Genomic DNA, 57671 nt, shown 5'->3' with positions numbered 1-57671 from the left:
GTGAGAGTTTTTACTCTGGAGAGAACCTTTCGTTCGTTTGCGACGAGCAAACGTTTCCCCGTGCGAGGTGCGGATTGGTTTTCCTGCATGGAAGCGTCTTCCGTATAAAATTCTTCGATCGCTAAATCGTGTTTATTCTCTTCCACGAGGGCGATAAATCGTTCCAATGTTTCCAAAGTAGGCATAACGTTCTTTCTCCGGTTGACCGATATTAAATCAGGTATGATCCCCTTATCTTTGTTAGACGATCTCGCGATTGATTCGTAATTTTCCCGTCTGTAAAATCCGGATCCGGAATCGAAAACTCATCCTCAGATGCCGGACTTCCAAGATTGTGATTTTTAGTTTTATGTCAAATTATATATCTTTTTCGGAAGATCGCGCCGGATCCAGGGATCTGACTTCGAAAATTTGAAAGATTGATTCGAAAACGTGAAAAGTGTGGGAACTCCCCATTTTCATTCGACGATTTCCATCTCTCAAAAAACGAAAGTCGGTTCCAGGAAAGGTCTTCGTAGGAGCTTCTACAAATTTCTTTTTTTTTCGGCTTTGAATGAAGACTCCACAGGCGGAAGGGAATCGAATTTATTCCTTCATCCTGGATTCAGGAGCGGAGAACCAATCGACGGTCGCCTTGGTCACTAAATTCCATTTTTGAGGATCTTCGAAATGACTCGGGGAACCGGCGATCAGGCTCATTTTTTTTTGGGGAGAATCGATTCTCATAAACCCGCCTTGATTGGAATCGGCTCCTTTCGAATTCAAAGCTCCGATGATATTGAGAAGCGGAACTTCACAAAAGACGATATTAAGAGGCGGGATTTCTCCGATAAAAACGAAACTTTCGATCTGACTTTTCAGCTTAAGACTCGCTTTGAAAAATCTTTCGGCATACGCCGACAAACCGACATATCCTAATTTCATATCCTTTGTGAGATCTTGAGTTTTTAACCAATGAGTAACGGAGATTAGGCGATCCGATAGGAGTTCTTCGTCCAATCTGTTGATTGAAATTTGTCTTTCTTTTTCGGTCAAAAGTCCGTAGAGAAAGAACGTCGCGATTTTTTTCCCGTTTAACGCGTTGGAAAGTTTTTTCAATCGATCCGCAAACCTAGAATGTTCCTCCTCCAATACATTGACCACTAGCAAATCCGCGCCTTCGGGGACTACGATGTCTCCTTTGAGTTCGACTTGATTTACGGGGAAACTTACAGTTTTGCTAAAATGTCTTTTGCCCATTTACTTTTAACGATCGAATTTCCGCGTTTTAATCGAGAAGACTTTCCAAGGCCGCTTCGTTTTTGATTAGAATTTTTCTTTTTTCGATCTCGATCCAATCTCTGCATTTAAAATCGGAAAGGGCCCTTACCAAAGTTTCGGTGGTCGCGCCTATGATGGACGCGAGTACGTCTCTTGTAAAAGGAAGTTCGATCTCCGCTCCGACTTCTTTCATTCTTTCCAAAAGGAATTCGGATAACTTCGCGTGTGTATGACGGATTCCCATCGAATAAATTTTGTTTTCGGCTTCCACACATTCCTGCGTCATTTTGTCGAACGCCATATCGCTGAACTCGCGGTTGGTATGTAATAATTCCTGAATTTCAAACTGAGACACGAATTGTACTTCCGTATCTTCAAGCGCGACCGCGTCGTGGCGATAAGTTCCGCCCATCACCGCGTCCCTAAAACCTACCCAACTTCCCGGGTAGTGAATCTTAAACGTTTGTTGTTTGTCGTTTGTTTTAGAATGTCTGAAAGAACGAACGTATCCTTTGCGAACGATATAGAATCCGTTGGAGGAATCTCCCTCCGAAAAAAGAAGAGCGTTCTTCTCAAAATGTTTAGTATTTTGGGAATCGGTTAATTCATACTTTGGAACCAACTCGAGACGTTTTTTCTTCGGGGAAACTTCGTTTTCTTCGGAAACACGTTTGGATATTGTGAGTGAGCTCATATTCTTCCTATTCCTTTCCATTCTTGTTGAGAATGTTTATACAGGACTTTCGCAATCCAGTCAATGACCCAGGGGATATGCGGCGGATTACGGAGGTATTCTGCGGATTGAGAGGGTTAAAATTCTAAAATTCGAAAGGGATCCAAAAATCGGGAAACGGCTCCGAACGGCCGTTTGGAAGAATTTTAAGGCGTTTTCGAAAATTCAGAGCAGTTCTTTGATTTTAGCGATGTATTTTCGACCGACCGGAAGTTGGGTCTCGTCGTCGTCCTTAAGATAGACTACGTAGTTCCCCATCGTATCGCTCTGGAGATGGGAAAGTTTCTGGAGATTGATGATGTACTGTTTATAAATCCGCAAGAACTGGCTGGAAGGAAGTTTTGTTTCCAGGCTCTTCAAAGATTTGTATGTGATATATTCCCTTTCTTCGGTGTGGATCACGCTGAAATTATCCCGGGATGCGATGTAGATGATATCGGCATAAGGAACTAGGAAATAATTTTCCTTTTCCAAAATAAACAATCCGTGTTCGTTGAATACGTTTCCCGAATTCTGACTTCTTTTGTTTTGAAGAAACTCGATCGCACGATCCACTGCCTTAAAAAATCGATCCTTTGAAAACGGTTTTAAAAGATAATCAAGAGCGCCTAACTCAAACGCGTCGATCGCCTTATCGCGAAAGGCGGTGACAAAAATCACGTAAGGAGGATTTTCCAATTTTTCGAGAACTTCTAATCCGGACATTACGGGAAGATTGATATCTAAGAATGCCAAATCAAAGGATTCTTCCCGCAGAAATTGAAAGGCTTCTTCTCCGTCTTTTGCTACTTTACAAAGTTTTAATTCAGGTCGAGAGAGACAAAAATTGATCAGTAACTCTCGAGTGGGCGCCTCGTCTTCGACAATGATAGCCTTCCATTCTTTATTCGGTGTTGCCATTTTCAGTTTAAGTTTCCCAACTGTTCGTTTTTTGGCGTATCAAAATCCACGGTGACAATCGTTCCTCCATCGGCGTGATTTTCGATTTTTACTTCCGATTCGTAAAGATAAAATTTAAGACGTTCCGATATATTGTTTAGGGTTCGTGAATAGAAATTTTCGGTGTTCTCGATTCCCTTTCCGTTGTCCCGAATTCGGATTCGAGTACGGTTTCCTTCGATCGTAGCTTCCACCGAAATTTTTCCGCCGCCCTTTTGATTTCGAATTCCGTGAATGTAAGAATTTTCGACGATCGGTTGTAAGGTGAGAGGAGGAAGCTGACATTTGCTAAAGTCGCCCTTTTTTACTACCTCGATGTCCAAAAAATCGGAGAATCGGAGTTTGAGAAGTTTCATATAATTCTCCATAAACTCCCATTCGACGTCGAAAGGGATGAGCGCTCTTTGCGCGTTGTCTATTAGAAATCTGTAATTATCCGCAAGCATCAGGATCGCCGAATCTGCGAGTTCGGAATTGGTCTGCAAATAAGAATGAATGATGCTCAACGTGTTGAACAGAAAATGGGGACTCATTCGATCCTGTAACGTTTTGAGATTGTTTTCAGCCAATCTCGCCTTTTCTTCGGTTTCCTTTCGTTCCGAGATATCGTTTCGAATCGCAAGATACTGATGCGGTTTGCCGTTTTCGTCCAAAATCGGAGAAATCGTAGTATCCACCCAGTAGAACTTACCGTCCTTGGATTTATTTTTGATCTCCCCTTTCCAAATCTTTCCTTTCGAAATCGTCTTCCAAAGTTCGGTAAAAAATTCTTTCGGGTGATAACCTGAATTGATGATTCTGTGATTTCTTCCTAAGAGTTCATTTTTAGTATATCCGCTGATATTGCAAAAATTCTGATTTACATAGATGATATTTCCAAGCCGATCCGTGATCGCAACGATCGAAACCGCGTTCAAAGCCGTATGAAAATCGGATAATTCCTTGAGGGAACTTTTTAGGTTTCGTTCCACTTCCTTTGTAAGAGTAACGTCGACTCCGACAAACCAGTGTTTCCAACCTGCGATCGGAAACTCCGTCGAAATATTGGACATCGCAATCGTTTTTGTCTTTCCGGCCTTTGATTTGAGTTCCAATTCCCAATTCTTAAAATCGGAATCCACGCTCTGATGATAGAATCCGGTTGAATTACCGTCTTCTTGAAATCCTAAAAGCTGGTCTTTGAAAAATCGATCTTTTCCGATAACTTCTTCTTTTGCGTAACCGGTCACATTCTCGCATTCGTGATTCCAGGAAAGAATCCGAAATTGTTCGTCTACTGAAAAAAACATAACGGGCATATTCTCGAGAACTTGCCCGATTTTTTCCTCGTTCCCTTGAGGAAACTGAGTTTCCTGCGTGTCCGGTAAAAGTGAGCCCAATTGATAAGCGACACTCTCGATCCATCTTTCTTCTTCGGGAGTTTTGATCCGATCTGAATATAGAACTAAGGCGCCGATTTTTTTTTGATTCATCGGGACGGGAATCCCAAATATGGTTTTAGTAATCGGATCCAAGGAGCGACTAACGTGTTCGTATCGGATTTCGTCTTTGGGATCGTGACTCCAGATACTTTTTTGTTCTCCGAATACTCGTAAAAGAAATCCTTCCGAAGCGGGAACCGAAACTTTTTTGAAATCCTTTGCCGACGATTCTTCGATTTTTTGATTCGTCCTGTGGACGGCTTGGAGACAAAAGGACTTGGAAGCGTCGTCGATCACCCAGACTTCCGCCCGACTCCAGTTCGACAAAGAGGAAATTCTTTCTAAAACATTTGCAAGGGCCCGATCTGCGCGCATTTTGCCGGAGACAACTTTTGAAAAAAGGCCCAATATCTGGAATACGATTTGGACTTCCTTGGGCTCGTTTTTTATAAATTCGAAATTTCGATCCAAGTTATCGGTGATCGGTCCCATGTTTATTTTCTTTTCGATTCATGACTTAAGGGATAAGAAATATCGCAAAGGCGATTTCCTGTAAACTGAATTCCAATTTTTTTCGATTCCCTTTTTCCTCCAGCGATTTCCCGTTTTCCATTCTCCGCTGAAAAAAACTCCCTGTGATTTTGCCGTTTGGCTCCGATTTTCGACGTTTCTCCTATAACCCCTTGACCACGTTTAAAAAAGAAGTTATATCTTTAGAATCTACTTTTATCGAAGGAGAATTTTATGAATAGTGTTACAAAACATTCCAATCGGTCTCAGAGTCTTACCGGTTTGGATCATTTCTTCCGTAATTGGCCCGATTGGAATGAGCTTTTTCACAACGACTGGGTCTCGCACGTTCCTGCAGTAAACGTGAAAAGAAATCCGAGCGGCTACGAGCTGGACTTTGCGGCTCCGGGTTTGGACAAGAAAGATTTTAAGATCGATATCGACGGAGAAATGCTCACGATCAGCGCGGAAAAAGAATCCGAAAACAAAGAAGAAGACAAACAATACAGCAAAAGAGAATACAACTATTCTTCCTTTAGCCGTTCTTTTACGCTACCGGATAGTGTTGATCGATCCAAAATTTCCGCAAAATACGACAACGGCGTTCTCAAATTGAGTCTTCCTAAAAAAGAAGGAACTCCAAAAACAAGTCCCGTTCAGATCGGAGTTCAATAATTCTTATCGTCGACCTCAACGCCTTCAAACTACTAGGGGGCGTCGTTTTTTTGTTTCATTCCGATGATTCGATTTCATCCTGACCGCGTTGTTCATTCTCCTTTTATTCTAAATCATCAGAATCTTAACCAACCGGAACTCATTCATGTCCAATCCCTCCACCGAAAAAAATTTACCTAAGGGTCACAGCTCGAAAGAAGCCGCCGAAAAACTCGAACGTTTTGGTCCGAACGAACTCAGCAGTCAGAAAGAATCCTTTTGGAAAGTGATTCTTTCCGTCATTACCGAGCCTATGTTATCGCTGCTCATCCTCTGCGGAATTTTGTACGCGGTTCTCGGAAATCTGGAAGAAGCCGCAATGTTGTCGATCGCGGTGATCGCGGTCATCTCCATCACGATCTATCAAAACAACAAATCCAAAAACGCGCTCGCTTCTTTAAAGGAACTCGCCCCGCTCAAAGCGAGAGCGGTCCGGGACGGAAAGGTCACCGTTATTCCTTCGGGAGAAGTTGTTCCCGACGACGTTATCATTCTCCAGGAAGGAGACCGGGTTTGCGCCGATGGGTTTTTAACATTCTCCTTAAACCTAAACGTCGACGAATCCCTTCTTACCGGAGAGTCCGTGAGCATTCCAAAAGAATCCGCGGCCGATTCCGAAGAGAATATGCAAAATTCTGCAAGTAGTAAAACCTTTGTTTTTGCAGGAAGTACGGTTGTTGCTGGAGAAGGAGTTTTTCGAGTTACCGCCACCGGTGATTCCACCGAAATCGGAAAGATCGGCAAGGAGTTGAAAAATATTTCCCAATCTGAAAGTCCCCTCCAAGCGGAGATCAGACGATTTACGATCTTCTTTACTTTGTTTGCGGGAGTCCTCTGTGTTTTTCTAATCGTAGGTCTTGGACTTCGTCACGGACGTTGGCTGGAAGCCATTCTTGCAGGTCTTACCTTTTCGATGGCCGTTTTGCCGGAAGAGATTCCGGTAGTTCTGAGCGTCTTTTTTTCGTTAGGCGCATGGAGAATTTCCAAAATCGGAGTTCTGACAAAAAAACTAAGCGCTATTGAAACGTTAGGCGCCGCTACCGTGCTTTGTGTGGATAAAACGGGAACCCTCACCGAAAATAATATGAAGGTTCGAGGTTTGTATTGCGAAGGCGAACATCTGGAATGTAATTCCAAACTTTTGGAAATCCCCGAGAAGTTTCATTCTCTTCTTGAGTTTGCGCTTCTCGCTTCGAAAAAAGATCCTTACGACCCGATGGAAAAAGCGATTCTGGATTTGGGAATCACCTTTCTTTCAGGAACTGAACACATTCACTTCGATTGGGAGTTAAAAAAAGAATACCCTCTTTCGCCGAAACTGATGGCGCTAAGTTATGCGTGGTTGTCTCGGGAAAATAACGACGTCCTTTTTATCGGAGCCAAGGGCGCCCCCGAAGCAATTTTCGATCTTTGTCACTTTTCGGAAGAATTGTTAAACGAATGGGGAAACGTCGTCGAAAAATATTCTTCTCAAGGTTTTAGAATTTTAGGAGTAGCAAAATCGAAATCGAAAACTCGGGGAATCCCGGAAGATCAACACGACCTTAGTTTCGATTTTTTAGGTTTGATTCTTTTAGAAGATCCGATCCGAGAATCGGTTCCGGCTTCCGTTTCGGAATGTAAACACGCGGGTATCAAAGTTGTGATGATCACCGGCGATCACGCTGGAACCGCAAAGTCCATCGCGGATCAAATCGGATTTGATCGTTCCGAAACCGTCATAAGCGGAGACGAGCTGGATAACCTCTCCGACGACGAACTCGTTTCCCGTCTGGATCACGTTCGTATCTTTTGTAGAATCAGACCTCATCAAAAATTAAAAATCATCCGTTGTTTTCAAAGTAAAGGAGAAACCGTCGCGATGACGGGTGACGGAGTAAACGACACCCTCGCCTTACACGCTGCCCATATCGGAATCTCCATGGGCAAACGTGGTACCGACGTCGCTAGAGAGGCTTCCGACTTAGTCTTGTTAGACGATAATTTTTCCTCGATCGTAAAGGCGGTTATGCTCGGGAGAAGAATCTACGAGAACATTCAGAAAAGCGTTTCCTACATCATCTCCGTCCATATTCCGATCATTGGTATGTCCATACTCCCCGTTTTTACCGGAGATCCTCTGTATTTTTTCCCGGCCCATGTCTTATTATTGGAATTGATAATCGATCCTGCATGTACTCTCGTGTTCGAAGGAGTGGACGCGGAAAAACATATCTACGTTTCTCCTCCTCGAAGGGGAAAAGACAGTCTTATGAGTTTTCAGAACGTTTCGGCCAGCTTACTGAGGGGTGGATTGATTTTATTCGTACTCGTCGGTCTTTCCTATTGGGGTAAACACGAAAACTGGACATTTGAAAAAATCCGAGCTATGGCTTTTCTCTGTTTAGTCTCTTCCAATTTGGGAATGATTCTGATCCATCTTTCCAAAGACCTTCCTTTTTATAAGGTTCTTTCGAAATCGAATACGACTTTCTATTGGATCAGCGCTTTGACGATTCTTATCCTAACGATTATCTTTCACGTCGATCTGTTGACTCACCTTTTCGGCTTCGTAATGATTTCCTGGATCGACGTATTCTCCTCGGTCGCGCTCGGCCTAACCGTAAGTCTCCTCTGGGAAGTAAAGAAGATCCGGTCACAATACGGCGGTATTGAATCATCCGAATAATTTTTTCTTATTTTTCCTTGAAGCAGTTTAATAAGATCGATTCTTCTTCCAGGATTTTTCACTCAAATACGTTCACTCCGGTCCTTGAGCCCGTTTCCTGGATAAAGATACGAGTCGGCACTTTGAATCTTATCCGGACGTCCTTGTATCAGTCTCACTCGATTTCACCAAATGTTTTAATTCTTAGAAAGTGAAAGAATTAGAACGATAGATCCGTCTTAAAAACCGCCGAATCATTTTTTGTAGTTTGGCGGTTTTTCGTATTCGTTTTATAGAACCGGGATATAAGAATTTTAAAAAACATTTCCCTTATTGTAAATTTTTGCAATAATCTAAAAGAACATCAACGGGTATGATTCTCCGCTCCGATCGTATGTTTGAAAGGATCGAATTCTCTTAACAAAATCAAATGCGCTTCAGTAATTCTAAATTTCTCCTACCCCTCTTCTTGATTTTATCGTTCTATATTTCCTGTAACAACGTTGAAGAAAAAAATACGATTCAAATTAAAAATGGTCAAACGAATCTTTCCGATTGGGATCCGAACGTTGAAATTGTAAACCTAAAAGGAGACTGGGAATTCTGTTGGGACCGGCTGATCCCTCCGGATGCGGATGAGAGTTTTTGGAAAGAACACTGCGACGGTTATCATCCCGTACCGTCCTATTGGAAATTTTATAAGATTCCGGAAAAAAAAATCACACCGTTCGGAAAGGCTACCTATCGGGTCAAAATCAAACTTCCGAAATCCTTTCCAGGATCTTACGGAATCAGCTGGACCGAAATTCTTTCAGCATTTGAAATTTTTGTGAATCAAAAATCCGTAACAAAGGTCGGTCAAGTAGGAACGAGCTACGAAAGTATGATCCCCGCCGTCAAACCCGACCGAGTCAATATCGGTTTTATACAAGATGAAATCACGATCGTAGTCTGGATTTCGAATTATAACCATGAGAACCACGGTTTCTGGCGTCCCTTGTATTTAGGAGAATGGAATCAAATTCGAGACACGCAGATAAGACATTTTCTCGTCGAAATCGCAAGTTTTTCATCCATCTGTCTGGTCGGACTCTATCATCTTATGATCTTTCTTTTTCGAACCCGTTCGAAAGAATACTTATATTTCTCGCTCTTTTGTATCCTGATGTCTTTCCGACAACTCAGCGGAGAAAATCACACGCTGCTCCTCTTTTTTCAAAACATGAGTTTTGATACTTATATAAGAATCATCTATTTCGTGGTGGTCACGATAGGAATTTCGATGTGTATGTTTATCAAAGCACTTTTTCCGGAGGAAGTCTCGAGCAAATTTATCTATTCCACGATCGGAGTTTTCTCCACGTTTATCCTTGCTCTGATTTTACCCGTAAACGTATTCACAAAATTTTCGGAAGTCGAGTTCACGCTCATCGGACTTCTTCCGCTCGGTTTAAGTCCTTATATGATTAAAGCCTGGAGAAAAAATCGGGAAGGGGCTTTTGTAATTTTAGTAGCTTATCTCATTTTTTCAGCCACCGTCGCCAACGATATCCTGTTTACTCTGGGATATATTTCTACCGGATATTTTTCGAATATAGGAGTAATTCTTTTTATCCTTTTGCAAGCGAGCGTACTTGCAAAAAAACTCACAAAGGCGATCGCGAATTCGGAACGATTGGCGATCGAGTTGGAATCCACTCTGAAAGAAAGTCTTCAGACTCACAGTGAGTTGATGAAATTAAAAGAATTACAAAATACAGACTTAGAAACTCAAGTTCAAGTAAGAACCCAGGAACTCGTAAAGGCCCGGAACGAAGCGGAACTCGCAAACAAAGTAAAATCGCAGTTTCTCGCGACGATGAGTCATGAGATCAGAACGCCTCTAAACGGAATCATAGGTTTGATCGAACAATTCAAATCCACACCTCTCGATAAAAACCAAGAACAGATCCGAAGTCTCATCCAAAGCAGCGGAGAAACCTTGTTTAAAATCATCAATGACATTTTAGATTATTCTAAATTAGAAGCCGATAAAATAGAACTCGAAATCGGCGAAATTTCCTGGAAGATGATTATGGAGGAAATGCGGGGAATTTTTCAATATCAGGTAGCTCAAAAAGGTTTAGAATTGAACGTTGTTTACGCCCCCGATTTTATAAATTCCGCAATGGGCGACGAACATCGAATCAAACAAATCCTGTCGAACCTTCTTTCCAACGCCGTCAAATTTACGGATTCCGGAAAAGTCGAAGTGATCCTGGATTCCGAAATTCTTAAACCCGACGGGCAAATCCGTTACACGATCCAAGTCGTCGATACGGGAATAGGAATCCCGAAAGAAAAAATCGATCTTCTCTTTCAGAAATTTTTTCAGTTGGATTCTAGTATTTCAAGACGATACGGAGGAACCGGGCTCGGATTGGCGATATCAAAAAAATTGGTGGAACTGATGTTAGGAACGATCCGCGCTTTTAAAAACAAAAGCGGTGGTTCCACGTTTGAGTTTACGATTCTGTTATCCGAAATGAGTTCGGGCAAAACACAGAAACCAAATCAAGAATTCGATCTTTCGGAACTTGCACCGGATACAAAAATTCTCATCGCAGAAGACGATGATACCAACGTTTTTCTTCTGGCTCGTATTTTAGGTAAATTGAATATTTCTTACGAGGTCGCAAAAGACGGTTTAGAAGCCGTGGAAAAGACGAAAAAAAAAGATTTTGATCTGATTTTTATGGATATCAACATGCCCCATCTCGACGGGATCACCGCTTCCGCGTGGATTCTGAGCGATCCGAAGATCGTAAAAAAACCGGTCATCATTCCGATTACTGCGGACGTTTTACAAGAAGACAAGGCGAAATGTAAGGAAGCAGGTATGTCCGGGTTTCTAGCAAAACCGTATTATAGGAAGAATATCGAACAATTGATCTACGAGTGGTTGATCGTTCGCAAACGATAAGACCTTCCCTTGTCACTCAAGCGGTTCTCTTTGCGATACATTCTTAGGAACGTTGCCGTCGTCTCAGTCCGGAGGGAATCTCCAGAGATCGATTTCCAAGAAAATTTTTAAGATTTCATTTCGTCAATATAAGAGAAAGCGGTTCCGCAAATTTAATACTGGACAAACGAAATAATTTGTTTATTTTCCTTTGTTTTAATAAATTCGTTTTCAAATCAATAGGAAACGAATACGCGGAATGATCTGAAATCGCAGTCCTATATTGGATTCAGGTTACGATTCATAAAAAAGATAGAAACAAGTTGAAAACAATGACCTCAAATATTCCGAATCGAATGAATTCGATTTCTCTAAAAAAGCTTTCCCTTCAATTTTTAGCGTTGATCATCCTTGCTTCTCTTCCAATTCTCGTTATCCAGAACCTTCCTTCTCTTCTTCAATACGACGTAACAACTCCCGTCTATCTTGTATTTCATAATATCGCCGAGGTCTTTAGTATCACGGTGTCCATTTCGATTTTCGGACTCGGTTGGTTTACATACAAACGGACTCGGGATTATCATTCCCTTTTTATCGCCGTCTCCTTTTTAACCGTCGGTTTGATCGACTTTATGCACGCGCTGGCCTATTCCGGAATGTCCGATTTGCTTACTCCGAACACTCCAAACAAATCCACACAATTTTGGATTATGGCGAGAATCGTAACCGCGGTCGGAATTCTATTGAGCTCATTTTTTTATACGAAAAAAAACTCGCTTCGGATCAACGGCTTTTGGCTTTTATTTTTTTCCCTTTCGTTTTCTTTTATAATTCTTTATTTCGTGAGTTTTCATCAGGAGAATCTGCCGGAAACTTATAAACAGGAATACGGTCTCACTAAAATTAAAATCAATCTTGAGTATTTTATCATATTCTTAAACTTCGTTTCCTTGATAATTCACACAAAAATTTATCTGAATTCAAACGATAACAATCTCAAATATCTTTTATCGGCCCTAATCCTTTTTATTTTTTGCGGTTTTTCGATGACGATCTACAAAAACGTATTCGATACTTATAGCGTACTCGGACATATCTATAAGATCGTTGCGTTCTACTTGATTTACAAATGTATCTTTATCGCCTCGGTAAATCAACCCTACGATTCCCTTCTTTTTATCAACAATCGACTCGAAAACGAAATCGTGGAACACGAGAATTCTAAAAAGAAACTGATCCAATCTTTGAACGAAAAAGGAATTTTAATTCGGGAGCTCTATCATAGATCGAACAATACAATGCAGTTGATTCGCAGTATGATCAACCTTCAGGCCGGGAATTATATCAAAAACGAAGACATTGACGAACTCGTGAGTAAGACGGAAGAACGTATCCAAACCATCTCGATCGTACATCAAATCCTATTCGAATCAAAAGATCTTTCCAGTATTTCATTGAGGAAATATATTGAAAAGTTAATCCAATATGTACTTTCACGAAATCAAACGGTGTCAAAGGATTTAAAAATTCTTTATGAGATCGAGGATCAGCAGGTCTTGTTGGACATTGCGATTCCTTTCGGTTTGATCCTTTTGGAACTGATATCCAATTCTTTAAAACACGCATTTCCGGATCCGGCTTCCGGACTCGTTCGAATTACGATTCAAAAACTGAAGTCCGGTCAAACCTTGTTCGAATATTCCGATAACGGAATCGGGATTTCAAATCCTGTAGATCCGAAAAATATCGATAAACTCGGTATGAAATTGATTTACGGAATCGGAGAAGGACAACTCCACGGAAAGATATCGATCGAAAATCAGCCTAACTTTTCTTTTAAACTAGAATTCAAAAACGATCAATATGTCCCGCGGGTTTAAATGAAATCTCAGATAAAAATTCTTATCGTCGAGGACGAGTTTTTAATCGCGCTTCTTATGCAGAAAGAGTTAAAACGGCTCGGTTATGAAATTACCGATCACGTTTCAACCGGTGAAACCGCAATCGAAAGCGTAAAAATAAATCCGCCCGACGTCATCCTCATGGATATCAACCTAGGCGGCGTTATGGACGGAATTGGAGCCGCGAAACAAATCCGTTCCTTCCAATCGATTCCGATCATTTTTGTTACCGGTTATACGGATCTCGAAACAAAAGAAAAAGCCGAAAGTATCCATCCCTTAGGTTATCTGCTAAAACCCGTCGAAATCAATCAGATCAAAGAAATTATCGAATCCAAAATATAGGAACCTGGATTTTGCTTGAATCGTTCTTCTATTTATCGTTTTCTTTAAACCGACCTCGAATAATTTTTATTAAACGAAATCCGAGAAAGTTTTTCCAAAAAGGAATCAGGAAGAATGCCTACACACAATCCGGCCGTAACGGTCCGTTTGACTCGAAAAGATTTTCTCGCAAAAGCCGCGGTTTTAGGCGCCGGAGCGGCGCTCACCTCCTCATTTCCCCTTTGTAGAGGACTCGATTACAGAGACGAAGTCGATCGAATTCGAACAAGATCCTTTATTGATATTTCCGGTATCGACGGAAAAATGTTGGACATCGTGCGTTATGCGACACTCGCTCCTTCCGGGCACAATTCTCAACCCTGGAAATTCTCCATCAAAGAAAATACGATCCGGATTTTTCCGGATTTCACGCGCAGACTTCAAGTTGTGGATCCGGACGATCGGGAACTCTATATCAGTCTCGGTTGTGCGCTCGAAAATCTTCTGATCGCTTCCGAACAGGCAGGATACATTCCGAAAGTCGAATATTTCCCCGCGGAGGAAGAAAACGGTTGTATCCGGATCACCCTCGGTAGCAAGGGAATCTCAAACAAAAACGAAACTCTTTTTCAAGCGATTCCGTTAAGACAATCCACTCGAAACGAATACGACGGCAAAGCCCTATCCGTTTCGGAATTAAAAAAATTAGAATCCATTTCAAAAGCAGAGATGATCGAAACTCGGATCTTTACCGATAAAAAACAAATCGAACCTTTGATAGAATACGTAAAGGAAGGAGATCAAATCCAAATTTCCGATCCGGCGTTTTACAGGGAACTCAAAGATTGGATTCGATTCAGCGAATCGGAAGCGATCGAAAAAGGAGACGGCCTTGCGACAATTTGTACCGGAAATCCTTCAGTTCCTCGTTGGTTCGGTCAATTTCTTATGGACGCTATCGTAAGCGGAAAAAGCCAAGGAAATCTAGATGAAAAATTAATCCGAAGTTCCGCCGGGATACTGGTCTTTACTTCTCAACAAAACGATAGAGAAGCATGGATCGAAGTCGGACGCGCTTTCGAACGTTGGACGTTACTCGCCACTTCTCTCAACGTCAAGTCCGCCTTTATGAATCAACCCGCCGAAATTCCCAAACTCCGCGCGCAACTCGGAGAACACTTAAACTTAGGAAAAGCCCATCCTCAACTCATCGTTCGTTTCGGATACTCTCGGCCGATGCCCTATTCTCCGCGTCGATCGCTCGAACAAGTGATTCTTTAAACTAAAATTTTCAAAAATACGACGCCCTGTGAAAAAAATGATTAAGAACTTATAAGCAAGCGCCTTTTTTACGTTCGGCCACTTATAATTTAAGATTTTCGATTCCAAAAAGATTCAAAATTAAATTGAGCGTGAATCGGGTCAATGTAGAAAGCAGAATGCTTTCAAGAGATTCTAAAACACAATGGACGGATCGCGATATCATAGCTTCCGGTCCCGCTTATATCAATTGGATCCGATTGATTCTAATCGTTCTATTTTATGTTTCCATAACCGCTTCTTGGAAACGAAGTACGGTTACACAAAACACTTTTTATCTTTTAGGGGTCACGAGCATGTTGGTCTATGCTCTTTATAGTCTTTATAAGATAAAGGTTTACGGTAAGATTTCGGAAAGACAGAGCCAGCTTTTTATGATCCTGGATGTTCTGAGTCTATTTTCTACCATGATCGTGGTCGCCGCGGACATTCCGCAAAATTCCGGAGTGATCGTAAAAGGACAAATTTTTTACGGAATTTCCTATCTTTACATCATTTGTGCCGGGCTTCTTTTGTCTCCGAATTTCGTACTCGTCATCGGATTGCTCACTTCCGTGACTCAATCGATCATAATCGCAGTCGCGGTGCAATACGGCCTGCAAATGGTGGACGATCCCGTACTCGCCGCGTCGGCAAGTTATGCGTCCATGTCCGAACAAATAATGAAGATTATCTTTCTATTTACCGCTTCTCTGATCGTCCGTTTTTTAGTGAGCCTCTTTTTAAAATTAGTTCAGAATTCGGAACTGAGACAAAAAGAATTGGAACATTCACAAAAAATCATGAACGATAAAACGACCAAGATGCGAGAATCAGCGCGTTCCTTACGGAATTCTTCTCAAAACCTAAAAGACTTTATGAAGGATTTTACCCAAGTCGTCTCCGATCACGCTTCCTCTTTCGAAGAAATCAGCTCGACCATGGAGGAATTTCAGTCACAAACGGAAAGTTCCGCGGAAACGGTACAGAATCAATTTCAGAATATCGAAAACTTAGTGGTTCACAGTCAAAATCTCAAATCGATTATAGAAAAAATCACCTCGTTCAATCAACATCTCGATCGGAGTTTGGAAAAACTAAGAACCGCCGGATCCACTGTGAACGGATTCGTCCAGGAACTTTCCCATTCTTTATTTGCATTGGGAGATTCGTTTCGAAGCGTGAGCGACGTAAATCAAATCATGTCCGACGTCGCGGATCGAACGAATCTACTTTCGTTAAACGCTTCGATTGAAGCCGCAAGAGCGGGTAACGCGGGAAAAGGTTTTGCAGTGGTGGCCCAGGAAGTTTCAAAATTGGCGGAAAGCAGCGCGAAAAACGCGGATTTGATCTCCAATATCATCAAAAAATCAACGAACCACGTTTCCTCGGGACAAAAATCGGCGGAAATCACGGCGGAACGTTTCAAAGAACAGGATTCCCTGTTTCACGAATTCGTCTCTCATTTCGAAGAATTCACCCGACTCTTCCGCGAGCAGAACTCCATCAATTCTCAATTCTTTTCTAATTTAGATTTTTTGAAAGCGCTCTCCTCGGAAATCGAACTCGCTTCCAAGGAACAAAGAGTCGGTCTTCGCGCGATCGTAAATTCCATCAACGATCTTCAGACTTCGATGGAATCCTTGACGGCCAAAAGTGAAAACCTTTCCGGAATCATCTTAGAATTGGACGTACAATCGGGAGAACTTACAAACAAGGACTAAGACGGGTTTTTTGAAAGTTTGATTTTTTTTATGGGAAGAAAATTCCTTTTAGGCGAACAAAACGGAATCCGAAAATCGTTAAAAACGTTTTGGATTCCGTTCTTCGTTTCAAAAAAAACGAGAAAAGATAAGAATTTAGAAAAGGATCAGAGCCGATCGAACATCCCGTTATAAATCATCGATGAAACTTACAGCGTGTCCCAAAACTCGATTATACTTTATCAAAAAGATCAAGCTGCAAGAATCTGTCCCTGTTTTGGGACAGATTCTTATAAACTTCTCATTTCGACTAACGACCGTTTATTACTAAATTAGTAACGTTCATTCCCTTTGTGACCTCCAAAAATCTTTTCCAAGGATTTATTGTATAATTATCATTTGTGAACTTGTTCTGATAAATGAGACCAAGTTATACTTGGTTGAATGGGAAAACGATGAAGAGCCAATTTTTAAAATTGCCAGTATCCATTTCGATCATTCTTTTATTTACAACTTTCTGCAGTGAAGCCGAACGATTGGATACGGATGCGCTCAAAAATCCTCTGGTCGTATTGATCGAACCCTCTCGTATCTTCAGTCCTTCTTCTTCCATCCATACCGACCTTCCCACTTGTAGTACGACAAAGGGCCCCTGTTATATCTTCGAACTCTACAACATCGCGGGTGTACTGACAAACGGCGCGATCGGAGGTGTCACGGGCGCCGATACCCTTTGTCAAAACGCGGCTGCAACTCTCCCCTCCGCTTTCGGAAGTCCGAGCGAATACAAGGCGATGATTATGGATGAATCCGGTGCAAGGGATCTGACTCACAATTGGGTTTTGTATCCGAACACAAAGTATCTCAATATAAAAAAGAGCACCTTAAACCCGAATGATAGTCTAACGGTTTTTACTACCGATTCTCAATCGATGTATTTAGGAACTCTTGAGAACAGCGTTATCGTGGACGGGGCTCGTCCCCCCAATACGTATACGTTTACCGGAATCAGAATCGATACTCCTTCTTCTCCCGGAATCTGGTTGCCCGGAGAAGGAAGAAGCTGTTTTAACTGGACAAGTACCGCCTTAGGCACGACGTATGGTTCCCTCGGCGAACCGGAGCAACTTTCAAATTACTTTATCGATCGGGGTTATGGCTCGGCGACCGCTTGCAACACCCAACACGGGATTTACTGTGTCCGACAATGACGTTCCATCCGGATTCTTCATTCTTATCTCTCTTGACTTTTGAAAGTAATGAGAGAAGTTTTCCTCAACACAAAACCGATCGGGTAAAATGAAATACTATTCAGTCGCAGAAATCAATATAACAAGCGTTCGGTGGATTCCGGCGTATGTCCGCAACGTGACCAAGCTGGTGGAAAAAAACGGCGGAAAATATCTGGCTCGCACCGCGAACATGGAAAAGATGGAAGGAGAAAGAAAACTCCCTCAACTTTTTCTTCTCATTGAATGGCCTTCAAAAGAGGCGGCACAAACATTCTACAATTCGGAAGAATACAAACCCTTTCTTGAAAGTCGTCTCAAAGGTTCTCAAAGCGAATTCGTTCTGGTTTGCGGGGAAGACGTAAATCAAATCGCGGAAATACCCAAATAAAAGATAGAATTCTGTAACCCATATCTTAGAATCGACCCCGTTGATTTCCCGGATGTAGGTTATAGACTATGAAATATGTTCTTTCCATTCTTCCTTCGTTTCTTTTCCTCCAGTGTTACTTGCATCATGCGAACGTAAACGGAGACGGTTTCGGAGCCAAGAGTCTAAATCCGTTTCAACGTTCCGCTTCTTTCCAGGGAAGTGTGGCGGTAAGAATCGACTTCGACGCCTCCAGAAAGGAGACCGCGATCGAGGATATGAAAGGAAAAGGTCTGAATGTTTCCGTTTCCACCCAAGACATCGAGAGTTATTATTCTCCGGAAATTCTTTCTCAATTTAGAAAGAGTCCTTTATTTCTCTTAAATCCGAACTCACGAATTCTGATTCGGATTCGATCCTCCGTGGAGGAAGTAAAACCGCCGGTTCTTTCCGTGATCGCGTTTCTTTTTACAGTGGGTTTGTTTCCTATGATCGAAAGAACAAACGGAAGAGTGGAATTCGAAATCTACGAAGAAAAGACGGACCTCGTTTTGAAAAGTTATAAGTATCCGATCGAACATCGTTCCCTCTTCGGATTTGCGCCTGTAGTCTTGGGACCGATCGTTCCCGCATTCAGCGAACGATTCGATCATTCTCAGAATAAGAAAAATTTTGCGATCATGAGAGTCGCGTTTCAACAATTCGAAAAAGATCTTAGCGCGGACCTGGCTCAATCTAAAGAATTCAGCGCTCATTTTTCACAAGGAGAGGCTCACCGCTTTGCATTTGTTTCACTTGCGAAAACGACCGATCAAGATTTTGGTATTTTTTCGGACGTATATACCACTCTCGAGAAAAATTTTTTAAAACACGGAATCTTTTTGGTCGAAAGAAAACGTTTGGATCAAGTGATATCCGAAATCCAACTTTCTCTTTCCGGGATTACAAACAGCTCAAGGTTGCAATTGGGACGCCTCTTGGACGCGGACCGTTTGATTCTTTTGGATAACTTCGAATATTCTCCTTTTGATTCCAAAGCCTACCGAGGAGGGTTTTCGTTTTCGATTCGTTGTGTCGACGTTCAAACCGGAAAGATAATCTGGTCCGAACACATTCAGGAAAAAATTTATTCGGATTGGAACAAGTCTTTTCCTTATCAAATGGATAAAGCCATCTCCAAACTGATCGCTACTTTGCGAGAAAGAGGAGAACTCTTATAAGCAGTTTTTAAACTTTAAAAAAAGACCTCTCCGCATTCCAAGGTTCGAATCGAGATTCATTCCGAAAGAATACGAAGAGGTCTTGATCATTTAGCTTTCACAAAAACAAACTCTCTATTCCGAAACCGATAATCCGGAACCTCCGAGTTCGGAAGGAAAGTCCTTCAACTTTAACAACCCGTCTTTCATAGGGAGAACGGTTTCAACATAGTTGACGTGAAGTCCCGGATTGAATTTGAAGTTTGGAATCGTCGAAGGATAGACGTCGATCAACCCGAACGGCGGGTGAAACGTCATAAGATGCCCCCCGCATTTCGTACAAAATTGACGATCACTTTGTTGAGTTTGCATAAAACGACCGACAAACTCGGCTCCCTTCAAAACTTTTACGTTCTCCGGCTTCCACAGCGTAAAAGCGGTCACAGGCGAGGCAGACCAAGTTCTACACGAACTACAATGACAATACCCCATCGCCTCGGGAGCCCCCTCCACCTCTATTTCAACGGCTCCGCAGAAACATTTTCCCGTATTTGTATTTGCCAATTTATCTCTCCTTTTGTTTCGACCGCGATTCGTAGGAAATTCTAAATTCGATTATTTACAACGGTTGATAATACATTATTATTTTGGAATATTCTTGATGTATTGTTTTTTATAATTGAAAAAGAATCCGAAACGTCTAAATAGACAAAAATCGCGACTTGTCCTAAAATCATGACTACGTTAGGCGAACTGGGGAATCACAAAAAAGTAAAAATGAAAAAGAAGGAATAGACTCCGTCAAAGAGGGAACAAACTCACTATAAGGATAAGAATCGATCCGCAACGTCGACAAAGTTCGTTTCGCAAGGAATTTAGAAAGTAAGCTTTTCTTTTCGATCTCCAAAAAAATCGCGATAGAACAAAAGCCAAACCCAGGACAAGAGCGAAAAACCAAAAATCGAGAACGAAAACACGGACGTACCGAAAAATTGAAACGTTATATAGTCGAAATAGAGCAGACGAATCGGTTCGAGATAGAGAACCCATCTTCTCAAATCGCAAATTCCTCCGATAGAAACAAAAGAAAGAATACTGATAAAAAAGATCGTTTGTAAAACGACCGTCGGGATCTCCGTAACGTTAGCAAGGGCCAAATACGATCCGGTCAGGATCAAAAAAGACCAAAAGGTCGAATAAACCATCACCCCTTTTGGTAGAATTACATCGTACTTTTTGAATGTAATTAAATCCGTTTCCGGTTTTTTTCCTGGATCGACAAAGGTTGTGGGTTCCCGACCGGGGATTGCAACGAAAACCTTCATTCGATTTTTCCAGCCGTAAGTTTTTTTTGCAAGATCAATCATCTCCCACCAGTAGTGAAAATTCGCCCAGAGCGGATTGAAACTTTTGAGTTGTGTCGTGATTCCGTAGACCACCTCCTCCGCTTCCGGCTCGAACGTACCAAACCATTTGTCGAAAAAAATAAACGTTCCTCCGTAATTCTTATTGATATACTTTGGATTTCTTCCGTGGTGAACTCGATGATGAGAAGGAGTGTTGAAAATTCTTTCGAACCAGTACGGAAATTTTTTAATCCACCTTGTATGAATCAAAAATTGATAGATTAGACTGAACTGACCTACCAATCCCATCATCACTGGCGGGAAGCCTAAAACCGAGAGCGGAAGATAAAACACCCACGTAAACAATCCTCGAAAACTCGCCTGACGAAACGCAACGGAAAGATTGTATTCCTCGCTTTGATGATGAACGATATGCCCGGCCCAGAGAAAGTTGATTTCGTGGCTGAGTCTGTGATTCCAATAATACGCGAGCTCGTAAAAAAACAAACACGCCGCCCAAGTAAGAACTATAATTCCCCACGACCAATAGATGGGGGACATTCCGAGTAAGTTCCGGGAAGAAATGCTCCAAAGGATTTCAGTCGGCCAGGAGGGAAGATCAAAAATTCTCCAGTTTAAATAGATCCAGAGATAACCCGCGATCGTAATCGAATGAAAGACGATGATAAAAATTTGATTGGAAATTCCGGCGGTTAAATTGTTAAGCGAATCGCTAAAACGATAGAGTTTTAGATTTCGACGCCAGGAGAATACGATTTCCAGTCCGATAAATAAGAATAAAAATGGAATAAAAAGAATTACAAAATTGTGTTCCATCTAGGATCTCGGAGGAACACAATGCTGATCATCATTCTCCAATCCGACAATACAATTCGAACCTTTACGGTTCTGAAAAATATGTGGATCATTACCTCCTTCTTTTATTTGGATAAAAACTCGGACGTTTATTCCTTTAAATCCGTCGTTCACTCCAATCGGAAAAAACGAAGCGCAGAACCGCTTGTGAGTCTGTTTATATAACTGAGACTTGTTAGAAAGGCTCGATGAATTTACTTCCGATGATTCCAACTAAAAGATCCGCGTTCTTGTTACTCCTTCCCTTTTGTTTTGTTTCCTGTACGATTTGGCCCGCTCTTACCTTTTTAGTTTCCGACGATAAATCGGGAAGTTCGGATATAGCCGCTCCACTTGCGCTGATGCTTCTCGCCAACGGGGCCTCGGCTCCCCTGGAAACCCCGAATCTTATGTATGTCACAAACTTAGTTTCCAATACCGTAACTTTCTACAACGCAAAAACGGGAGCCTATCTAAACGGAACTCTTGCCAATTCGAGCTTTGCGACACAGGTGAATCCGGACTTTGTTGCGGTAAACCCGACGGCAAATATTCTCTATGTTTCAGGACAGGCGTCGGACACGGTCACTTATTTCAACGCAAAGACCGGCGCTTATCTCAATGGAACGTTAGCAAACTCAAGCTTTGCGACGGGTGCGGCTCCGTATTCCATCGCAGTCAATCCGAACGACAACGTTATCTATGTTTCCAATACAAACGACGGAACCGTTACCTACTTCGACGCGACGACCGGAGCTTATCTTAACGGAACGATTGCAAACTCGACATTTGCGACTGCGGGTAACACTCCGCAGGCGGTTGCGTTTAACCCGATAACCAATCTAATGTATATTACGAATTTTGATTTGGACGACGTGGCCTACTACAACGCATCGACCGCTGCGGTAACTTCCAGTTTTGCGGCTCAATCCGGTCCGACCTCGATCGCAGTCAATCCGACTGCAAACCTATTGTATGTCGGGAACAATGCTTCCAATTCGATTACTTTCTACAACGCAACCAACGGGGTCTATATCAACGGAACACTTACAAATTCCAGTTTGCCGGTTGGAACCGGTCCCGTTTCGATCGCAGTCAATCCGACCGCTAATATCCTCTACGCGGTAAATCAAACTTCTCAAACGTTAACGTTTCACGACGCGACCACGGGCGCTTATCTCAATGGAACTCTAGCAAACTCAAGTTTCTCTACCGGTTCGTCTCCGACCGGAGTTTCCGTCAATCCGATTGCAAATATTGTCTATGTAACCAACGCCGCCCCTGCGACCGTCACTTTTTTTAATGCGACTACGGGCGCTTATATCAACGGAACTCTTGCCAACTCCAGCTTCCCGACCGGATTATCTCCCTCCTCGGTGATCGTAAGTCCGTAACTCTTCCCGCCTAAGACAGTCATTCGAAATTAGATATTTACAAAAATTCTCCGGCGCTTTCTCCCTCGTTCGAGGGATTTTTCTCGAAGAAAGAAAGTCGAAATGTTAAGCGAAATGCACTTTTTATAATTTTCTAAATTAGCTTATGGTTTTTTTTGAAATTTTCCCGAAATCCTTTTTTCAACTTTACCGATCCGACCGCACCCAATTTCAATCGTAACCGAAAGATTTCGAAAACACGAAAGTTTTCGTAATTTCTTCGAAGTTATTTTCGTTTTAAATATATTATCTTGAAAAGAATTTTTAAAATCGATCTTTGTGCAGTGATCTTTTCAACTTGGCTGACGGGTTGTGTAAGTCCGATCTTCAATCCGGAAATTGCATATTCCCGCGCCTGGTGGGAAACCGAAATTCTAAAATGTATCCTTTCGGGCGCTTGTTTGGATCGTACACCCCCTTCCGTTACTGTTGGAAATCTTTCTTCTTCGCATAACTCGATCTTAGAATCCGGTTTTATCGTAGGAACCGCAAACGACGACCTTCTTCTTTCTCGTATCGAAATCAGCTTGGACTCCGGTCCCTTTTTTTCCGCAGTGGGAACTCTTTCCTGGCGTTATCAAATTCCTTCTTCATTGAATAAAGCGGGATTACATTCGGTTCAAGTGCGTAGCGTCGATTTTTCGGGGAATTCTTCCGGGATTCTTAACTATACGTTTAGAAAAGGAAACAACAAAGACGTCAACGGAGACGGATTTCCGGACATCGCGATCGTAGCATCCTTATTTTCCACCACTCGAAACGGAGACGTCTATCTATATTATGGAATCGGAATGAATGGTTTTAATCCGACAAACACGAGTATGGCGAACGTAGTCATTCTCGGAGATTCCACCGCTTCTTTTGGATACGCTCTTCAATTAGGGGACGTAAATGGAGACGGATACGCCGATCTCGTTGCCGGAGGTTCTTTCGAATACGGTGGAGCAAACGGAAAAGTTTACGTTTTCCAGAGTCAAGGAACAAACGGAATTATTGCTTCCAGTTTTGCTAACGCGAATCTAACCCTCGATGCGGGGCCTTCGACAACTCTCGGTTATTCTATTTCTCTCGGAGACGTAAACGGAGACGGAATTTTGGATATAGCGGCGAGCGGTTATGTCGGCGCGGGTTTGGCTCAAATTTATCACGGAGGATTGAACGGTGTTTCTCCTACGCCGAACACGTCGATCATCGGCCCCGGAAGTAACTTCGGGTCCGCCGTTCGTTTGGGGGATCTGAACGGAGACGGATTTTCCGATCTGATCGTAAACGGCAATACGTTTAGCGCTTCCGCAGGACAGCTCTGGATCTTTCATAGCGGTTCGGGCGGGATATCGGCCGTCGATACTTCCTCCACGACATTGACCCTAACCGGTGTTTCGTCTAACGATTCTTTCGGGATCTCCATGGAAACGGGAGACGTAAACGGAGACGGTTACGAAGACTTGATCGCCGCGTCCGTCGGTTATTCGGGAAATACCGGAAGGGTTTATACCTTTCACGGAAGTCCCGGCGGCATTTCGGCCGTATCACCAGGCGGAGCAAATCAAACCCTAACGGGAGCAACCGCCTCTGAATCTTTCGGAAACGGTTTGGCGTTAGGCGATGTAAACGGAGACGGATTTTTGGATCTCGCCGCCGGATCCACCGGCTTTAGCGCGGGACTTGGAAAAACTACCTTGTTTCATTCTACGGGGACTTCCATATCGGCAACCGCGTCCGCAACGATTTTAGGAGAGACGGCGGGAGACGGTTTCGGTCTCGGTGCCTTTGCCGATTTTAACGGAGACGGTTATGCCGATTGGATCGCAGGCTCTGCAGGAAATTCAAACAGCGCGGGAAGGGCTTATCTTTTTTATAGTCCGGGTGCGAGCGGTCTGATTGTTTCCCTCGCGACGAGTGCGAATTTAGCGATCTCGGGTTATAATCTTCCGGGGCCTACGGGTTCTCTTTTCGGACAAACGTTCAGTCATTAGAATCGTATCCTAAATTTTAATTTTATGTTGAGAAGTTCCGTTATAAACTGCATCTTTCAGAAGTTTCGAAAAAATCCGACGCTCCATTTGACGTTGTTGTTCTGCAAATAGAACAGAAAAAAATAATAAGCAACGATATGCAAAAAGATAAGATAACCTAAAACCGCGTAATACAATGAGTTAAAATTTTTTAAATTCATATTTCTATCAAACCTCCGCATCCGAAGCGAAAATTAAACGAATTAAATCATTAGAATATTCTTGTAATCCATCCGCGTTAACTCTCTTTTTTTCGATAAAGTAAAACAGAATCAAAACCCTTAAAAATCAAGATTTTTGAAAAAGATCAAGGCTTAGTTCCGGAAACTACAAGAGCGCTGGATTCGATCTGAACGTCGTCTTTGTATTTTTGATTCACGGTTTCAAAAACTTCGACCTTGATTTTTTCCCTCATGTTTTCATCCGCTTTGGAAAGCGCTGAGACGATCGGAGCCGCAACCTCCGTCATGACGTTCCAATAGGTTTCCGCCGTTTTACATTTCAGCTTTCCCGAAACTTCCTTGACCAAAACGCTCTTCAGTCCGGCTTCTTGGAAAAGATTAGAAATTAAATTTTGTTCCGCACAACGGAACATTCCGGGAGAGCCCGGAGGAGGAGCGGGTAAATTCATATTTTTTTGAATCGCTCCCAGGATCGCGGTGATCCAGAAATTTTTTTCAGGGATGTTCCAAACCGAAGTTGCGATCCGTCCACCGGGTTTCAAAACACGAACCATTTCATTCAGAGCTAATTTCATATCGGGGAAAAACATAAAACCGAAACGACAACTGATCGCATCGAAGGTCTCATCCTCGAAAGGGAGTTCGCTGACGTCGCAGACCTGAGTTTCGATGTTCGAAATTCCTCTCCGTCTTGCATTTTCCCATGCGATCTCCAACATATCTTCCGCGAGATCCGTGATAAAAACCGTTCCACTTTTGGCAAGCGACGCGATCGTCAATCCCGGTTCTCCTGTTCCTGACGCAACGTCCAAAACATGATCCGTCTCCATGATATGGAGTCGACGAATGATCTCGTCTCCCATCGGTTTTAGAAAGTCCATAAAAAGGTCGTCCCATTTCTTCCAGCCAGGAGAAAAATGATTCCAAGATTCCTTTTGCTGTTCTCGTATCTGTTGTAGATGTAATTCCATTCTGGTTCAAAACCTCTTTTGTTCGTAACTGTGATCCGTTTTGTGTCTCTTTTTATAATCTTACTGATGAATTACCGATCGTTCAGTAAGTATTAGGGTTTAAAGAATCCGACTCCTTTTTGGATTACCCTCCAATCCTCCAGAAACTGCGGCAAGCCCATCCAAAGCTTTCTCGCGGCTTCATTTTCCGGATTTTCGGAACCCAGCAAAGCAGGAAGTTCCACTGAAAACCACCTTGTTTACTAATCGATCAGTAAGTCAATAAAAAATTTACACCATAGAAAATGAATCCGGAATCTTACTAGGACACAGGAGACGGCCTATAATCTTCGCGCCCCCGTCTTTTGTAGGCATATCCTTACCCACAAGTTAAAAAAGCGATTTCGAATCAGGGCGATCCAATCAAAGTTTTTGTAGGAGTTCCTACAAAAGCTCTGAGAGAGAATATTCCTTGCAAAGTTTTAATTCTGTGATATAGGAAAATGTCCGGGAGTCTTCCGCCTCCCGCCCCTCCACCCAAAATTTCAGGGCGGGGCTTTCGTTTTACGGAGGACTGTCGTTGTTACGACAGATTCTTCTTAAGATTCAAAGAACTTTGTGGGTAAGGATATGCTTTTGTAGGAGCTCTTACACCCTCCGCGAGAACCACCGCATAAACTCAGGTCCCAGAACGACGCATTGAGTGACTTAGAGGCTGCTTTCTCGCTTGCCATAGATCCTTCCCTGCAACTTGGAAAGTTCTTTTGAATCCACCTTTCGCAAGTAAAAGTCGGAACTGTAGGAACTCTTACGAAAATTCCGATCGGGATCGCTTGTGGAATTTTAGGAGAGAGCAAAGTCACCCATAAGCGCCCAACCACCCCGAACCCAAAAAACTCAGTGCTCCGCTCCCGATGGGTCGCGTGAACTCAGCGCCGGGATTTCGTTTCACGGAGGATTGTCGATGTTCCGACAGATTCTTCTTAGGATTTAAATAACTTGTAGGAAAGATAAGGTGCGAGTGTTTTCGGGAATTCTCTTAAAAATCGAAAGTTGGCTATCCTTTTTTATAATTTCAAATCGCTGGAAAGGATCACTCCGATTTTCTCGGCAAATGCCGCCGTAGGGAAATCGGCCACCTTGTTGAGTTGAAGACTTCCAAAAATCTGACCATAGCCAAAACTCGCCGATAGATAAACCCAGGAAAGGATTCTTGCCATTTCGCGCTCCTGTACAAATCGACCGACTTCGATCTCAAGCGCGGCATGAAGCGCCTTCATTTTTTCGTGAATCACCTTTCGATCGGATTCCGCAAAGTTTGGAAATTCCGCCAAAAGCCAGCGATCTTTTTGAACCGTATCCGAATCGTGGGCACAAACCCTGAGAGCGATCTGCGTAAACAATTCCTTCAGTGACTTCGCGGATAAACCGACTTGCAAAATTTGTTCGGGATCGGGTAAGTGAGAATGAAGAACTCCTTTGAGAATCGCTTCCTTCCCTTCCGGAAAATAATAATAGAGAGCCGCCGTAGTACAATGAGCCGCCTCGGCGATATGTTTTATCGAAACCGCGTTATAACCACGATCCATAAAAAGTTGACTGGCGACACTAATGATGGTTTCGCGCAACCCTGTTTCTTGCATAATGTTCAGACTTCCCCCGGCTTCCAAATTGAGAAGTAAAATTTACAACCGTAGAGAATCCGCCTCGGACAAAAATCGAAGTCTCGAATCATTAAAACGGAAAAATCTCGTCCAACACGACGGGGAATTTTATCCAATTCTGATATAATTTCGGAATTCTATTTTAGTTTATTTTGTTTTTCTTATATTTGATTCTAAAAGCCGCATTTCCTGCATGAAAAATCAACGTCAAAAAATAGAATTTTTTTTCAGAATCGGAAGGAACCGCCGATTTTTCGGAAGAATCGAATCCTACCGGTTTTCAGAGAGACCGATTCTCCCACAATCGATCCGGAACGATCGTTTGTTTATGATTGCAAATTTTTGATCCCTAGGAAAGGATTTTCAGTCTGTATCGATCTTTTCCAAAAATATATTCAATACGGGGACCGGAATGAAACTAAAACTCGAAAACGGACGGCTCACAATTCTTCTTTTTACTTTATCTTCGTTTTTCTTTTTATTGGAAGCGCAAGATCCGGATTCTTCCCGAGTCATCGGTAAAATCCAATCGGTCACGATCTTTTCGGATCGAGCCTTGGTGAAAAGAAATCAAGAGATCAAACTGCAGAGCGAAGAAACAACTCTTATTTTTGCGCGTCTCCCCGCGACGGTGGTTCTCGATTCGATCCGCGCTTCTTCGGACGGAGCCTTGAACATTTCTTCGGTTTCCATTCGTACGATTCCGTTGGGAGAAGATTCCGAACTTACAAACGATCCTTTAAAGAAAAAAACGATTTTGATCCAGCAAGAAATCCGCTCCGAAACCGATCGACAAACTAACTTTCGCGAACAACTCAAATTACTTTCCTCTCTGGGACAATTGACTACGGAAGAATCGGACCGGCAATTGCGTACAAACTCCGTCGACGTAAAAAATTGGGCTACGAGTTTGGAATTTTTAGAGAGTCGCCGCAACGGTTATCTCGAAAAAATACAGAAGTCCGAAGAAAGATTAGAACAATTGAATAAAGAATTCGTACAGGTAAACGCCGCCTTTTTAAGAATGGCGGACGCAAAACGATGGTCCCATTCCGAAGTTGAAGTCGTTTGTTCCGGAAAACCCGGTTCCAAAGGAATCGTTTCGATCGAATATCTGGTAACAAACGTTTCCTGGAGAGGAATCTACGATCTTCACGGCTCCTCCGAAGGCGGGGACTTTCGTTTGGAATCCCGAGTCGCACTCCGTCAATACACCGGAGAGGATTGGAAGAACGTTGATATCACGATTTCAAGCGCAAAACCCTCCTCCGCGATTTCTTTACCTTCGTTCAAACCTTGGAGAATTAGCCAAGGAAGTCTGACTCAACCGAGCCGAAACGTAAACTCGGAAGACGCTTCGCCGAACGATTCGGAAATTTCCGAAGGTGAAGACGTCGCAAATTTCACATTCCGTTTACCTAATAAAGAAACGATCGTCAGCGACAATTCCGAACACAGAGTATCGATAGACAGCGCTCAAATCAAGGGTTCCATTTCACACGTTGCGATCCCCACTCTTTCCAACTTCGTCTTTCTAAAAGCGAAATTTAAAAATACCACAAAGATGCCTCTTCTTTGGAACGACGTAAAAGTTTTTATGGACGGAAGTTTTATCGGAAGCTATACTCCGGGAAATAGAACCGCGATGGGTCAAGAATTTGAAATGTATCTTGGTCCCGATCAAAGGATAAAACTCAAACGTTCTCTTTTGAAAGGAGAAGTCGCAGGCGCCGGATTTTTGGGTAAAACCGTTCAGATCGAAAATCAATGGCAGATCGAAGTTTCCAATTACACAAAACGCCCAAGACAGGTTACGATTTACGATCAATTTCCGGTCACTGCGGATCCGAACATCTCCACAAAATTTCTGGGTTCGAGTAACGACAGTTTCAAAAAGGACGCTAACGGAACTCTTTCCTGGACCCTTCTCGTAAAACCGGGAGAAAAAGAAAAATTCGATTTTTCCTATTCCATCGAAATCCCGCAGACGATGTGGACGAGTTTGGAGAATATCCGAGAGGATCGCAACAAACCGAACGAAATCGACGATCTCAAACAACAAAACGCTCCCGCGAGTCCGAAAAAAATCTACAACTTGGAAAGAATTTTTAAGTAATCGTTCAAAGATCGGTCATTTTCTTTTTTACATCATTTCGCGAATTTAGAAAACCTCTGCACGTTTTTCCAATACTCCGTCGAGGGAACGTGCTATTCTTCTCCTTATAAAAACAAACGGGGGAAAAGATGACCGTTTCCGAATTATTATATCATAATGTACCAACTGATATTTTTACTTTAAAGGAAAACTGTTCTCTTATAGAACAGGCCCAAAATCTGATCGACCAATGTCATCCCGGTGCGACGAATATGAAAGTGTTGAACATCGCCTCGGAACTTTCCGAGGCGGACATTCCTTATGCACAAAGCAACAGGGCCCTTCACGGATTTATGCACGGAGGTTGTTTTTTTAGCGTAGGAGATACGCTCACTTCCATCATGGCGTTCTTCCACGTCGAAAACGAAAGGGAAAGAACGTTTACGATGGACGCTTCGATACGGTATCTTCGTCCCGTAAGAACGGAAACTGTACGCGCCAAAGCAAGACTCGTTCGAAAAAACGGAAAACTTTTGGAATACGTCTGCGACTTTTTCAACGAAGAAAACAAAAGAACCGCACAGGCAAAATACAAATACGCAATCGCCGAACCTCGTTGATTTTTTCGCTCGTTCGATTTATCTATCATAGATTTCAATTGTCTTGGGTCTCGTTTCCGATTAACATGAACCGATGCAGAACGTAATTTGTGCGCTCCGAGGAGCCGTGTTGTTCGTAGGAAAATTACCGGACCTCGCGTTTCATTCTACCGTTACTTCCGCGACGGTCGTCGGACTGGATACGGAAATCAGAAAACGAGTCAAAGGAAATTCACAATGGATGAGTTCGCGTTGTTTTGTTTTTGATGGAACCCTGAGTCACGAGACAATTCTGAGCGGAACGGTCGGAATTTTGTTCGCAGATCCAGGAAGTGAAATCGGAGCGATCCTGGCAAAGGAAGCGGGCCCAAAAGGGCTTTCCGAAAATCCTACATGGGCTCGTGAGTTGATTACAACCTGTTCTGAAATTCATTCCGCAGACCCGGAACGATATCCCGAAATTCTAAGTCGTTCGTTTCCTTTTAATCGATTGGCGCCCGCCAAAAACATTCAAGACGACGATCGTCTTATCCGTGTTTTGCGAAAGCTCGTGGAGAATCCGGAGGAAACCGTAAACGTCGAAGAACTCGCCGAAGAAATCGGAATGTCCGCGTCCTGGCTGCAACACGAATTTAAGAATGTCGTCGGCCTTCCCCTCCGCGCCTTTCGTAAGTGGTTTCGAATCAAGACAGCGGTGATCGCCCTCAAAGAAGGCGCCACCCTCACGGACGCGGCGCTTGGAGCGGGCTTTTACGATCAGGCTCACTTCACCAATGTGTTTCGGGAGATCTTCGGAATTTCGCCTTCTTCCGTTTTCGGAAAGGGGGAAACGATTCGCTGGTATATCCAGAACGAACAGATCGAAAGGATGCTTACTGTTCTTTGAAACCGGTTTTTTATTTCCTCATCTCGTGAGTTTGTTTCCTTTTTCCGTACCGGCTCGAAGTAAATCTTGACCATAACTCCTTTTTGCCGCTCGATATCTTTCCAAGATGAATCAGGACGTCGATCTTTATCTAAGAAAGAGTATTTTGGATCCTTTTCAAAAAAGACTTCGGATCGATTCTAAAACGATTCAATTCGGAAAACTTCAACTCCGATGTCATGATATCAAAGAGATCCGATATGGAATCACTCAGTTGTATATCAACGGAATCAAAGCAAATCGACTCTATTCTATCGGCCTCCGAGACGGTAAAAATCAATCGATACAAATCGGATTTCAATCGCTTCGACTTTTTGTGACCAACAAAAAAATAGAAGACCGATATCTAAAAATCATAGATTCTCTTTGGGAACATATTACAAAAAGACTCGCTGAAGAAGCGCTCGAAAATCTTGAAAACGGAAGATCCTATAAGATTCAGAATTTAGAAGTTACTCCGAAAGGAGTGAAAATTCTCGTCGTTAAGTGGTTTCAAAAAAACGAAGATCATTTTGTGGAATGGAAGGATCTTCGGAAATATTCGCAAGAAGGACATTTGTATCTTTTTTCGGATTCAAATCCTAAAATTAAAACCAAAATTAATTTTCAAACCGTTTGGAACGCGCCCGTCCTCGCTTCCGTATTGGAGACTTTGTGGCAGGACGGCCGAGCTTATGCCCTGGCCGCTTCGCACGATCGATATTAGAAAATATTCTAATATCATTCTATTCTAACATATTGATTCTTACTTTTAATAAAGACTCCTGCCGAACCAGTTGCCGGTTCCTCCGGTCAAACCGGAGCCGTCCAGGATTTGAGACGCGGAAGAAGGCAGGTTTGTGTTCAAACCCGTTCCGGAAGAATGAAAGATAAACGTTCTTCCTAAAAAAGCGCCGTTGTTATAACCGGGAGAACCGACATAGAGATCCCCGTAACCGTCGCCGTTTACGTCCCCGGTCGATAGACCCCAACCATAGAGATCGCCCATTGGTCCCGTCATCGTAAGAGTCGCTGTGCTCGTATCCGTATAAGAAGGAAACGGAGTCATATAGACGTAGACGATTCCTTGTGCGGGAGAGTTCGGCGTGGAATTTAAGATCAAGTCGGCTCTACCGTCCAGATCCAAGTCTCTCGCCGCAACCGTATAACCGAGATGATCGCTGATTACGGTTCCTTGTATGATAAAGTTGGCGCCTCCCAAACCTCCGCTCAAAATTCCGGCAGGAGTTGTTGAAGAGACAAAGACTACTACGTGTCCCTTGGCGCTGTTTAGAAACGGAGCGCCCGCGATTAAATCCGCATAACCGTCGCCGCTGACATCCGCAAGAGTAAGTGAGAATCCAAACTGACCGCTTCCTCCCGAGTTGGTAATCAAAGAAGAGACGGCTCCTATTCCGGCGGAAGATCCGTGAAAAATCGAAACCCTGCCCTTCTGTGCGCTGTAACCGTAGGCGCCGACGACCACGTCGGAATAGATATCGCCGTTGACGTTTCCCGCAACCAAGGCGCTGCCGAAAAATTCGTTAGTTGCGGAACCGGCAAGAATAACGTTCGCAGTGGCCGCGCTCGTATCCACAATCCCCGGCGTCCCGGTAGAATGAAAGACGTACACCTTTCCGGTGTTAGTTGAAGAATACGGTGCGCCTACGATAAGATCGGAGTAACCGTTTCCGTCCACGTCCGCAGTTTCTAGGGCAAACCCGAATCTTTCGCTGGAGACGGCTCCGTCGATTTTTACGGAAGCGAAGGAAACAAAAGAAATGTTTACGCCGGAACTTCCAGAAGAATAAAACGCATAAACACGTCCTGTGTTCGTGTTAGCCGCTGGAGCACCCACGATCACATCCGAATAACCGTCGCCGTTGAGATCTCCTAAAACGACCGACTTGCCGAATTCATCGGATGTATTACCGACTATATAACGATTTGCTAAACTTGCATTCGTCGCGGTAATTCCCGAGGTTCCGGAAGAATGAAAGATATAAACCAGACCTTGCCCGTATTCTCCGGTCACCATGTCCACGTAACCGTCGCCGTTTATATCTTTGTTAGTCCCTTTTCTGACTTGAACCGAAACAACGGAGGAAAAATTACCGGAAGAATCCTTACTTCGAACCGCGATCGTGTGTTGTGATCCAGCGCTCCAAGTCGAAGTTCCTGAAGGAAGTTTGAAATTCCAAGTCGTCGTACCGGACGCGGACATATACGCTCCCCCGTCGATGGAAACTTCTACAAGCGCAACACCGCCTATGTCGTTCGAGGTTCCGATGACAAAACCGGATTCCACAAGACTTTTGTTTCGAAGATTCTGAATGGAAACTCCCGGCGGAGTCGTATCCGGCGACGCCCCCGTAGTAAAACTCCAACTAAAGACGGAAGCAATCGAATTGTTTGCGAGATCCTTTGCGCCCAAATGAATCGTAGCCGTATAAGTAGTTCCGGAAAGAAGCGAAACGTTCGGCGTAAAAACCGCGTTTGGTCCTGAACAATTCACCGTTCCCGGAACGAAAGCTCCGTTGTTAAGAGTAAAGGTCGCCGTGGTCTGCGAAGTACAATCCATTCCTTCGCTAAATGCCGCGGAAATGTTAGTACTAGTCGCAAGCCCGACGGAAGAATGAATCGGATTTACAATCGAAATTGACGGAGCCGTAACGTCCGGAGCCGAGCCCGTAGTAAAAGTCCAAACAAACGGGGCGGATACCGAGTTACCGGCCATATCCGTAACCGCAGTCGTGATCGTAGCCGTATACGACGTGTTATACGCCAAGGACGTAATCGGCGTGAACGTCGCGGTGTTAGAGGAACAACCGACCGTTCCCGGAACGGAGGAGCCGTCGCTCAAGGTAAAACTGGCGGTAGTAACCGAGATACAATTTAAGGCTTCGCTAAAAGCGATGTTTAGGATTCCATTTACGCTGAATCCAGTGGAAGTATTCAATGGATTTGTAATAGAGATCAAGGGAGGAGAAGAATCCGGTGCGGGACCCGTCGTAAAACTCCAGGAATAAGTTCCTGCCATCGGATTTCCTGCGAGATCTCTCACGGCCGTTGATATGTCGACGGAATAGACCGAGTTGTAGGCAAGATTCGCACTTGGGGTAAACGTCGCAGAGGTTCCGAGACAACTTACGGTTCCTGGAACGCCGGAAGCTCCTTCAAGAGTAAAACTCGCCGTTGTGAGAGTAGAACAATCGATGAATTCGCTAAAAACCGCGCTTAGGCTCGTGTTCACGCCTACTCCGGAAAGAGAATTGGAAGGAGTTACTAAAGAAACCGTAGGCGGCGTAAGATCGGGTCCCGCACCGGTAGTAAAAGTCCATAAAAAAGGAGAAGCAAGCGCGTTAGACGAAATATCTCTGACAGAGGTAGTAATGGCGACCGTATAAGTAACGCCATAGGATAGGGACGCTAAAGGATTAAAAAAAGCGGTGGTTCCGAGACAAGAGACGGTTCCGGGAACGGAGGACCCGTCGCTCAAAACAAAACTGGAGGTATTCAAGGTGGTGCAGTCGAGAACTTCGCTGAATGCGACTGCGATGGATCGGTTGACGGCAAATCCGGTGGAAGCGTTTGCGGGACTAACAAACGACACGGAGGGAGGAGAAGAATCCGGAGCAGAGCCCGTAGTAAAACTCCAGCTAAAAGAAGAGGCAATCGGATTCCCCGCGAGATCACGGGCCGCGATGCTAACGTTGGCGGTATAATTCGTATTAGACAAGAGCGATAAAAACGGCGTAAAGGTCGCCGTCGAACCGGAACAAGTAACGTTACCCGACACCGAAACGCCATCGTTTAGAGTAAAAGAGGATCCGTTTAGGGAAGTACAATTCATAGTCTCGCTAAAGGCAACGGTTAAGGATGTGTTTATCGGGACGGAAACGCTCGAGTGGATCGGAGTAACAAGAGAAACAACGGGGGCGATCAGATCGGAGACGGTCGCGGTTGTAAAAGTCCAACTGAAATTCTCGTTAAGGAGCAAACCGTCCGCCGATCTTAGATCTTTGGAAAGAATCACCGTATATACGGTAGAGGATGCGAGCGGAGAAGAAGGCGTAAAAACAAGATTCGAATTGTTTACCGTCACATTACCCGGAATCGGAGTAGAACCTTCGGACAATTGAAAGGAGGAAGCCGACATCGAAGAAAAATCCAGATTTCGATTAAAGGTAACTTGAATCGAGGTATTCAAAGAAACGCCGTTGACGCCCACACCCGGTGTAATCTGAGAAACACCAAACGGAACCGTTGGCGATCCTCCTTTTAGATCGATATAAGAAAAAATCGGCGGGAGATGATTCGAACCGCCGTTTAAACAGTTTACGAAACTGGATAAAAAGAAAAAGGAGATGAGAGCTGATAAGATAATTTGTGTCATATAACGCGTCCAGACTTGGCTCGACTATCTTCCTTAAGACTGGATTTCGTTATACAATTATAACAACGGAGTGCTGTTGTATTATAAATCAATTAATTTGAAAAACGGGAGAAAAACTCCGAAGTCGCTCAAAGGAGGGCTGGTACGATATCGAGCCTAACGTTTGACTCGAGTCAAAACGAATTCATTTGATTTTTTTGGAGCGGAATTGGATTCTCCCCAACGTAAACAAAAGACAAGAGGCGTCTTAGAATGGCGTAACTTCCTCGATTCTTACAACCAAAAAAGAAACCTCTGTCTAATCAAAAATCACAAGAAGATCCGAAAATCAATCTCCTATGCGTGAGTAAAACCTTCTCCCAATAACGCCGAAACAACTCCGATACCGGCCATCGTGCCCGAAGCTGCGGCCAATAAAACGGAATGCGCCGGACTCACGTTGTCTCCACAAGCAAAAACTCCGTCAACGGTCGTACCTCCCCTCTCGTTCACCTTGTAAAAACCGAATTGATTTTTTTCACAACCGAGAGTCTCGCCGATTTGAGATTTGAGTAGAAACGGCAACGTTGGATGGAAAAAAACCGCCTCTCTCTCTTTGGTCTCGCCGTTTGCCAGAGACACCGCTTTTAACTGTTCACCTTCAAAAACAAAACCCGTAATTCTCTCCTCTATCAATTCTATGTTTTTTTGTTCGATCACGGATCGTTGTTCCTCTCCAAATTCCGCCTTTCCGTTAGTAAAAAGAATCAGATCGGAAGCGAGATCGTGGATCAAAGGCAACATATGGAATGTCATTTCGTTGTTTGAGATAAAACCGAGGCGAGATCCCCGGATTTCAAAACCGTGACAGTAAGGACAATGAAAAATGGATTTTCCCCAGAGTTCCTTAAAACCGGGAACGGGGAGAAACTTATCCTCCACACCATAAGCAAGAATCACTTTTTTAAAACGGACAACGGCTCCCGAAGAAAGTTCGGCGGAAAATCCGGAGATTGATTTTTCAACGGATAAAACAGATCCTTCAAAAAATCCGATCGTTGAATATTTTTCCAAATCTTTTTTTACCAATCTTCTCCACTCGGCGGGGTGAATGCCGTCACGAGTGGGAAAATTATTGAGATGAGAAGAAGGCGCGTTCCGAGGACGACTATCGTCGCAAACCAAAGCGGTTCTGCTCATACGTCCCAAAGACATCGCAGCGCTCAGCCCCGCTGGCCCTCCGCCGATGATAAGAACTTCATAATCAAATTTCATTCGATTCTACTCCTTAAAACAAATTAAAGTTAAGAGAAAAAAATCAGACGTTCTCCGGCGGTCGGGAAGATAGAGATCAAAAAACGATTCTCTTCCGAAATTTTCTCTGTTGTCCTTGTTTTGAACGATCGATTCCAATCGATACGGTATAAAAAATGAAACTACATCTGCGAATGTAAAGACTTATAAAAATAAGAATCTATTTTTTCGAAATATTTTTTATAAGTTGATCTATTGATACCTTTATGGTATCAAATATAAATGGATTTATCAAAACTCAAATCGTTTGTAGTAGTCGCGGAAGAACTTAATTTCAGAAAAAGCGCCGAAATTCTCGGGATGTCGCAACCGCCTTTAACACGATTGATTTCCTCTTTGGAAGAGGAACTTTCGACCAAACTTTTTGAAAGAACGACAAGACAGGTAAAGTTAACCGGCGCAGGCGTTTTCCTTTTAAAAGAAGGAAAAGAAATCATAGAGAGAGTCGAAAATCTTGAAAGAGAGATTCGTTCCATCGGCAAACTCAAATCAGGCGCCTTGAGTATCGGTTTTTCTACGACTACATTCTTGGCAAACCTCCCCCAAATCATAGGCGAGTTTCAGGACCGATTTCCAAAATTAAAGTTTCAACTTCACCAAGAGTCAAGGAACAGGATTTTCAAGGGTTTGAGATCCGGTCAGTTTGACGTTTGTTTTATGGAGGGTACGGTTTCCGAAGAAGGCATCGAACAACATTCCGTAAACGACGAAGGTTTTGGAGTTTTAGTTCCCAAAAAACATCCACTAGCCAAAAGAAAGGAAATAGAACTTCGGGAATTAAAAAACGAAACGATCATTCTACATCCTAAAAAGGAAACGGGAAATTTTTATGATACGATTTTTCAACTTTTTAAACAGAGCGGGATTAAACCGAAAGTGTATATGAAAAAGGAAAGAGAAAGTTGTCCCATTTTGGTCGCTACTGGAAAAGGTCTGTCTCTGACAATCTTAGGCGCGCAAAATGTTGTCCCTTCCGAGACACAGTTTATTCCAATCAAAAAGTTATACTTACCGGTATCCGTATTTTGGATTCCTGAAAATAAAAATCCTTCGTTGAATACTTTTTTGAGTTTTGTAATCGAAAGCAGCGCTCTAAAAAACAGAAAGGCCGAGTGTTTGATGGACGTAATGAGGCTTTGAAAAATACCTTTAGAATTCCATGTAAAACTAATGCGACTAAATCCACTTTTAAGACGGAAACCAGAACGTCGCATTATTTTTAGTCAATCGCCGTTCAGTAAATAAATTGTTGGACTTTTTAATTTTCAGTAGGTAATCTGATTGATTACAATTGTGGAAAATTAGACGAATCGAATGTTTCCTCAGTCGGATTCAAAGAATGAACAACCAACAATCTCTGTATGATCGGGATAAATATACCAAGTTCCTACCCCCCTATTTGTTTCTAAGCGACGAAACGGATGCGACCGTAAAGGCCGCGATTCATCTCTCGAATAAGGAAATCGATCTACTGTTTCGAATCCGAAATCACTCGACGCTTGAGTATTTTTTTTCGGGGAAACTTTTGAGAGTTTGGAAAGACGACAGCGCTAAAATGAACCATTTTGAGATTTTAAAAAAAATGTCCGATATGGGGTTGATTCTTGTATTTCCGGAATTTCGTTTTAAATCTGAAACCAAAGAGCTCCTCGTTTATTTAAATCTATTATCCGGAAAAGAATTCAATCTCAACGGCGCAAATCATCTCAAGGAAATTTTTCTCAACAGCTTGAGCCGCTCCGCGTTTTCGATTCAAAACTACATTCTCTCCTGCGAACCTTATCACGTTGCTGAATTGGCTCCAATTTTAGAGTTTCTATTATCCGGAACCAGCAAGTCCTTATTGAGAGATTCATTCGATTGTAAAAGTTGGATCGTTTCATTTTGTTATGATGGAATTGCAAAAGAAGAAGTAATCACTGAAAGTATTAATATCATTCTAAAAACGATTCAAGACAACGGTTTTATCGCAGTCACTAAAACCGCAGGATTATTTCATGTCGCCGACGAACTTGCGGATGATACGCTTAAGATCGTGAAAAAATATTATTTAGAGCAATTCATTCCAAAAATCAGTTTAGAATATCCTAAAGTTTGGAATCAGCTCCTGCAATTTCGGAATAATCTTGAGATAGAATCCAACTTCGAAGGATCTCTTCAAGAGTTGGAAGAGACCTTTCTTTCCCGGGAATTAGCCGAAATCCATTTGGATTTAGAGGGACTCCCGGAAAAAATAGCCGACTTCATCACTCTTTGTTATTATATCAGCCAAAAAAACGATCAAGAGAAATATCTTAACATTTCCACTCAAGAATTAAGATCCATCAAATTGTTAAAAACGATGATGTCCATGAAGAATGAAAGCCTTTCGAAGTTCGTGATGATAGACTTAGAAGAGGACAGAGAGTTTTCGTTTAGGGTGATAGAAGATATAAAAAACGACCGCGATTACATATCCGGCGAATGGTTTGAAAAAGGGAAAAAATTTCACTGCCTTCTTAATAAAAGCGCGGAAAACGTAGTTTCGTTGATGGAAATAATGATTCATAAATTCGCTTATAAAAAGGAAATGCTCAAATCCTTTTTATATGTATTACATACAAATAAAAAAACCTTCCCGTCCTTATTCTCTAACTTAGATTTCCAGAAATCCTTTTTCAAACTTAAGTTCTTATGTTTTGAGAATCAAGCTTCTTGGTTTGATAAGATTTTATTTTTGGTTCACGCTTACGGTTGGCTGGAAACGTCTTTGGATCGTCAAATTTCAAAGATCCAATTTGAACAGATGAGCAAAGGAATGGAATACGTCGAAAAAAGAAGAAAGGAACTCGAAAAAATTAAAAATTCCTGGATCGAAAATGAAATTCGTACAAAGGAGATCCATCCAAAGACCGTGAATCAATCGTTTGACGAGATTGCGGGAAGGCATTCGTGAAACACGAATGATTTCGCAGAATCCACTTTTTTCCCGTTCTTCTATTTAACAGAAAACCATTTTACCCGAATTCGAATGATCAAAGAATATTAAGAATTTTTAACCCGGCCTTAATGGAACAAGCAATTCAAAAGTGAACGTTGCCCAAATCTCAGATTAAGAAAGGCGAGATTCTAAATTCTACATAAACCTTCATTTCTCTTTCTTGTCTGCTCTCAAATAACGGGACAAGAATCTTATCACGATGATCAAAGTAAAAAGAGAGAACACATAAAACAATACCGCTGAGAATGAACACACAACTGTAACTATACCTTCCTTTAAAGTTAAAGATGAGTTCGACCAACATTCCCCAAGGTTTCTCCGATCGTTACAAGTATCGTCATACGTGATCAACATCACGGCGGATATCAAATAAATCAAAGAGGAGGTAAATACACCGACTAAGACGGAAATGAAAAACCATTTTTTCAGAGCCAGAAGAATGACGCAGGATATCGAAAGAACAAAAAGAGTTACGATTCCAAAAAACCATGAGTTGGGGAGATCGTAATCGTGAGTGGGCGCACAAGCCGATTGTAGAAACAGAGTCGATAAAAAGATGAGATTTAAGAATTTTTCGTTTTTTTTCATAAACACCTTCGTCCTAAAGCAGATTTTTACCGTTCCAGAGAACGAATCAACCGGGATACGATTCCTTTCCCGAATTGAAACATCGAGTTCACGTTGACATCGTTATAGGACAAGCTGGATCCAAACATTCGCTTTCCATTCAAATCTTCTATCCGAATGGCCTTTATTTTCGGTCGATATTTTTCAAATCGGAAACGTTATGTGTACTTGTTTAGAAACTCGCTTCCTTTTTGACTTTTATGACGTTGAGCGGATTTCTCCGTAATCTGCACATCTTTCCAAGACCGAAGCGGGACAACGTGATCCTTCTCCTTATAAAAAACTAAGGAATAAACGACATGTATTTAGGAATGAGAAAAGAGCGCGCTTTCGTAAAAAAATATATTCGTAGGTTATAATAATATGAGTCATGACTCATAACTAAAAAACCTAAATCGTTCGCGATCCGGGAAAATCGGAGAAGCCCTAATGAAAAATTGGAAAAAACGTAAATCATCTCTTAGACTGTTTAACATTACCTTAGTCGTTCTTTTAGGGATTGCCATTCTATCCTGCGGAGACAAGAAGGAAGCCGGTGGCGCAGAAACAACCCTTCTTCCTTTGCTTAGTTCTTCCGGATCGCAGAATACATCCCCTCCACCTCCCGAGACGGGAATTTTGCCGCCGTCCTCATCTCCCTTGATACCAGCTCTTACCCAAACGACTCCGCTTAACAACGCGGCGAACATACCGATTAACGCCAAATTAACGGTCGTTTTCTCGAAAGTAGTGAACATCAATTCCGTCACAACCAATACCGCAGATAACAACTGCTCGGGTTCGGTCAGCCTTTCCTCCGATAACTTCGTGACTTGTGTTCGTATGAATTCCGCGCCAACCTCTCCCTTTGGTACTAACAGCGCTTCCTTTCGATTAGATCCGGCAAACAACTTAGCCACCTCCACTCCGTACAAAATCAGGGTGCTGGACACGATTGTCGACGAAAGCGGAAGAAAACTTTCCGCTACCGTGACCACCTCTTTCGGCACGTCTGCAAGCGCCGACATAACAGCGCCGGGGATTCAACACTCTCTTCCCTACGACGGCGATGCATTGGTAGGAACTAATACATCTATCTCCGTTACCTTCACCGAAGCAATGGAGGCGACTTCGCTTAACGTAAACACTACGAACACCACTTGCTCGGGCAGCATCCAGATTTCGAATAACAATTTTGTTAGCTGCAAAAGAATCGCTGTGCAACCACAGTTCTTCAATCAAATGCGATCGGTAGCTATAAAACCCGCTATACCATTGGAAAATTTTGAAGATTACGAGATCAAAATCACTGCGGGCGCAAAAGACGTAGCCGGAAACTCATTGAATGAGCAGATCCTCTTCTTTGTTACTCAAACCAACGACTCCACAGCTCCTCAATTGGCGCAAATCTTTCCAAATGACAACCAAATCGGAGTAGCGAGAAATCGGGTTTTCACATTGGGTTTTACGGAGAAAATGAATCCGACTTCGTTTGTATTGAATCCTATAAACAATACTTGCTCAGGGACGGTTCAGATTTCAGCGGATAACTTCAATACGTGCGTAAGATTGAATGCAAATTTCCGTTACGAGGGAGACAATATCGGACTGGTTCATTCCTTTTTTCTAATAGATCCGTTAGAGCCTCAGACTGTTTATAAGATAAGACTCGCAAACGGAATTCAAGATTTGTCTGGAAATGCCTTTGCAGGTGGAACTCAGGCGACCGGATTTACGACTGGAAACGATTTAGACAACGCTCCCCCCACGATTCTTGGGATTACACCGAACGATGGAAGTGTAAATCAACCATACACAGGTTATAATGTCGAAATTCGTTTCTCCAAAGAAATGAATCCGAATGATTTTAGTCGAAATATTTCCAACGGAGCTTGCAGAGGAAACATTCAACTTTCGATGGACAACTTTGTCAATTGCATCCGCTTGAATGCTCTTACCGTCTATACAGGGAACAATCGAATTCGAGTCAATTCCGGCGGAGGAAGTCTATTACCCAATACGACTTACAAAGTTAGAATCAAAGGGACGATCCGAGATGCGTCCGATAATGCCCTTGGAGCGGACTTTACTCAGACCACCGGTTTTACGACCGAGCCGTAATTCGATTTCCTTAGAATGTTTCATCCAATCAAGGATGGCATTTTAGGGAAGAATTTCCGCTCGGTTCTTAGATTCGGAATCTTTTTAGAAATTAAGAATCCTTATGGAAGCCGACCTCAACGGTCGGCTTCTCTATTTTTTTAAGTCCAGTTCCTAAAAAAAGATAATTCTCCTTTTCTATAAATACAAATTCACAATCGCTGTGATTGAGAATGTAATCGATTTCTGAATCCATAACATTCGATCCGCGCGGAACGGCGACCGCGCCCGAAGTATAATGGCATAATCGACGATCATCCACGTTCTCCATTTACGAATACCTTTTTGTACAATAATTTTATGATCAGTTAAGCGGAACAAAAGGTCACTTAACATGATTATAATATATTAGAAGTATTTCGTTTACTTGAATGTAGCGGATACGAAAAATTAATTCTTTGAATAAAACGGCTATGATCGATGGAATAACAGCTTTAAGTTCCGAAGGCGTTTGAGAATCTCAACTTCTCCGAAGAGTTAACGAATTTTCATCGGTATGAATAAAGATTCTGTCGTAGATTTGAATTTTCAATTCCTGCGAATAAAAAAGATGTTCACCGCGAATAACGAGTGTATTCTTAAATTCCAAGGTTTTCGCATTTGAGTTCATAAATGGCGGCTGAATAATTCCCCAGTCCGGATCTCCTTCCTTAGCGTTCACCTCGATACGGATCGGCTCGGCGGCTTCCTTATAAACACCTCCGGCGACGACACAAGTTCCTCTTGGAATCACAAACGAATGAAATACGATTCCTGTTTTAGCTTCCCACATCCAATATCCCGTTTGATCGTGAATGATCGTATCGTTCGATTTTTCTCTGACCAACTGCCGATAGAAGAGTCCGGTCAGGACTTGTGATTGTGCATTTGTCGTCGTTCCGATCGGTTCGTAGATAACGGTTTCATTGTATTGTTTTACCCCTTTCCCGATCCGCTGCGGCGAAATATCAAGGCCTTTATCTCCTTCCCATTTTCCGATTAGATAAGCCAAGGGACCGTAAATTTCAATGCTCTCGCTCATTTTTAACCTCGTCTTTTTTTAGTATTTTTTTCGCTCACAGAAATGTCTACTGAGGAAATTTCGATCAATAAAGTCTTTTTCTATTTCTTTATTCTCATTTGCTATGGTTCTCTCGATGATGCTTGATCGACCAAATAAAGAACATCTTGAAAGGCCGGGAGTGGGAAAAAGAAGTTAGGCGATAAAGCCTAACTTAAGGTAGAATGCTGAACGTAAAATTATCTTGTTTATCTTAATGAATAGATTGTTAAGTATCTTGTTTCCGTTTTGATCGTGAAGATCATTCTTATCTTTGATAAAAGTATAAAATAAACAAAAAACTGATCCAAGCGAGCTTCCACTGACAACTCCTTTCTTGCTGACAATCCTTCATGTTGAAGGCATTTTTTCAAATTTTTGAAGCGAAGGATCAATATGATCCCAAGTATAACCGCGTAGAGCATATGTCACAGCCTGGGGTTTGTATCGGCTTGGATCATCCAGGCTTGTAGCATGCACCGTAAATAGTTCCGGCATTGCGGCGAACGTCATATAGACCGGCGAGCCGCATTTTGGACAAAAGCCGCCAGTCTTGATATTACCGCTGTCGCCAACCATATCAAAGTGTTTTGCTTCGCCATCGAGCTTTACGGATTTCCGAGAAGGAAACGTCAGATAAGACCCGTGACCGGTACCACTCATCCTTTGACAGTCCCGGCACTGACAATCATTCATAAATATCGGTTCATCAGAAATGTCGTAACGAATTGCACCGCAAGCGCATCCGCCTGAATAAGGATTAGTCATATTGATTCTCCATTGGAAAGTTTTTAAAAAATCGTATGTTCAAGGTCGCATAGTAATTAGGTCACGAAATTTGCTGTGAAAGAACATGACCGGATTCCAAAAATGTTTTAAGGTTCGAAAGAATCATTGGCCAACCTTTGGATATTCCCGCATACATTTGATTATCTAAATCCTCGTGGGTAACAATCAATCGAACTAACCCATTGCCGTAAGGTTCAATATCGAATGTTACTCGCGAATGTTTTGATTCTTCTTCAACTTCGTTCGGCCTAGCCCATGAAAGAACTAACCGACTGGGAGGAATACTTTCGACCACCTTTCCTATGATATCGGTTGTCCTGGTTTCATCCACACACTCGTGCCTCCATTCCGAACCGGGCTCCCAATCCGAAACGTTTACGTGCGCCGGTTTGTTAGATAACGGATCAAGCCAATATTGGCGAGTTACTTCCGTATCAATCAATGCACGCCATACCTTCTCCGGTGTGCTCGCTATGTAAGTGACATAGACGAAATTAGGTTTTTCCATCGTTTTCTCCTTCGAGTTGTGATTTCAAATCGTGTAAAAGTTTTAAGCGATTTTGTTCAAATTTTCTGACCCAACGTTCATAAACCTCGTAAATCGGTACGGGATTAATGAAGTGGAGTTTCTCCCTGCCCTTCCAAACTACCGTTACCAGAATCGCATCGATTAGAATGTCGATGTGCTGCGTCGCCGATTGTCGCTGCATATCGAGGTGTTCACAAAGAGCTGATAACGTTTGTCCGTTGTTGGCATAAAGGAGATCGAGAACTTTCCTGCGATTCGGATCAGCCAGCGCTTTGAACACCTTGTCTGCTCCTCGCATTTCTTTCGGCATACAAAACAATATGCAGGCAAATACCTGCATGTCAACATAATTTTAGAATCTGGGGTAGCTTATCAAAAGTTTTAGTAGGAAGCAGATTAGAACTTTATCTCATTCAAGCGCAATTAAGAACGGCCCCGGCTTTCTTTACTTCGGTTTCGAATACTAAAGCTGATACGATTGGACCTTTAATCGTTTGAATTAGACTTCAATGTTTTTCGGATCGAGGTGTGAAAAACACGATGGATGCGCCGACTCCGGCAAAGAGTATCATTAAGCTGAACGATACCCAAAAAAACGGATCGGGGTCGACTTCTGCGTGAAATTCCATCGCGTTAGACTTGAGGGCCTCATTCAATTTAGTTGCGATCCGAATGACATCTGAATTCCCGATTGAGGAACGTAAAATTTGCACTTCACCGCTCGGCGTCAAAAGAATCAGTTGATACGTTATATTCTCGCCGCGTCGAACTTTTTGAGAGATCTTCAGAGAACGGGCTGCAGTAGTTGTATACGTAAGGTTACGGGAAGAGAAGGCGAATCTTTCCGATACAACACACTCCATGGTATTCGCGGATTCCATTCGAAAACAATCGATGGAAATCCATCCTTCCAATGTCGATAAAAACCATGCCGGCAATGCCGCAAAAAATGAAGCGAGAAACAAGATCGAGATCAGTCGTTTAAGCATATCGATAATTTTAATTTTTACTCATGAACTTACTTTCGTAAAATTTTTTCCATAGACTTTCCCTTTGCAAGTTCATCAACTAATTTATCAAGATAACGGATCTTACGCATAAGTTCGTCTTCGATTTCTTCAATTTTGTAACCGCAAATGGTTCCCTTTATAAGGGAAACGTTATCGTTTATGTGAGGAGCGCTTTCGAAAAATTCTTCAAAATTTGTCTGTTTAATTAGTTTTTCCTCTAACGATTTCGCATCGTAGCCAGTAAGCCAAAAGATGATTTGATCGACTTCCGATTTCTTACGTCCTTTTTTCTTTGCTTTTTGCAAATACAGCGGGTATACGCTTGCAAACGAAGTTGTAAATATTTTTGGCTTATCCATTTGAAATTCTCTACGTTTAATTTTATTATCGTAAGATTGACTCATATTCATAAAAAACTGTCGTTTAAAAAACAACACCCTGAGATCCTATTTTTTTTAGGTCGGTTTGATTTGAATTCAATTCTACCGAAACGAAATTTTTCCTGAAATCCTTTTTTGGTGAGACAAAAGTTTAGAGAATTCTTCTAACCGCTCGTTTTCTTTGAGTGACCCTGCTCCGTTTGCAGAAATCGATCCACAGACAAATAATGTGCGGAGTTCCAATCCGTAACAGGTAGGTTACCCGGAGCATCATTTAAGCTCGCCGAATATTCCGAGTTCTGAGATTCAAGAAATATGAAGCGATTTTTGATATGGAATGATCTTGCAACATACCGCGGGAATGGATTTTTAACGGGACGTCACAGTCATTTTTATATTCAGATCAGCTTGCCCGATGAAGGCCGTGTTCAATTACGCACTCGCGATGGAGACTGGAAGACATATAACTCAGTTTTTATTCCATCGGGTGTGAGCCACGAAATGCAACAAGTCGAAGGCGATTTAACACTCCTTTTTTTAGATCCATTGACGACAGGATATCATCTTTTTTACGAAAGAAGTTTGGCGGCGAATCACTCCGCATTTGAAGTTGGAGATATATTCACTGACAAAAAAAAGGATCAGATAGCATCCATCCTAAAGGAATCCGATACGAAAGTACGCGCACAAATTCTTGAAATTCTAAATAAAGATTTTCCGATGAGGGACAAAGGTGAATTAGATAGTCGAATTCAAAAAAGTATTTCGAATGTAGAGTTGGACGATTTCTCCCTTTCCCGTTTAGCCTTTGAAGCTCGATTATCGGTCGAACGTTTTCGCCATCTTTTTAGACAGGAAACCGGTGTTCCTTTTTCCGCCTATCGTCTTTGGTTAAAAACAAAGAAGGCCGTTGATCATTTGGCTAGCAGGCCGCACTTGGCTGATGCGGCCTACGAGGGAGGATTTGCCGACCAATCTCATTTTACGCGTATTTTTCGCCGGTCGTTCGGAATTAGCCCCTCTGACTTTACAAAAAAGAAAGAGCCGTTTAATGCGATCTTCTTTTCAAAATAGCCGCTGCGTTCAAGATCCTTTTTCCAATCACTGATATCGTCTTTGATATCGGAGAAAAAGAAAAAATGAGTTCAAAAGTCACGGCGAAAAACTTAGCGGAAATGTATTATGATTCTGCGCAGAAATTTGGGGATAAGGCGGCATTTGGAACAAGAAATAAAAACAAAGAATTTATTACTATAACCTTTCGCGAAGTTTATGAGACAGGCGTTGCACTCGCAACGGGGTTAATCGCCGATTTGGGATTGAAAGCTCGCGAACACGTGGCCGTTCTATCAGAAAATAGAAAAGAATGGATCATTGCAAACTATGGCATATTGTTAAGCGGCGCGGTCGATGTTCCAAGAGGAGCGGACGTAACGGACGGAGATATTCGTTATATTCTCCCTCATTCTGACGCGAAGATCGTATTCGTAGAAAATGAATCCATTCTGCGAAAGATACAGAATCATTTAAGTCATCTCCCGAACATTACTCAGATCGTCCTTATGGATGACGATGCGGATATTGCTGATAAAAAAATAATTCGAATGACGGACCTCATTGCGAAAGGACAAAAATTGCGAGCGTCAGGCGATCGTAAGGTGGAGGAACGAGTCGCGGCAATTCAACCTGATGATCTATTTACCATCATTTATACGTCCGGCACGACAGGAGAACCGAAAGGTGTCATGTTAACTCATGCCAATATGATCTCGCAATTGCGCAACATTCCGATCGATATCGGTCCTAAGGATCGGTTCCTTTCGATTTTACCCGTGTGGCACAGCTTCGAAAGAGTTTTTCAGATGGGAACGATCGCGATGGGGGCCGCGCAATATTACACAAATATACGAAATATTAAGGAAGATCTATCCATTGTTAAACCTACGTTTATGGCATCTGCCCCTCGATTGTGGGAAAATATCTATCAAGGGATTCAATCAAAAATCCGATCGGGATCAGCGGTAAAAAGGCTCTTATTTCAGAGCGCCTATTTTTGTGCTCTGAAAGTTCAGCGCGCTTTACATTTTCTTAGAGGGAATCGGCTGGATTTAAAGGGACGAAATATTATAGAATCATTATGTATCAGCGGAAAATCTATTCTTGCGATCATCCTATTTTCTGTTCCTTATCTAATTCTTGACACGATTGTTCTAAAAAAAATACGAGAAGCTACCGGTGGAAAACTGCGCGGGACCGTTTCAGGCGGAGGTGCACTGCCTTTTCATATCGATGAATTTTTTAATGTGATCGGAATTCCTCTGTTTGAAGGATATGGTTTAACTGAAACCTCTCCAGGTCTTGCATTTCGTACACCGGATCATTTGGTGATCGGAAGCGTAGGTCCGCTTTTTCCCGAAGTTGAATTACTTTTAAAAGACGTGGAGAGTGGAAATATTTTATATCCGCCGAAAAAAGGTGTGAAGGGGGAAATCCATGTGCGAGGCCCTCAGATTATGAAAGGTTACTACAAACGTCCCGAGGTTACGGCCAAAGTTCTCACGAAGGGTGGTTGGTTTAATACCGGTGATCTTGGAATGATTACGTACAATAATACGCTCAAGATCGTGGGCAGAACAAAGGAGACCGTTGTTTTACTCAATGGTGAGAATATTGAACCCGTTCCGATTGAAAACAAACTGGCTCAATCACCGTTTATCGATCAGGTCATGGTCGTTGGACAAGATCAAAAATTTTTAGGAGCCTTAGTTCTGCCGGCCCTAGAAAGGTTTCAAGACTACGGTGTGACACATCAAGAACTCGTGGAGAATCCTATAATACGGGAAAAAATTATGAGTGAAATAAAAGATACAGTGAATATGGAAAATGGATTTAAGAGTTTTGAAAAGGTCGTAGACATTCGGTTGCTCCCAAAGGCGTTTGAAGTCGGAGATGAACTTTCTGCGAAAATGTCTATCAAACGTCATGTGATCGCGGAAAAATACAAAGAGCTTATCGATTCCATGTATCGATAAATTTCGGCCGCGAACGGTTTTTTTTGAACAAAATATCTTAACTAGTCTAAAGATCAGCTACAAGGTAGCATCCCTTTTAAAGAGAAGGTTCCAACTACTCTGTTCTGATTTACTACCGATCTACAAAGATCTCACCTTTAAAGTTTTAGAAACTCAGTTTAAAGACTTTAAGTTAGATCCTAATTCCGATACAGCTCTTACTCGTAAAATGGCTAAAAAACCCTTTGTATGCGCTGATTCAGCGGTTTTATACAGTGCGAGTCAAAGAGCGAACAAAGGAAGAGCTCGTTACAGAAAGACTGGTTTAACAGCTTCCATCTATCTCTCAGAGAAGCTCGGTGGTAAGCAGGTTGGAACACTTTTACATTCAATCGCAATAAAAAATGGACCAGCTTTCTTTACTTCAGTCTCGAATACTAAAGCTGATACGATTGGCCCACTGTTAGTGAAACAACTACCCTTCTCTACTCCGCTTTTCACAGACGAAGGCTATCCATGGCTCTTTGGAGTCTACAAAAACCACAGGTCAGTGAATCACAGTGCGAAGTCGAAAGACAATCGTTACAAGTTCGCTAAGAATCGTTGGTGTAAAGACGGAGTTCACAATCAGGTAGCGGAAGGAAATCACCGTTTAGTAAAGGCCGCCTTCTCTGCATACGGATACATTCGGCCGCAGTTCAGTCAGTTGTACTTGGATGAGTTTAGTTTTTTAAAGAATGCGAATCTGTTGGGATTCGAAGATTTACCGATCAACTTTTTAAGGAAGAATGATGTGCGATCCTTGGGCTCCGATCCGGTGAGGATTGGAGGGAAGGGATATGCTCATAAAAAGGGAAGCTCCACCTCAAAAAACTGGCTAAGTCAACAAATTGAATCCAAACTCTTTGTTTCTCTGCAAAATGATAAATCGCTTACGAAATCTGAACTTTCAAACAAGTCCCTTCTCAACGGCGTTGAAACAATTTCAAAAAGTCCCAAAGGACTAGCTAAAGAGTTAAGAAAATACAATTCATTTTGGGAAAACAGAAGTATTTCTACCCAGGCTAAAAATAGAGAGCTTAAGTATCAAAGAATCGCTTTTAAGGTTTGGGACCAAATCCATTCGAAAGAAGCAAATGCTCATTATACAGTCCAAGGGCTTTCCAAAGAACTCAAATTATCCAAGGTCACTCTCTTAAAAATTTTCAGAAAGTGGATCAAATATCGATTCATTCTCAGAAGAAGAATTTACAATCCGCAAATCAATCAGTTCAGAATCGATTTTCAGATCATTCCGAATAGGAAAGACCTCCTCTATGTTCTCTATTCAAAATCAAGGAATCAAAAATATGAGCTCAAGTTCGAAAAAAACGGGAAGGTTTTAAATGGCAAAAAGGTATAGATTTAACTCAAAAGATTTCTACGAGTTATTAGATAAGCAAGAAGAGAGATGTTTTCTCAGTGGCAGAATCTTAACTCCTGACAATACTTTAGTAGAACACATTCACCCGATTCGTTTTGGAGGTGAGCACATTAAAAGCAACACTTGTCTCATCATCGAGCCATTAGCCCGTTTAAAAAGGTATTACAAAGAGGAAGAGATTATTCAGATCGCGATCGATATCATTAACTTCAAAGGAGAACAATATGGATTTAAAGGCGCCTCCATTAAGACAGCTAAAAAGAAAGTTCCCACTCCTCGGAGCAAGTAGCCAATGTTCCAATTTTAATCTTAAATACGAACGACTCGAAATTAAGTTAAATCAAACTACAAACCCAAATGTATTTCCAACCTGGAATCGATGTTTTATAACCTGCTGGAAGCGTATCGATTCTTATTTAACGCAATATCAAGAGAAACATAAATCGGAAAGAGAAGCGAAATGGGCCTATTTCGCCTCAAATGTTGTGGGCAGGATTAATACTTATTCTTTTAAAAATCGAAAGGAAATTCGTGTTCGAGCAATTGCTGAAAGAATTAATCGAGATTCTCAAAAGTTAAAGGAAGAGATTTACTATAAGCCAAACTCTAAAGAAACATTCTATCGACAGGCAAGTAAACTAAATCGCTTCAAGGGGACTTACACTCGACCCAATGAAGAACGCGGCATTCATGATTGGGTCTATTGCATGGGACAAAATTGTACATCTTTCAAGCGATTGGAGAATGTTATGCAAAGGAAATTCGATCCAAGGTGGAATTGGTTTATTACTGTAAAATGCGATTATTTTTTCGGAGATCGGAATCCAATTTGGGAGCAAATATCGCACACATTGATCGGAAATTTTGAGAGGATGAGCAGTTTTCAGTTAAGCGGAAAGCATGATGGGATTTATAGGTAAATAAATCGAAAAGCGAATCCTCTGAAATTTAGAAGGAAACGATTTTTTCAGCGAGAATTCATTAAACACAAGTAATTATTCCTAACAATCTGAATCTGACTAAATTTAATTTTATCGCCTCCGTGATGAATGCACAAGTAAAAAATAATATGGAAATGAATAGTAAATAGTAAAGCCATTGCAAAGTTTACTATTCTTGTCATGTTTTCCCTTTAAATGAATTCGTCATTGTGTCTATACGCTTCCCTATCATTGGACTGCAATTCTATTTTTCAGCATGGGATAGCAAATTTAGAAAACACGTAAATTTGATATCCCATACTGAACCGGCGTTATCGAACTGGATTATCGAAATTCGTACTCTTTACGTTAACCGTAAACCAAAGTCTAATTGGCCTCACAGTTTTATCCGGTTCGGTAACTTGATAGATTGTGGGAGCATAACCTCTTTCTTTTAAAAGATCGATTGAGACCATATCGCCAGAATCGTTCGGATCTATTAAGTCAAAGATTTTCATAAACAACGGAACTAACGGAAGCCATGGTGCTACTTTCGATTTAAAAAAGTCCAAACCTTTAGGAGGATCTTGAAGTTCTTTAATGTATCCGCCCATTCCCTCAGTGAACTCGATTAAGGTTTCCTTTTCGCTACGCGAGAATCCGTCTTCGTCGTATACGCGCATCGAACATTCTAATTTCGTAATTTCTTTATTTGCAGCGATTGAAATTACTGAGAAATCTTTTTTAGTAACGGTTAATTCTATTATTTTACTTTCGTATCTTATCGGGTCATTGGCGTTTACAAAACCCGTACATCCATATATGAGCTTAAGTTCATCTTTTCCAAATAAATCCAGCGTTCCAGAGACTTCTACATGCCCTTCCACAACGACGGAAACATTCTCTCTTAGATCGAAAGCATATTTTACCTTTTCTTGATGTACCAGGGCGCGCCCTTCGTATGATTCATCCAAAGAACCGACTGCAAAAGTAACTCTGTTATTTATTTTGCTACGTGGGTCAAAGCCAGGAATCGTCTCTTTCGCACCTCGACAACTGCTCACAAATCGGTCTACAGGAAGACCACCCTTTTCCAAGCCCCTTAATACCTTTTTGTCTATATCGACGCAGTAATTAGATTGCTCACTTTTCCCGACTCCTTTCGCTGTGTTTATATTTATAAAAATTAGGTTTTTCGCGTCCATTTGACCGAGAACCCTTGAAAGAGTAATTTTGTTTATATTGAGCCAAGAAGAAAACTTGGATTCGTTAAAAACGGGATTATCTGGTGAGAACCCTTCTCTTTCCGGAAACCTTAAATTTGCTAGCTCTTTCGTTAGTCCTATATTAAATTCTAAATCGTTACTTCTTGCAATCGACTCCCGGCCTCCGGTCTTATACACCGACGCACACGCGAGCAAACTACAACTTACAGTACAAATGAAAAGATTTCTATATTTTCCCATTTACAACTCCTCCGATCTCTCAATCAGAAATAATCCAGATTTCTTGATTTTATTTCAAAGTGGATGCGCAAATTTGCATGCTCCAAAGATCAACTTACTTACGACTTTATAAAGATTAGATACTAAAGCATATTATTAAGTAATCAATTAAAAATATGGAAAGTTATTGAATTATCGAATAAAATTGTTGATAAATTATTTTGTTGCCGAAGAATTCTTTTGACCAAATTTATGTTTTCAATCCCCGCCATCGCGAAAGGTTTTTTTCTAAAAACTCTTGTTAATTTATTCTCTTCGGAATAAATTTTGAGGAGCGGTTCTATTTCATTTTATGTTCTCAAGGAAGGATTAGTAGCGGCATTCTATTAGAACTTAGAAACGAAAACAAACGTCAACAGGATTTGTATTACAGAGGCAACGCCGATTGTGCTACCGAAGCCGTTATGGAGATAAACTCTAAATTCTATTCAGGAAAAATCAGAACCGCAATTACTGGATTCGGATCCCGGAACTGGAGAATGCGACGGGACTTTCAGTCAAAAAGCCCGCTTCATAACTGGGATGAGATCCCGGTTGTGAAGGTCTAATTAAAAGTAGTAGAAGCCTTTATTTTATACGATTTTGATAGATTCCCGCTACCATTTCGGCGCGTTCAAATTTTTCTAAATCAGTTCGCATTGCAAGTTCGTGGTTTTTAGAAGTTACGTTTAAAACGACATTCGCCTTACTAATCAAGAGCTTCATATAGTATTCATTTGGATCCAAAATTCTAAACAAGACCAAGAAAAAAGAAGAAGATAAACGAGTTAATATCGGAATTGGATTCCCCTCTAAAATATTCTCGCGTATGCTAAAGGCGTCGTAATGTAAAATTGCAATAGTCCAAAAGGCCGAAGCAATAATTATTCCAAAGGCAGATTTCGATGCTAAAAAGTAACCGATCAATGGCAAAATATAAACAAAAACCAATGAAACGGTAAGAGAAATGATGATACCAGAAAATAATAAAAAAGCTTTCACTCTTTCGTCTCCTCGACTTTTAAAGATCGAAAAGAATGCTTTAAAACAGGAGATGAGAATGTAAAAGCAACAATAACCGATGATTAGATGATAATTCCAGGTAGGGGTATAAGAAAAAACCTCCGGCTCCCGAATCTTGACTACGTTACAACTCAAAATCACAATTGAGAAATATAATAAAAGTATAAAATTAGAAGTATATTCAAATTTTCTAAATATGCTACTCCGTCTAATCTTCAATAAAGAAGAAACTACCTCATGCAATAAGTAAGGAGCGAAGATAATCGGCAGCAAAGTCCAATTGATAAGAATATTTCGATATTCAAGCCCAAACGATCCCCTTTGTCCAAGAAAAAGCATCCATAATGAAAGAGAAATTGTCAGGTAGAAAAAGTAATTTCGAACCGGACCTTTCGGTGCAAAAATTCGAACATACAATCCCAATGAGAAAGCAAATATCCCGATACCAGTGCTAATCAAAACGACAAATTCTCCTCAAAAATATGTTAGTTATATTAATTTTGAGGCAATTTTCTGTAAACATTCTTTTCCAATTTCCACTACTTCAAACCAAGACATTTCGCCATTTAGATAGAAGCCCGGAAAATACATGGGTCCAGTATATCTCACAGATTCAATCGCTCCCTCTCGGAAGTAAATTCTTTCGATACCGGATAACTTAGGGTTATACATCCCATATACCATATCATAACCTTTCATCACGCAATATCTTGCCGTTTCTATGAAAGTTAACTTTGCGGCCTTACCACCTTTCGCATTTTTTACGAAAGCTACCGAATTCCAATCCGCAACGTTCTCTTCAATAACGCCGTATCGTTTTGGTGGAAATTCATTTCCTTTAATAAAGGCGACTTCGAGCGGAATAAAATTCCAGGGAAATTTTTCGGTTACTCTCATCGCAGCGAGCAATCCCTCTTTTCCTTCAACGTAGAACCAAGTAGACCAAAGATCATAGTTTACGTTTTTCCAAGGTGAATCGGTATAACCCGCATCTAAGTATATTTTAGAAACAAAGTCTTTGATTTTTTGGAGGATATCCGGAGATTCCAGGCCGATGATTTTTTTAACTGCAAGCCTTTCTAATACTTGTGACATAATGAGAATTATGTCACATTTGACCAAAAACTCAAATAGATAATTTCTTACTTTGTATTCAAAAAGAAAATTAGCTGGCTCACTTAGGATCTAATTTTTCCGCTAACGCTTTGATCGCGGATAAGTTCCGGTCTGAAAGTTTTAATAAGACTTCTATTAAATCTCCTAAACCTGACTTTTTACGAATACTTCGAAGTAATTTTAGATCTTCTTCAAAATTTTGATCAAAACTCTCATTTGGGAGGAGCATATCTCCTTTTCCGTCAATAACCCACTCTTGCGAAACTCCAAACATGGTTCTTAATTGAGTCAGAAACCTAGTAGTAATCGCGTTCTCGCCGTTTTGTAGTCGAGTAATCGTGCTTTCTGAAACCCCGAATCTCAAAGAAAGCTCCTTTTGATTTAGCTTTTTTGCCGTTTTTAGGTGGTTAAAAACAATTTTAAGGCGTTTTAATACTTCTGGATCTGTCATTTTCTTGTATATGGCAATTTTTTAATTTGACTAATTGTATAATACAATTATTACTTCAACTGATTCTATCCCGAAAAAACTATATGGAATTAGCAATGACCCCTTTGAAAGAGCAAGAATTTAACGAAATTTCAAAACTGTCGCGTTCCGCTTCGTGGCTCTTATCAAAGAAGAATTTATCGATGCTGGCCAACCTTAGTTTAGTTGGGGATTTTCCATTTCAAGGAAGATTGTGAAGTATTGGTCCGTTACGCGTCCATAGCACGGAATAAGAAAGCTAGTCCGAATAATATGCAGAAAACGATAAGAACAAAACTTTTAGATATTAAGGTTTTCGCAAATGACTAGGTACAAGTTAGAAACTCTGAAACTTAGCATGAAACTCTTAGATATAAAGAATTCCGACGGGAAACCTCGAAGCGATGCTGAGACTATTGATCTCCTTCTTACAAGGTGCGCTCTCCAGGAATATTATTTAGAAGAACGGAATTTGCTAAAACGTTACCATGATTGGCTGGATGACCAAGGTCTTGAGGAATGGGCGTATGATTGAGTGTTTCTCACAGAACAATGTCTGAGAACAATTCAAATTCAGAAACTGGATCGGAACCCTATCCTATCCGAAAACTTTCAAAAGATGAATTGATAGAAGCATGTATGAAAATCGCAAGGATGAAAAAGCCGATTGCTGAGATCGCGCGTATTTTAAAGCCGCTCGGGATCCCCTACTACACTGTTTTTCATGTATTTAAGGGTAAATCTAACCATCCCCGTGTTTTAGCGATTCTTACGAGACTCGGAATCCATCATGGAAGAAAACCAATCCGCAAACCCCGAGAAAAGAAAATTAAGAATGAGTAAATTTTCTATATTCAGATATTTCAAACGAAGGATGAGTGAACTTTGCTTTCTTATTCCTTTATTTTATTCGAGTCATTATTTTATTGGATTTATGGAGGGGAAAATGAACAGGCAATTCTTGAATTTAAAAGCTGTTGAACTAAATGAAAAAGATTTAGATGAACACGAGAAATTCTTTGGTCTTGACCTAAGCCCCTTGGATCGTAAAGCGATTCTAAAATATTCAGGCTACCGGACAGCTTTGAGATTAGTGAGAAGTCGAAATACAATCTCCGCCTCTTCGATTGACTTGGATTCCTATTTTTCAAATGGGAGAGGTAGTCGCTAACGATAAATCTTTGAAGGTAAAATTTTCATTTTTTTAATTCATTTATTCGAAAAAACTAACCCTAATCGATATGAGATTATTTTCACTTTCTGATCGATTCATAAAATATCAAAGAATCCGTCGATTCTCTCAGCCTATAAACGCAAGAATCCCGACAACTTCCTCTAAATACATGATTTGGCCTTTGATTTGTTGGGAATTGTTGATTGCAGTCTGAAAAACAAGCATCCAGCTCTTTATAGCATAAATGCTGTTTTTCATTTTCTTGACTTGAAATTTCTGCGCTGGACAGTTTTTCCAAATCTAATCTTTTCGGAATCGAATGATACCGAGTCCCTCTACAAAAAAGAGACAGGCTAATAAGAAGCACTATAACAAGATTCTGCTTTAATTCACGAGCAGTCTTCACATTCAATTCCCATCAATAAACTATTGAAGTTGGATTTGAATATCCGCTGGAGCCGAAGTAGTGCTGTCAGGGTATTGAAAAAGCAATGTGATCGGACCGGAAGCGGTTGAAGAAGACCAACTGATTTGATTTGCGTTGACTTGATTAAAAGTGAGAGGGATATCCTTGAAAGAAGTTGGAAAACATGAGTCGCTTCCCGGAACGGCCAAAGGGACAAAACTACCAAGATT

The 57671-nt window shown here is 41.8% G+C and carries 53 protein-coding genes and 1 pseudogene (1 of these 54 running past the window's edge); 28 read left to right on the top strand and 26 right to left on the bottom strand.

Annotation, left to right across the window (positions count from 1 at the left end):
* The 5 genes from JWG44_RS00295 to JWG44_RS00275 form a co-directional block, all read right to left on the bottom strand.
* Positions 1–185, bottom strand: partial view of a nuclear transport factor 2 family protein gene (locus tag JWG44_RS00295; protein WP_205272964.1) — the 5' end (the start) only. Its footprint begins 202 nt before the window's first position; only the first 185 of its 387 coding nucleotides appear in the window; its start codon is at positions 183–185; the stop codon falls past the left edge of the window.
* Positions 186–585: 400 nt separating this feature from the next.
* On the bottom strand, positions 586–1239 hold the full coding sequence (locus JWG44_RS00290; RefSeq protein WP_205272963.1) for a nitrogenase component 1 family protein: 654 nt from the start codon (positions 1237–1239) through the stop codon (positions 586–588).
* Between the two features lie 28 nt (positions 1240–1267).
* A complete protein-coding gene (locus JWG44_RS00285) occupies positions 1268–1954 on the bottom strand; it encodes a Crp/Fnr family transcriptional regulator (RefSeq protein WP_205272962.1) in 687 nt (228 codons plus the stop codon).
* A 204-nt stretch (positions 1955–2158) separates the two neighbouring features.
* Positions 2159–2893, bottom strand: coding sequence for a LytR/AlgR family response regulator transcription factor (locus tag JWG44_RS00280; RefSeq protein ID WP_205272961.1), 735 nt, complete (start codon positions 2891–2893; stop codon positions 2159–2161).
* 2 nt (positions 2894–2895) lie between these two features.
* Positions 2896–4845 (bottom strand): PAS domain S-box protein, encoded by a 1950-nt coding sequence (locus JWG44_RS00275; RefSeq protein WP_232371405.1) that lies wholly within the window; start codon positions 4843–4845, stop codon positions 2896–2898.
* Between the two features lie 252 nt (positions 4846–5097).
* Between JWG44_RS00275 and JWG44_RS00270 the strand changes: the two genes are divergently transcribed.
* The 10 genes from JWG44_RS00270 (at position 5098) to JWG44_RS00225 (ending at position 19211) form a co-directional block, all read left to right on the top strand.
* Positions 5098–5538, top strand: a complete 441-nt coding sequence (locus tag JWG44_RS00270) for an Hsp20/alpha crystallin family protein (RefSeq protein ID WP_205272960.1) — start codon at positions 5098–5100, stop codon at positions 5536–5538.
* A 145-nt stretch (positions 5539–5683) separates the two neighbouring features.
* Positions 5684–8245: a cation-translocating P-type ATPase gene (locus JWG44_RS00265; RefSeq protein WP_205272959.1), complete on the top strand. Its 2562-nt coding sequence runs from the start codon at positions 5684–5686 to the stop codon at positions 8243–8245.
* 409 nt (positions 8246–8654) lie between these two features.
* Positions 8655–11186, top strand: a complete 2532-nt coding sequence (locus tag JWG44_RS00260) for an ATP-binding protein (protein ID WP_205272958.1) — start codon at positions 8655–8657, stop codon at positions 11184–11186.
* Between the two features lie 311 nt (positions 11187–11497).
* Positions 11498–13045: an MASE3 domain-containing protein gene (locus JWG44_RS00255; RefSeq protein ID WP_205272957.1), complete on the top strand. Its 1548-nt coding sequence runs from the start codon at positions 11498–11500 to the stop codon at positions 13043–13045.
* Entirely contained in the window at positions 13046–13411 is a 366-nt protein-coding gene (locus JWG44_RS00250) for a response regulator (RefSeq protein WP_232371404.1), read from the top strand.
* A 114-nt stretch (positions 13412–13525) separates the two neighbouring features.
* Positions 13526–14671 carry an Acg family FMN-binding oxidoreductase gene (locus JWG44_RS00245; protein WP_205272956.1) on the top strand — a complete coding sequence of 382 codons (1146 nt, stop codon included), beginning with the start codon at positions 13526–13528 and terminating at the stop codon, positions 14669–14671.
* A 158-nt stretch (positions 14672–14829) separates the two neighbouring features.
* Entirely contained in the window at positions 14830–16413 is a 1584-nt protein-coding gene (locus JWG44_RS00240; RefSeq protein WP_205272955.1) for a methyl-accepting chemotaxis protein, read from the top strand.
* Between the two features lie 398 nt (positions 16414–16811).
* Positions 16812–17603 (top strand): DUF1554 domain-containing protein, encoded by a 792-nt coding sequence (locus tag JWG44_RS00235; RefSeq protein WP_205272954.1) that lies wholly within the window; start codon positions 16812–16814, stop codon positions 17601–17603.
* An 88-nt stretch (positions 17604–17691) separates the two neighbouring features.
* Positions 17692–18012, top strand: a complete 321-nt coding sequence (locus JWG44_RS00230) for a DUF1330 domain-containing protein (protein WP_205272953.1) — start codon at positions 17692–17694, stop codon at positions 18010–18012.
* Positions 18013–18080: 68 nt separating this feature from the next.
* Positions 18081–19211 (top strand): hypothetical protein, encoded by a 1131-nt coding sequence (locus JWG44_RS00225; protein WP_205272952.1) that lies wholly within the window; start codon positions 18081–18083, stop codon positions 19209–19211.
* A 114-nt stretch (positions 19212–19325) separates the two neighbouring features.
* Here the strand turns inward: JWG44_RS00225 and JWG44_RS00220 are convergent, their stop codons facing one another.
* The gene (locus tag JWG44_RS00220) at positions 19326–19754 is read right to left on the bottom strand and encodes a GFA family protein (protein ID WP_205272951.1); all 429 of its coding nucleotides are present in this window, start codon (positions 19752–19754) and stop codon (positions 19326–19328) included.
* Positions 19755–20065: 311 nt separating this feature from the next.
* A complete protein-coding gene (locus JWG44_RS00215) occupies positions 20066–21373 on the bottom strand; it encodes a sterol desaturase family protein (RefSeq protein WP_205272950.1) in 1308 nt (435 codons plus the stop codon).
* Positions 21374–21394: 21 nt separating this feature from the next.
* Between JWG44_RS00215 and JWG44_RS00210 the strand changes: the two genes are divergently transcribed.
* The 3 genes from JWG44_RS00210 (at position 21395) to JWG44_RS00200 (ending at position 24800) form a co-directional block, all read left to right on the top strand.
* Positions 21395–21577 carry a hypothetical protein gene (locus JWG44_RS00210; RefSeq protein WP_205272949.1) on the top strand — a complete coding sequence of 61 codons (183 nt, stop codon included), beginning with the start codon at positions 21395–21397 and terminating at the stop codon, positions 21575–21577.
* A 23-nt stretch (positions 21578–21600) separates the two neighbouring features.
* Entirely contained in the window at positions 21601–22785 is a 1185-nt protein-coding gene (locus JWG44_RS00205; protein ID WP_232371403.1) for a Vgb family protein, read from the top strand.
* A gap of 290 nt (positions 22786–23075) precedes the next feature.
* Positions 23076–24800 (top strand): FG-GAP-like repeat-containing protein, encoded by a 1725-nt coding sequence (locus JWG44_RS00200; protein ID WP_205272948.1) that lies wholly within the window; start codon positions 23076–23078, stop codon positions 24798–24800.
* A gap of 56 nt (positions 24801–24856) precedes the next feature.
* Here JWG44_RS00200 and JWG44_RS00195 read toward each other — a convergent pair whose 3' ends face one another.
* The 3 genes from JWG44_RS00195 to JWG44_RS00185 form a co-directional block, all read right to left on the bottom strand.
* Positions 24857–25000 carry a hypothetical protein gene (locus JWG44_RS00195; protein ID WP_205272947.1) on the bottom strand — a complete coding sequence of 48 codons (144 nt, stop codon included), beginning with the start codon at positions 24998–25000 and terminating at the stop codon, positions 24857–24859.
* Positions 25001–25146: 146 nt separating this feature from the next.
* The gene (locus tag JWG44_RS00190; RefSeq protein WP_205272946.1) at positions 25147–25992 is read right to left on the bottom strand and encodes a class I SAM-dependent methyltransferase; all 846 of its coding nucleotides are present in this window, start codon (positions 25990–25992) and stop codon (positions 25147–25149) included.
* A 1046-nt stretch (positions 25993–27038) separates the two neighbouring features.
* Positions 27039–27614, bottom strand: a complete 576-nt coding sequence (locus JWG44_RS00185; RefSeq protein WP_205272945.1) for a TetR/AcrR family transcriptional regulator — start codon at positions 27612–27614, stop codon at positions 27039–27041.
* Positions 27615–28047: 433 nt separating this feature from the next.
* Between JWG44_RS00185 and JWG44_RS00180 the strand changes: the two genes are divergently transcribed.
* From JWG44_RS00180 to JWG44_RS00165, 4 genes are all read left to right on the top strand, one after another.
* Complete coding sequence (locus JWG44_RS00180; RefSeq protein ID WP_205272944.1) at positions 28048–29751, top strand: mucoidy inhibitor MuiA family protein; 1704 nt, start codon at positions 28048–28050, stop codon at positions 29749–29751.
* A gap of 128 nt (positions 29752–29879) precedes the next feature.
* Positions 29880–30350: a PaaI family thioesterase gene (locus JWG44_RS00175; RefSeq protein WP_205272943.1), complete on the top strand. Its 471-nt coding sequence runs from the start codon at positions 29880–29882 to the stop codon at positions 30348–30350.
* A gap of 73 nt (positions 30351–30423) precedes the next feature.
* The gene (locus tag JWG44_RS00170; RefSeq protein WP_232371402.1) at positions 30424–31215 is read left to right on the top strand and encodes a helix-turn-helix domain-containing protein; all 792 of its coding nucleotides are present in this window, start codon (positions 30424–30426) and stop codon (positions 31213–31215) included.
* A gap of 106 nt (positions 31216–31321) precedes the next feature.
* Positions 31322–31960: a hypothetical protein gene (locus JWG44_RS00165; RefSeq protein WP_205272942.1), complete on the top strand. Its 639-nt coding sequence runs from the start codon at positions 31322–31324 to the stop codon at positions 31958–31960.
* Positions 31961–32005: 45 nt separating this feature from the next.
* Here JWG44_RS00165 and JWG44_RS00160 read toward each other — a convergent pair whose 3' ends face one another.
* Together JWG44_RS00160 and JWG44_RS00155 are read right to left on the bottom strand one after the other, a co-directional pair.
* Positions 32006–35629, bottom strand: coding sequence for an Ig-like domain-containing protein (locus JWG44_RS00160; protein WP_205272941.1), 3624 nt, complete (start codon positions 35627–35629; stop codon positions 32006–32008).
* A 336-nt stretch (positions 35630–35965) separates the two neighbouring features.
* The gene (locus JWG44_RS00155; protein WP_205272940.1) at positions 35966–36883 is read right to left on the bottom strand and encodes an NAD(P)/FAD-dependent oxidoreductase; all 918 of its coding nucleotides are present in this window, start codon (positions 36881–36883) and stop codon (positions 35966–35968) included.
* Positions 36884–37144: 261 nt separating this feature from the next.
* Here JWG44_RS00155 and JWG44_RS00150 point away from each other — a divergent pair, with 261 nt between their 5' ends.
* Both JWG44_RS00150 and JWG44_RS00145 read left to right on the top strand, forming a co-directional pair.
* On the top strand, positions 37145–38062 hold the full coding sequence (locus JWG44_RS00150; protein WP_205272939.1) for a LysR family transcriptional regulator: 918 nt from the start codon (positions 37145–37147) through the stop codon (positions 38060–38062).
* 199 nt (positions 38063–38261) lie between these two features.
* A complete protein-coding gene (locus JWG44_RS00145) occupies positions 38262–39857 on the top strand; it encodes an exonuclease (RefSeq protein ID WP_205272938.1) in 1596 nt (531 codons plus the stop codon).
* Positions 39858–40049: 192 nt separating this feature from the next.
* Here the strand turns inward: JWG44_RS00145 and JWG44_RS00140 are convergent, their stop codons facing one another.
* Positions 40050–40490 carry a hypothetical protein gene (locus tag JWG44_RS00140; RefSeq protein WP_205272937.1) on the bottom strand — a complete coding sequence of 147 codons (441 nt, stop codon included), beginning with the start codon at positions 40488–40490 and terminating at the stop codon, positions 40050–40052.
* Positions 40491–40958: 468 nt separating this feature from the next.
* Between JWG44_RS00140 and JWG44_RS00135 the strand changes: the two genes are divergently transcribed.
* Complete coding sequence (locus tag JWG44_RS00135; RefSeq protein ID WP_205272936.1) at positions 40959–42629, top strand: Ig-like domain-containing protein; 1671 nt, start codon at positions 40959–40961, stop codon at positions 42627–42629.
* Positions 42630–42720: 91 nt separating this feature from the next.
* Here the strand turns inward: JWG44_RS00135 and JWG44_RS00130 are convergent, their stop codons facing one another.
* From JWG44_RS00130 to JWG44_RS00100, 7 genes are all read right to left on the bottom strand, one after another.
* Positions 42721–42864, bottom strand: coding sequence for a hypothetical protein (locus JWG44_RS00130; protein WP_205272935.1), 144 nt, complete (start codon positions 42862–42864; stop codon positions 42721–42723).
* Between the two features lie 264 nt (positions 42865–43128).
* Positions 43129–43689, bottom strand: coding sequence for a heme-binding beta-barrel domain-containing protein (locus JWG44_RS00125; protein WP_205272934.1), 561 nt, complete (start codon positions 43687–43689; stop codon positions 43129–43131).
* A 369-nt stretch (positions 43690–44058) separates the two neighbouring features.
* Complete coding sequence (locus JWG44_RS00120; protein WP_205272933.1) at positions 44059–44475, bottom strand: GFA family protein; 417 nt, start codon at positions 44473–44475, stop codon at positions 44059–44061.
* A gap of 61 nt (positions 44476–44536) precedes the next feature.
* Positions 44537–45004: an SRPBCC family protein gene (locus JWG44_RS00115; RefSeq protein ID WP_205272932.1), complete on the bottom strand. Its 468-nt coding sequence runs from the start codon at positions 45002–45004 to the stop codon at positions 44537–44539.
* Positions 44991–45335 (bottom strand): ArsR/SmtB family transcription factor, encoded by a 345-nt coding sequence (locus JWG44_RS00110; protein ID WP_205272999.1) that lies wholly within the window; start codon positions 45333–45335, stop codon positions 44991–44993. The genes JWG44_RS00115 and JWG44_RS00110 overlap by 14 nt, the downstream gene beginning before the upstream one ends.
* 196 nt (positions 45336–45531) lie before the next feature.
* A complete protein-coding gene (locus JWG44_RS00105) occupies positions 45532–46014 on the bottom strand; it encodes a hypothetical protein (RefSeq protein ID WP_205272931.1) in 483 nt (160 codons plus the stop codon).
* Between the two features lie 29 nt (positions 46015–46043).
* On the bottom strand, positions 46044–46394 hold the full coding sequence (locus JWG44_RS00100) for a DUF2200 domain-containing protein (RefSeq protein WP_205272998.1): 351 nt from the start codon (positions 46392–46394) through the stop codon (positions 46044–46046).
* Positions 46395–46730: 336 nt separating this feature from the next.
* Between JWG44_RS00100 and JWG44_RS00095 the strand changes: the two genes are divergently transcribed.
* From JWG44_RS00095 to JWG44_RS00075, 5 genes are all read left to right on the top strand, one after another.
* Positions 46731–47489 carry a helix-turn-helix domain-containing protein gene (locus JWG44_RS00095; RefSeq protein ID WP_205272930.1) on the top strand — a complete coding sequence of 253 codons (759 nt, stop codon included), beginning with the start codon at positions 46731–46733 and terminating at the stop codon, positions 47487–47489.
* 65 nt (positions 47490–47554) lie between these two features.
* A complete protein-coding gene (locus JWG44_RS00090; RefSeq protein ID WP_205272929.1) occupies positions 47555–49447 on the top strand; it encodes an AMP-dependent synthetase/ligase in 1893 nt (630 codons plus the stop codon).
* A gap of 208 nt (positions 49448–49655) precedes the next feature.
* Positions 49656–50828: a transposase gene (locus JWG44_RS22180; RefSeq protein ID WP_232371401.1), complete on the top strand. Its 1173-nt coding sequence runs from the start codon at positions 49656–49658 to the stop codon at positions 50826–50828.
* Positions 50812–51138 (top strand): HNH endonuclease, encoded by a 327-nt coding sequence (locus JWG44_RS00080; protein ID WP_205272928.1) that lies wholly within the window; start codon positions 50812–50814, stop codon positions 51136–51138. The genes JWG44_RS22180 and JWG44_RS00080 overlap by 17 nt, the downstream gene beginning before the upstream one ends.
* Positions 51074–51769: a hypothetical protein gene (locus tag JWG44_RS00075; RefSeq protein ID WP_205272927.1), complete on the top strand. Its 696-nt coding sequence runs from the start codon at positions 51074–51076 to the stop codon at positions 51767–51769. Before JWG44_RS00080 ends, JWG44_RS00075 begins: the two co-directional genes overlap by 65 nt.
* Before the next feature lie 332 nt (positions 51770–52101).
* On the opposite strand, the gene JWG44_RS00070 is transcribed toward JWG44_RS00075, so the two are convergent.
* Positions 52102–53235: a hypothetical protein gene (locus JWG44_RS00070; RefSeq protein ID WP_205272926.1), complete on the bottom strand. Its 1134-nt coding sequence runs from the start codon at positions 53233–53235 to the stop codon at positions 52102–52104.
* A 443-nt stretch (positions 53236–53678) separates the two neighbouring features.
* On the opposite strand from JWG44_RS00070, the gene JWG44_RS22595 reads away from it, so the two are divergent.
* Positions 53679–53822: a DUF4113 domain-containing protein gene (locus JWG44_RS22595; RefSeq protein WP_408611853.1), complete on the top strand. Its 144-nt coding sequence runs from the start codon at positions 53679–53681 to the stop codon at positions 53820–53822.
* Positions 53823–53841: 19 nt separating this feature from the next.
* Here the strand turns inward: JWG44_RS22595 and JWG44_RS00060 are convergent, their stop codons facing one another.
* The 3 genes from JWG44_RS00060 to JWG44_RS00050 form a co-directional block, all read right to left on the bottom strand.
* Positions 53842–54735 carry an LIC10906 family membrane protein gene (locus JWG44_RS00060; protein WP_205272924.1) on the bottom strand — a complete coding sequence of 298 codons (894 nt, stop codon included), beginning with the start codon at positions 54733–54735 and terminating at the stop codon, positions 53842–53844.
* 30 nt (positions 54736–54765) lie between these two features.
* Entirely contained in the window at positions 54766–55371 is a 606-nt protein-coding gene (locus tag JWG44_RS00055; protein ID WP_205272923.1) for an LBL_2463 family protein, read from the bottom strand.
* Positions 55372–55450: 79 nt separating this feature from the next.
* The gene (locus tag JWG44_RS00050; protein ID WP_205272922.1) at positions 55451–55843 is read right to left on the bottom strand and encodes a helix-turn-helix domain-containing protein; all 393 of its coding nucleotides are present in this window, start codon (positions 55841–55843) and stop codon (positions 55451–55453) included.
* 83 nt (positions 55844–55926) lie between these two features.
* Here JWG44_RS00050 and JWG44_RS00045 point away from each other — a divergent pair, with 83 nt between their 5' ends.
* The gene (locus JWG44_RS00045) at positions 55927–56079 is read left to right on the top strand and encodes a hypothetical protein (protein WP_205272921.1); all 153 of its coding nucleotides are present in this window, start codon (positions 55927–55929) and stop codon (positions 56077–56079) included.
* A 572-nt stretch (positions 56080–56651) separates the two neighbouring features.
* Positions 56652–57032, top strand: coding sequence for an LIMLP_19325 family protein (locus JWG44_RS00040; protein ID WP_205272920.1), 381 nt, complete (start codon positions 56652–56654; stop codon positions 57030–57032).
* 129 nt (positions 57033–57161) lie between these two features.
* Here the strand turns inward: JWG44_RS00040 and JWG44_RS22415 are convergent, their stop codons facing one another.
* Together JWG44_RS22415 and JWG44_RS00035 are read right to left on the bottom strand one after the other, a co-directional pair.
* Positions 57162–57293: a hypothetical protein gene (locus JWG44_RS22415; protein ID WP_269752183.1), complete on the bottom strand. Its 132-nt coding sequence runs from the start codon at positions 57291–57293 to the stop codon at positions 57162–57164.
* Between the two features lie 168 nt (positions 57294–57461).
* Positions 57462–57671 (bottom strand): annotated as a pseudogene (locus JWG44_RS00035) (hypothetical protein); the annotation flags it as partial.

This window comes from Leptospira ainazelensis (assembly GCF_016918785.1).
GTDB lineage: Bacteria > Spirochaetota > Leptospiria > Leptospirales > Leptospiraceae > Leptospira > Leptospira ainazelensis.
The sequence above is the reverse complement of the archived record's forward strand: the minus strand, read 5'-3'. Positions and strand labels throughout refer to the sequence as shown.

Coding starts and splice junctions, on each gene's coding strand:
- JWG44_RS00290 (WP_205272963.1), bottom strand. CDS start 1,239: ATGGGCAAAAGACATTTTAGCAAAACTGTAAGTTTCCCCGTAAATCAA.
- JWG44_RS00285 (WP_205272962.1), bottom strand. CDS start 1,954: ATGAGCTCACTCACAATATCCAAACGTGTTTCCGAAGAAAACGAAGTT.
- JWG44_RS00280 (WP_205272961.1), bottom strand. CDS start 2,893: ATGGCAACACCGAATAAAGAATGGAAGGCTATCATTGTCGAAGACGAG.
- JWG44_RS00275 (WP_232371405.1), bottom strand. CDS start 4,845: ATGGGACCGATCACCGATAACTTGGATCGAAATTTCGAATTTATAAAA.
- JWG44_RS00270 (WP_205272960.1), top strand. CDS start 5,098: ATGAATAGTGTTACAAAACATTCCAATCGGTCTCAGAGTCTTACCGGT.
- JWG44_RS00265 (WP_205272959.1), top strand. CDS start 5,684: ATGTCCAATCCCTCCACCGAAAAAAATTTACCTAAGGGTCACAGCTCG.
- JWG44_RS00260 (WP_205272958.1), top strand. CDS start 8,655: ATGCGCTTCAGTAATTCTAAATTTCTCCTACCCCTCTTCTTGATTTTA.
- JWG44_RS00255 (WP_205272957.1), top strand. CDS start 11,498: ATGACCTCAAATATTCCGAATCGAATGAATTCGATTTCTCTAAAAAAG.
- JWG44_RS00250 (WP_232371404.1), top strand. CDS start 13,046: ATGAAATCTCAGATAAAAATTCTTATCGTCGAGGACGAGTTTTTAATC.
- JWG44_RS00245 (WP_205272956.1), top strand. CDS start 13,526: ATGCCTACACACAATCCGGCCGTAACGGTCCGTTTGACTCGAAAAGAT.
- JWG44_RS00240 (WP_205272955.1), top strand. CDS start 14,830: ATGCTTTCAAGAGATTCTAAAACACAATGGACGGATCGCGATATCATA.
- JWG44_RS00235 (WP_205272954.1), top strand. CDS start 16,812: ATGAGACCAAGTTATACTTGGTTGAATGGGAAAACGATGAAGAGCCAA.
- JWG44_RS00230 (WP_205272953.1), top strand. CDS start 17,692: ATGAAATACTATTCAGTCGCAGAAATCAATATAACAAGCGTTCGGTGG.
- JWG44_RS00225 (WP_205272952.1), top strand. CDS start 18,081: ATGAAATATGTTCTTTCCATTCTTCCTTCGTTTCTTTTCCTCCAGTGT.
- JWG44_RS00215 (WP_205272950.1), bottom strand. CDS start 21,373: ATGGAACACAATTTTGTAATTCTTTTTATTCCATTTTTATTCTTATTT.
- JWG44_RS00210 (WP_205272949.1), top strand. CDS start 21,395: ATGCTGATCATCATTCTCCAATCCGACAATACAATTCGAACCTTTACG.
- JWG44_RS00205 (WP_232371403.1), top strand. CDS start 21,601: ATGAATTTACTTCCGATGATTCCAACTAAAAGATCCGCGTTCTTGTTA.
- JWG44_RS00195 (WP_205272947.1), bottom strand. CDS start 25,000: ATGAATTTAAAAAATTTTAACTCATTGTATTACGCGGTTTTAGGTTAT.
- JWG44_RS00190 (WP_205272946.1), bottom strand. CDS start 25,992: ATGGAATTACATCTACAACAGATACGAGAACAGCAAAAGGAATCTTGG.
- JWG44_RS00185 (WP_205272945.1), bottom strand. CDS start 27,614: ATGCAAGAAACAGGGTTGCGCGAAACCATCATTAGTGTCGCCAGTCAA.
- JWG44_RS00180 (WP_205272944.1), top strand. CDS start 28,048: ATGAAACTAAAACTCGAAAACGGACGGCTCACAATTCTTCTTTTTACT.
- JWG44_RS00175 (WP_205272943.1), top strand. CDS start 29,880: ATGACCGTTTCCGAATTATTATATCATAATGTACCAACTGATATTTTT.
- JWG44_RS00170 (WP_232371402.1), top strand. CDS start 30,424: ATGCAGAACGTAATTTGTGCGCTCCGAGGAGCCGTGTTGTTCGTAGGA.
- JWG44_RS00165 (WP_205272942.1), top strand. CDS start 31,322: ATGAATCAGGACGTCGATCTTTATCTAAGAAAGAGTATTTTGGATCCT.
- JWG44_RS00160 (WP_205272941.1), bottom strand. CDS start 35,629: ATGACACAAATTATCTTATCAGCTCTCATCTCCTTTTTCTTTTTATCC.
- JWG44_RS00155 (WP_205272940.1), bottom strand. CDS start 36,883: ATGAAATTTGATTATGAAGTTCTTATCATCGGCGGAGGGCCAGCGGGG.
- JWG44_RS00150 (WP_205272939.1), top strand. CDS start 37,145: ATGGATTTATCAAAACTCAAATCGTTTGTAGTAGTCGCGGAAGAACTT.
- JWG44_RS00145 (WP_205272938.1), top strand. CDS start 38,262: ATGAACAACCAACAATCTCTGTATGATCGGGATAAATATACCAAGTTC.
- JWG44_RS00140 (WP_205272937.1), bottom strand. CDS start 40,490: ATGAAAAAAAACGAAAAATTCTTAAATCTCATCTTTTTATCGACTCTG.
- JWG44_RS00135 (WP_205272936.1), top strand. CDS start 40,959: ATGAAAAATTGGAAAAAACGTAAATCATCTCTTAGACTGTTTAACATT.
- JWG44_RS00130 (WP_205272935.1), bottom strand. CDS start 42,864: ATGGATTCAGAAATCGATTACATTCTCAATCACAGCGATTGTGAATTT.
- JWG44_RS00125 (WP_205272934.1), bottom strand. CDS start 43,689: ATGAGCGAGAGCATTGAAATTTACGGTCCCTTGGCTTATCTAATCGGA.
- JWG44_RS00120 (WP_205272933.1), bottom strand. CDS start 44,475: ATGACTAATCCTTATTCAGGCGGATGCGCTTGCGGTGCAATTCGTTAC.
- JWG44_RS00115 (WP_205272932.1), bottom strand. CDS start 45,004: ATGGAAAAACCTAATTTCGTCTATGTCACTTACATAGCGAGCACACCG.
- JWG44_RS00110 (WP_205272999.1), bottom strand. CDS start 45,335: ATGCCGAAAGAAATGCGAGGAGCAGACAAGGTGTTCAAAGCGCTGGCT.
- JWG44_RS00105 (WP_205272931.1), bottom strand. CDS start 46,014: ATGCTTAAACGACTGATCTCGATCTTGTTTCTCGCTTCATTTTTTGCG.
- JWG44_RS00100 (WP_205272998.1), bottom strand. CDS start 46,394: ATGGATAAGCCAAAAATATTTACAACTTCGTTTGCAAGCGTATACCCG.
- JWG44_RS00095 (WP_205272930.1), top strand. CDS start 46,731: ATGAAGCGATTTTTGATATGGAATGATCTTGCAACATACCGCGGGAAT.
- JWG44_RS00090 (WP_205272929.1), top strand. CDS start 47,555: ATGAGTTCAAAAGTCACGGCGAAAAACTTAGCGGAAATGTATTATGAT.
- JWG44_RS22180 (WP_232371401.1), top strand. CDS start 49,656: ATGGCTAAAAAACCCTTTGTATGCGCTGATTCAGCGGTTTTATACAGT.
- JWG44_RS00080 (WP_205272928.1), top strand. CDS start 50,812: ATGGCAAAAAGGTATAGATTTAACTCAAAAGATTTCTACGAGTTATTA.
- JWG44_RS00075 (WP_205272927.1), top strand. CDS start 51,074: ATGGATTTAAAGGCGCCTCCATTAAGACAGCTAAAAAGAAAGTTCCCA.
- JWG44_RS00070 (WP_205272926.1), bottom strand. CDS start 53,235: ATGGGAAAATATAGAAATCTTTTCATTTGTACTGTAAGTTGTAGTTTG.
- JWG44_RS22595 (WP_408611853.1), top strand. CDS start 53,679: ATGGAGATAAACTCTAAATTCTATTCAGGAAAAATCAGAACCGCAATT.
- JWG44_RS00055 (WP_205272923.1), bottom strand. CDS start 55,371: ATGTCACAAGTATTAGAAAGGCTTGCAGTTAAAAAAATCATCGGCCTG.
- JWG44_RS00050 (WP_205272922.1), bottom strand. CDS start 55,843: ATGACAGATCCAGAAGTATTAAAACGCCTTAAAATTGTTTTTAACCAC.
- JWG44_RS00045 (WP_205272921.1), top strand. CDS start 55,927: ATGGAATTAGCAATGACCCCTTTGAAAGAGCAAGAATTTAACGAAATT.
- JWG44_RS00040 (WP_205272920.1), top strand. CDS start 56,652: ATGGAAGAAAACCAATCCGCAAACCCCGAGAAAAGAAAATTAAGAATG.
- JWG44_RS22415 (WP_269752183.1), bottom strand. CDS start 57,293: ATGAAAAACAGCATTTATGCTATAAAGAGCTGGATGCTTGTTTTTCAG.